This window comes from Bacillus sp. LR--39, assembly GCF_053613335.1.
The window spans coordinates 738902-794578 of the sequence record NZ_JBSIOT010000001.1 but is presented as its reverse complement, the minus strand read 5'-3'; the positions used below and the strand labels follow the sequence as shown (position 1 = coordinate 794578).

Sequence of the window (55677 nt, the reverse complement as noted above, 5' to 3'; positions counted from 1 at the left end):
AATGAAAAAAGCGCTTCTTCAAGCGTACAGACTAACGGTACCTCGCAATGTATTTCAGCAAGCTGCCTTGACAGCTCCAATTCTTTCAAGCTTTGCTGAATTTTCGTTTGCTGGCCCTTCGGCAAGAGAGCGAGGCTTTCTAATAAGCGGTCTATGTTTTGATATTCACGTATCAGCTTGTACGCCGTTTTTTCCCCGATTCCTTTAACGCCGGGATAGTTATCGCTCGTGTCTCCCATCAGCGCCTTAATGTCAATCAGCGCTTTTGGCGGAACTCCCGTTTCTTCTCTGAATATCTCATCTGTATATACCTTATAATTGCCGATACCCTTTTGCAGCAGCGCTACTTGAACTTGATGATTCAGCAATTGAAGCAGATCTTTATCACCCGTTACAATCGTAATTTCCGCTTCCCCGGAAAATAGGGCAGAAAGCGTACCGATACAGTCATCCGCCTCATAGCCTTTTATGCCGATGTTTAAAAAACCGAGCTCTCGCGCTGCTTCTTTCGCCAGATCAAATTGCGGAATCAGCTCTAGCGGCGGTTCACTTCTGTTGGCTTTATAATCTTGAAACAAATCATTGCGGTACGTTTTGCTTCCCATATCCCAGCAGCAGACGACATGTGTGGGCTGAAACGTATCAACCGCTGTAATAAGATGCTTTAAAAAACCGTTGACTCCGTTTGTGGGAATTCCGTTTTCATTTATCATAAAATTGCGATGAACGGCCGTCGCGAAAAATGAGCGGAACAAAAGCGCCATACCGTCAACGAGCAGTAATTTATTATTCATATATCGATACTCCTTTTTATTCAATGTTCCTATTTTACCAAAGAAGGCGGTAAAAAAACAGCATCCCCCCATTTGGAAGATGCTGCCGTCACGTTTACTCACCGTGTCTTTTATTGCTTGCCATCAGCTTTTCAGCTTCACGGCCGGCATAAGAATCAAATTTCTGTCCGAAGCCGTTTTTCTTTTTGGCATTGTTATTCTGCTGAGCATTTCTGTTTCCCAGTTTTGTTCTGCCCATGGTCATATCCCCCTTTAGAGAAGATACGGATAGTATGTACAGCAAGCGCTGATGACACACGCGGCAGGTTCATCCATTACTGTCTGCTGACGAATTCTTTCACCATCTCTTCACTTACGAATCGTCTTTGCGGCACGATGCCCTTTTTCGCCAGCTGGTTCATTTTTGCCGTGATGCCATTGATGGCATCTGTCGTGAACGGTTGATTCTGTCTGCATTTTACAATGGCTTCGTCAATGGCCTGTTCACGCTCATAATCAAGCTGTACAAATGTTTTGACATGCTGATGCTGTTTTGCGGAATGTGCTGAAATTGCTTTATGGACTTCTGACATAAAAGGTTTCATCTCGCTTTTTTTTCATTTTAGTCTACCACGACTGTTATCTGCCCGCCAACCGGATTTTTAAATTTTCAGCATTTCATCTTTCTTTTTCCATGCTTTTTCGGCTTCGTAAAGGTGTTCAATTTCCCTTGCACTCGTATTTTCCGCAAGACCTTGTAAATAAGTGTCCCGCTGCTCGCGGATCTGGGACAGGCTTTTATCCGCCATGTCTTCTTGCAGACGGCGCACCTGCTCAGCATATCGCTCTGAAAGGCTTTCTTTCTCCTGTTCAAGCCACTTTTCTGTCACTTTTTGCAGGCTAAGCCTGAGCCCTTCCACAAACGCTGCTTTTCCGTTCTCTTCAAAAAACTGCTTCGGTGATTTAACTTCCTTTACGTGATGTGAGAATGCCGAGACGTCAATGACCGGAGCGACCTCTTTCAGCTGAACGGCAAATTCGTTTTCACCGCTGACATAAATGGAGAAATCTCCGTCTTCCATAAGCTTCTTCTGACAGTTTTCCATCCATTCCTCAGCCATATGGCGCTCAATAAAACCGGTCATCCGGATATCGAGCGTTTTCAGCTCTTGAATATATTCAAAACGGAATTCCTTGAGCGCTTCATTCAGCGCCGCTGATATATTTTGTTTCCAATCGCCGTTTTGAAGGCCCGGATGGAAGGCGGTTTTCAGCATATCATTCGCATAAAACGTCAGGCGATGTTTAATGTGATAGAGCTGTTCTTCCGTATCTTTCATCACTTTTCGAATGATGACCTCAGACGTACGGCGCTTTGAAATGTCAGCGAGAGCTTTTTCATAGGAAGACTCCAGACGCTGTTTCTTTTTCTCTTTTTCTTCTGCCGACTGGTGAAGAGATTCGTGAAGCTGTTCCACCATATCGCACAGCTTGTCCGCCTCTGTTTTCAGCTGGGCGCAGCTGGCCTTCATTACATCTTCCTCAATAAAGTGCTCAAGCCCGGTTCTTACATCAGAGAACCTGTTATAAAAAGCTTCTTTTTTACCCGCAAGCTCTTCTTTACTTGAGACATGATATAATTTCGGCCGGTTAATTCCCTCTTTTGAGAGTTCCGAGCGGACATAGTCTTTGACGGTTTCCAGCTCGCTTTCGGTTTTGGCCAGATCGGCGGCGTTAATGACAAAAAACATTTTATCCATGCCGAATGATTCTTTGACGAGGCCGAGTTTCTTCAGAAAAGACCTGTCTCCTTTTGAAAAAGAATGCTGATAGTACGTCATATAAAAGAACGCGTCAGCATCTTTTATATATTGAAAGGCAAGTTCCGTATGGCGCTTGTTTATACTGCTTGCTCCCGGCGTATCAACAATGGTGATGCCTTTTTGCGTGAGAGGCGAATCATAATACACGGTGACTTCTTTTACGCAGCAGGCCGTTTTTTCTTCGGCTGCGTACGGTTTTAAATCTTCAACCGGCACCGTCAGTGTCAGCCTTTGACGGATCTGTTCTTCGTACGTATCAAACGCCTGCAGCATCGTCTGAATCACCGGGATAAGTTCATCCGGAACTTTTCCCTTTTTAATGGCATAATTCCATCTCTCTTTCAGTGAACGCCCTTTTACATCAGCATCTTTCAGCTCAGTCAGCTGAAGCATTTCAGCGTCCAGCTCCTCCTCCGTTTTAAAAACGATCTCCGCAGATTTATGCGGTTTGCCGTCTTGCGGTTTCGTTATTTTGTTGATCGTAGCCGTTGTGGGCGTCGGTGATGACGGAAGCACGTATTCACCGACAAGCGCATTTGCAAATGATGATTTACCGGAACTGAATCCGCCGAATAACGCCAAGGTAAACTGGCGGTTTTCAAGCCGCTCAATCCTACTCCGAAAGGCTTCTGCCTGTTTTCCTAATATGCTCGAGGATTCAAGAATCCCGGCAAGCTCATAGAACCGATCAGTCTGCTCTTTTATAGGAAGTTCCTTCATCGCATTTTTTTCGGGCTTGCTTACTTCATGCTGTACAGCCTCTTTTGGTTTCTTTTGGACGGGCGCTTTTGCAAGGCGTTTTTTTCGCGTATACCAGTCGCCGCTTCCCGTATCACAGGTCAATTCTTCTTCCCACAAAGCGCGGACTCGGGCTGCTTTTTCCAAGGCATTGCGTTCTTCTTTTACCGATTGCGCGAGCTCATCCCTTATTTTCTTTTCTTTTTCGAGCCGGTTTTTCAAGTTCTCAATGAGCGGTCCGTTTTTTGTCTGAACATAAGCGGTCAGCTCCTCAATGAGTTCCGCTGTCTGTCTTTTGGCTTCCCTTCTGATCATTTCAGCGAGGTCTTTCGTATAAGTTAATACGTATTCAGATGAAAAGGCCGCTCCCTGCTTAAGGGCCTGAGCGGTGATATCATCAGAAAGCGGTGTGCGGTACGCCTGGATTTTCCTGATCAGTTCGTCCGAATCCGCTTCATACCGCTTGGCCGCTTTCGTAAATGTGTCGATAATATGCCAATCCGCTTCCCCTTCCGTTCTTTTTTTAATATCGGCAAAAAATTCAGCATGCCTTCTTTCTTTCTCCTGAGCCGTTTTCGCTTTTGAAAAGAATAATCCGGTTTTAAATGAGGGCTGCTGTGATTCAATATAAGCAGATGCAAGCTCCCTCATCTCAAAGGGTGTCAGATTAGCGTTTTGCAATATGTTCTGCACGTCTTTTCTGATGTCTTTCTCTGCTGTTTCAGCCTGTTGAACGGCTTTTTTAAGCTCACCTTCAACAGAACGGACAAGTGCTTCTTGTTTGTCAAACTGCTCTCCGCTGCCGTTTTTATCATCTTTTACGAGCATCTCTGTATGCTCTTTGACTAAGTGTGCAACTTTTCTCTCCGTTAAAGACCATAAATTTGTTTTTGCCTGCTGTTTCAGCTTCTGCAGATGTTTTTTCAGCTGTTCCATGCCGTTTAAAGGATGGTCAGGCTCAGTGACAGACGTAAAGAAAAGCGATTCTTTCGGTATTCCCGCGCCTTCAAGCATATCTTCCACCTGCCTGCGGTACTCTTCAAACTTCGTTTCAGTTTCATCATGTCTGTCAATTTGGTTGACGATCAGAAATAAATTTGGAATACGGTCTTTGATGGAGCTGAGAAACAGCATATTTTCTTCTGAATGAACGTGATTATAATGAACGACGTAAAATAAAGCGTCAGCCTGATGGAGAACCGAAGCCGCCGATAAAAAATGCGCTTCGTCCGTCGAATCAATTCCCGGTGTGTCGATGTAGGCCGCATGAGGCTCTGACTCCTTAAAGCCGGCATAGACTTCCACCGTTTCAATTTGCTCACCGTCTTTACAGAATTGCTGCACTTGTTCTTTATCGTAACTTCCTTTAATTTCTGCATAAGCCCCGTCCGTCGTATGAAGCACGACTTTATCTTCACCGTGCCGGATGACAACGAGGTTGGCGCTTGTAGGAATCGGGCTTGTCGGCAGTATGTCTTCACCGAGCAATGTGTTTAATAAAGAGGACTTTCCGGCCGAATAATGCCCGGTAAACGCGATATAAACCTCTTCATCAGCCGCTTTTTTCATAATGGCCGCGAGCTGATCGGCCCGTTTTTTATCCTGATGATCCAAAAATTGTGCGTATAAGGCACCCGTTCTGCTGAAAATCTCCCTGTTATGGCGTTCTTCTTCTGTCATGTGTCTTTACCCCTTTGTGTCTGTCGCATCAAATGACGTTTTCATTTTTAGAAAGCTCTGAAAAAAACCTCTCCCCCATTTTACACAAGAATGGCTCACTTTTCTTCAGGAAACGCAAAAAAGCCGCCGATATCGGCAGCTGATAAAGAAAAAACACCCGCGGCAGGAAAAACCGCAGATGTTTAAGAAGACATTGATTTATTCGAAACTTTTTTCAATACGAAACCAATTAAAACACTGTATGTACAAACGGCTGCAAATAAAAATAACATTGTCATTTTCGGCACCACCTTGAATGAGAATCATTTTCATATTTACATCTTATCATGAGTGAGAATGATTTTCAATCTCTATTTTGCGGTGTTTTCTTCTAACGCTTTCTCTTCGGCGCGAATCCTCACAGTGAGCATGCAGGCATTGAGAATCGAAAAGAGAAACAGTGTCCAATACGCTCCGTATAACAGCGGCAGAAAAATAAATTCTAAGATGACGACCGCGTAGTTCGGGTGCTTCATCCACCTGTACGGCCCCTTTCTGACAAGCTCCGCATCCGGCACGACAAGGATTTTCGTATTCCAATACCGCCCTAATGATAATAGCGCCCAATACCTGATCCCCTGTACAAATAAAATAATACATATAATGGCGGCCCACCTTGGAGAAGGCGTTTTTTGAAACGCCACCACCTCAGCTGTAAGAGAGACAAAAAAGAGCACGTGCATCAGGACGAGAAAGGGATAATGTCCTTCTCCGTATTCGACTGCGCCTTGCTTTTTCACCTTTTGCTCATTGCGCCGGGCCACAATCATCTCCGCAATCCGCTGGGCCGCAAGCAGCATGATAAACAGCCAAAACATTAAGAAGCCCCCTTTTCCCAGCTGAACAGCAAAAGCTCAGACGAAAATCCCGGCCCGAGAGCGCCGATCAGCCCTTTTTCGTTTTCTTTCTGCCGCCCGTGAAGCAACTGTTCTCTTATCACATGAAAAATAGTTGCGGAAGACATGTTCCCGTGTTTTTGCAGCACCTTCCGAGATGCCGCAAGCTGACCGGTGTCCATTGAAAGACTCGTTAAATAGGCGTCAATGACCTTTTTCCCGCCGGGATGGGCAAGAAAGGTTTTAATGTCGTGAGGACTGACGCCATATTCAAATAAAAATTCATCAACATTGTCCTTCAGCCACTGTGAAACCAGGGTGGGAATATCTCTTGAAAAAATGACTTGAAAACCGCTGTCGGTGAATTCCCAGCCCATCACATCTTCCGCATCCGGCATCATCACCGATTGAGTGGCGAATATCCGCGGAAGAAGCGGCTGTTTGACTTCGTTTCGGTTCGCCTTTTCTCCTCCGATTAGTACTGCGGCAATTCCGTCCGCAAACAGGGAAGTTCCGATTAAGTTGCTTTTTGACTTGTCGTTCGGCTGAAACGTTAAACTGCAGAGTTCAGCCGCGATAACAAGCACGTATGCTTCAGGATACGCGCGGCAGTATTCGTACGCCCTGGACAGGCCGGCCGCTCCGCCCGCGCATCCTAAACCCCAGATCGGTATCCGTTTTGTTTTCGCAGAAAACGGAAGCTGATTCATCACTTTCGCTTCAATGCTGGGTGTCGAAAGCCCGGTGCTGGAAATAAAAAAGATCGCATCCACTTTTTCATATGGAAAGGGATTTGTTAAACAATCCGGGTTTGTTAAACAATCAAGTGCCGCATCCGCACTATGCTTGACGGTTTCTTCCGTATACAGCCGGTTTTTCTCTGAAAAACCCCGTGCCGTTTTATACCATTCAATCGGCCGGACAAACTGCCTTGATTCAATTTCGCCGTTTTGAAAGGCTTTTAACAGCCGGTCAATATCCTTAAATGAATCGGCAAACATCCCTCTCGCAAAATCTGCCGCCGTTTCTTGCGAGACATGATATTCCGGAATGCTGGTTCCGACCGATAACACATATGCCATGCCCATCACCTCTTCACATAAAGGTTTCCGCTTTTTTCCTGAATGTATGCATAAGTTTGAATCGAGGATTTCACTGACATGCCATTTTAATTTAAAATTGGCCCTTTTGAGTGATAAACCGTTCGACTATACTTGACCCATTCATAAAAAAAGGTTGTGATAAGCATGCTGAAACCCGTCATTCTTAAAGGGTCACTCGTTCAGTTAGAGCCGATGACGATTGATCACACTCAGGCACTTTGTGAAGCTGCTTCAGGAAATAGGACGACTTACGCTTACACCCATGTTCCTGACGGAATCGAAGAAACAAAGCGTTATATTGAGCGCGCGCTTTCCGATTATGAAAAAAGACTTGCATTGCCTTTTGCAGTACGGAGTCTTGAAACAGACCGAATCGTCGGAAGCACGAGGTTTATGGATGTGGAAGTGTTTACGCGGCCGACAGATGCAGCTCCGGAAGTGTGTGAGATCGGCAGCACATGGTATGCCTCTGCCGTGCAGCGGACCGGTGTCAATACGGAATGTAAACTTCTGATGCTGACCCATGCGTTTGACGTGTGGCAAGCTGTCAGGGTGACACTGAAAACCGATGTTCGCAATCAGCGCTCACGGACTGCGATTTTGCGGATCGGTGCCCAATTTGAAGGAATCCGCCGCGCGCATATTCCGGCTGTCGACGGCGGCCTCAGAGATACTGCCTACTACTCCATCCTTCGGGAGGAATGGCCTTATATCCGGCAAAACCTTTCTGGCCGGCTCGCAGCATATAACTGAAAAACCTGCCGATATACGGCAGGTTTTTTTACATATTCGGATCATGGACGTATAAATTGAGATCGATCCGTCCGTCTGACGTGACCGCTACCCCCTCAGCTTCAAGAGACAGCTTCTGTACAGAAAACATCTCTTCGTCTCTCAATCCGATTTCGCCCTTTGCATTGATGACCCTGTGCCAAGGAAGACGATGCTTTTTACTCATGGAGTGAAGAATCCTCACAACCTGCCTCGCTCCCCGCGGACTTCCCGCAAGATCGGCAATTTGACCATACGTCATCACTTTTCCTTCAGGAATCTGTTTGATAATAGCTACCGCCCGTTCTGTAAATGTCATGCAACTCCTCATTTCGCAAGAGTAGATGATTTTTGAGAAAATCAGCCACTTCCTGATTTTATTTTTATAGATGATAATTGCTTCATCATCATACTTATTTCATCTCTGCGTTTAAATAGATTATCTGTTTGTTCACAAAAAATTAACAAAGATAAGCATGTACTTATTTAACATAATATGTAATAATACAATTGTATTAAAAAAGAAAAGGAGTGTTTACAATGAAAATGAAAAAAGCTTTAGCCGGATCAGCCCTATCACTCGCTTTACTCTGTTCTGCCGCCCCTGCTTTTGCCGCAGGTCCTGCTGATACACCTTCTGCAGAAAGTAAAACGAAGGAAGTATCTGCTTTGGCGACGTTCATACTTAATGGTTCCGGCCCTGATTATCCTACTTCAATTTACCGGAATGGAATCACCTATTATTTAGACAACATCACCTTCCATGGTGCTGATGGCACTTGGACAGCCGTCTACAAAAGCTGATTTTTCATGACGCGGAATGTTTGTTCTAAGTAACAACTAAAAATAATCCGTATGTTACCGTGCCGATAAGAGAATAAATGATTGCTAACATGTTACTTTTTTCAACCAGACATTATTTTTCTCAATTCTATATTAAAGAAGTGTCAAAATTAAAAACTATTGACATGTTCTGTATTAAAGAAACTAAGGGTTAAGAACTTGTGCAGCAGATCATTTTGTTCCATGTTTGTTTTCCAGAAAAGAAGTTCCAAATATCTATTTTGACGGTGTCAATAATTGTTTTATCATGGAACGGAATCTGGTATGGGAATTTTGAGCGCTGGTACGAATATGAAGGGGGCTCTGTCCCCTTTTTTTAGTTTCACTGACCTTAATAATTGATCCGATATATATGCCACTTTAGAAGCTAATGGACAATTAGGTTACGAATTAAAAGATGACTGTAAGCCTTTAACCATCAAAGATCTTAAAAATGTGATCGATCCAAAATGTCTTAACAAAGAGCCTCAGCACAAGCCAAAAAATCTTGAATAATTCGCTGATTAGTAAAGCCTTTTGTTATTCAAAACCGATGCCGAATCAGACCGTTAACCGCCGATCATTTTTTACCGAAACCGGTTTACAAGAAACAAAAAAAGCATCTGAAGCAGATGCCTTTTTCAATCGATATTGCGACGATGAAAAGAGTCGGTAATCCCCGTATTTTCCGACGAGGTCCTTGTATGCGCCTGAATATGCTTTTCAGCCGCCTATATCCACCGCCGCCCTTAGCCATAATGTTAGTCAGTTTGTTTTTATAAAATCATTGATTAATTGATCAGTCGTTAATATTGTGGCAAATTCATCATGCAATGTTGCCAGAGATATATTGTGAATAGTCTCTGCATCATAATATGTATCATTTTGGTCTCTCATTCCGAAGGCTGCTGTTGCATCTGAAATCAGGTATGTATCAAATCCTAAATTACCGCTCATCCTTGTGGTTGTTGAAACACAGTGCGGCGTAGTCAAGCCAGTGATTACGACAGTTGTTATATCATTTGCTTTTAAAAGCTCTTCTAGATTAGTCCCAATAAAGCTGCTGTTTACTTTTTTGGTTATAATGACTTCTTTATCCATAGGTTTAACGATTTCCTTTATAGCAACCCCCTCATTTTTCGGATAAAATAAAGAACCAGGTTTATCAGAAGTATGTTGTATGTATATGACTGTCCATCCTTTTTCTCTCCATAATTTCAGTATTTTGCTGATATTTTCTTCCGCCTTTACGTTATTTCGTTCTCCCCACTTTTTATCATCAAAGGCTTTTTGTACATCCACAATGATTAAAGCTTTTTTCTTTTCTGCCATCAGATAACCTCCTATATTGAAAATTCGTATTTATAACATTTTAAATAAAGTTTTTACTTTTGTACAATTGATTAAGTTACTATCACATCTTCCCCGTTGGAAAAGCATTGAAATATCTAAAGTTCACCAGAGGCCAGCAATATTCAACTCTTTTTCTCTATATACTTATCAATATCCTGACATAAGCCGCAACAGTGAATGAAAGGATCGCTCCTAACTAAATTCACGCTCACAAAACATTAACAAAAAAACCCTTGGTTATTTTTGTATTGCATGTAATAATACAATTGTACCAAAAAAACAAAGGAGTGTTAAAAATGAAATTAAAAAAAGTTTTAACTGGTTTTGCCTTGTCTCTCGCTTTACTCGTTTCCGCTGCCCCTGCTTTTGCATCTAGCCCTAGTAATACAAATATCGACTCAACTCAAACAAAAATTTCGACACAAGCGACCAAAGATTCTTTTACAATGGATTACCTTCATAGATGGGATATTCCAAATACAACTGTTAAGAATGGTGTTACATATTACCTTAAGAAAGTAGAGATAATCGAAGGGTTCTATCGCGCAACTTTTGAAGGATGGATTAATTAAAAGAAGGGGCTTTCCCTTCTTTTACTCTCTTTTGTAAGAATTCGTGCACAAGATACTCGTTCACGTACATATAGTCCGGGACGGTTTTTCCGCGAAATAAGGCGGATGCCGCATCACTCAATTTAGTTTCTTTTCAAACAATGAAACTAATAAAAAAAGAGGATGCCTCACAAAAAGTTCAGCAAACTTTCGGAAGCATCCTCGATCTGGATAAAATAAGATGTTATTTTAAAGAAAACAGATAACTAACCCTCTTGAACCCTTGTCACATCAAGGGTTTTTTTCGTTTTAGGAATCATATTATAAATAATATTCAAAAGGACGGCGGTAAAGCTTCCGGCGACGATTCCGTTTGTGGTCAGCAGATTTAAGTAAGACGGCAGGTGCTTAAACATATCGGGAACGACGGTTACACCGAGTCCCAATCCGACCGAACATGCGACGATCAGAAGGTTTTCCTGCTTTTTAAAGTCAATTTGACTGAGCATTTTAATGCCGTAGGAAATGACCATGCCGAACATGGCCACCATCGCGCCTCCCAGTACCGAAGACGGGATGATGGTCGTGAAGGCTGCGATTTTCGGAAAAAGGCCGAAGAGCATTAAAAGTGCGCCCGTGACACCGATGACCGCGTTTTTCTTAATTCCTGTCAGCTGCACGAGGCCGACGTTTTGGGAATAGGCCGTATACGGAAAAGCATTGAAAATGCCGCTGATGAATACCGCCAGGCCCTCCGCACGGTAGCCTTTTGCTAAATCACGTTCAGACAGGCGCCGGTTTGTCAGGTCACCGAGAGCGAAATAGACGCCGGTTGACTCAACAAGGCTGACAATGGCAACGATGGACATCGTAATAATCGGTGCCGCATGAAATGTCGGCGTCCCGAAGTAAAACGGTTTAATCATTTGAATGGCATCAGCATTCGCCACATTGTCAAATTGCACTTTTCCCATAAAATACGCGATGGCCGTCCCGATGACAATGCCGATTAAAATCGAAATGGATTTCAAAAATCCTTTTGTAAACCGATAAAGCAGCACGATGATGACGAGCACCGTAAATCCGAGGGCAAGGTTAGCCGGATCACCGAAATCCTCGCTGCCTTCCCCGCCGGCAATATGATTCATCGCGACCGGCATCAAGGTCATCCCGATAATCGTCACGACAGATCCGGTTACGACAGGCGGGAAAAAGGATACGAGCTTACCAAAGAAAAACGACAGCAGAATGACAAGCAGACCCGATGCCAAAATGCTTCCGTAAATGGCTGAAATCCCGTATTCCTTACCGATCGAAATAATCGGCGCTACCGCGGTGAACGTACAGCCGAGCACAACGGGCAAGCCGATGCCGAAATATTTATTCCTCCATACTTGAAGCAGCGTAGCCGCCCCGCACATAAAAATGTCAATTGATACGAGATATGTCAGCTGTTCTGCGTTCAGTCCCAATGCCGCTCCTACAATTAAAGGAACGACGACGGCGCCGGCATACATGGCAAGCACGTGCTGGATACCGAGGGAAAGTGTTTTGGCATAGCCGTTTTTCATGAACGGACCTCCTGTACAAATGTCACTTTTCCGTCTTCAAGCGATTGAATTCTCGCCAGCGATTCAACCCGGCATCCTTTTTTCACCAGCTCATCTCTTCCCGGCTGAAATGACTTTTCAATGACGATTCCGATCCCGCAAACCGCTGCGCCTGCTTGTTTTACGATGGATAAAAGTCCTTCTGCCGCCTGTCCGTTCGCTAAAAAGTCGTCAATGATTAACACGCGGTCATCTTTCGACAGATGATTTCCGGAGACGGCAATCTGACTTTCTGTTTTTTTCGTAAATGAATAGACGGACGCCGTCAGCAGATCATCCGTTAATGTGAGAGACTTCCTTTTTCTCGCAAAGATGACGGGAACGCCGAGTTCAAGGCCGGCCATCACCGCAGGGGCAATGCCCGAAGATTCAATTGTGACGATTTTGGTTATCTCGTCTTTTTCAAAACGGCACGCAAATTCCCGGCCGATCTGCTGCATAAGAACCGGATCAATTTGATGGTTTAAAAAAGAATCCACTTTCAGCACTTGATCAGAAAGAACGATTCCGTCTTCTGCTATTTTTCGTTTTAATGCTTCCACAATGATTACCCCCGCTTATAAAAAAATAAAAAAAGCATTGCTCGCTCTCAATAAAAAGAGCAAGCAATGCCGAATGATCTACACGTAACGGCCGAATAAAAGCCGTCCCATTGCTCACTCATAGTCGGACATTTACGGTGACCGGTAGAAACTTGCGTGCCATATCCACGCGATTATATGAGTGTTCGTATGATATTAATCAAATTATAACAAGATACACTTCTTTTGCATAGTGAAATTTGAATATTTCCGAACTTTTACAAAGAATCGGTTTCGATTATTCGTGTTTTTAGAATTTTTAGAAAAACACCCGGTGTATGCCGGGCGTTTCGTTTATAAATATAAATTTGAATATTTGCCGACGAGATACTCAATGAGATATTGAACGTTCAGCTCTTCTCCCGTTGCATCTTTTATGATGTCAAGCGGCATTTTGCGTCTTCCGTGCTGATGAACCTTTTCTGTCAGCCATTGTTTAATCGGCTCAAAATCGCCCCGTTCTATTAATTGATCAAATTCAGGCAGATCGTCAAGCATGGTATGCTTCAGCTGTGCCGCATACATATATCCGAGCGCATAGGAAGGGAAATAGCCGAAATCGCCGCCCGCCCAATGTACGTCCTGCAAAATGCCTTTTGCGTCAGATGGCGGCGTAATGCCTAAATAATCATGATATTTTTGATTCCACAATGCAGGCAGTTCTTCCACTGTCACTTCATTGCTGAAAATCGCTTTTTCAATTTCATAACGGATAATAATGTGAAGCGGATACGTCAGCTCATCGGCTTCAATTCGGATAAAGGTCGGTTTCGCCTCGTTGACAGCGCGTACAAAATCTTCTCTTTTCACATCTTGAAATTGATCAGGCGAAGCCTCAACCATTTTTTCATAATAGGCGGTCCAGAAATGTTGATTTCTGGCGATAAAGTTTTCATAAAATAACGATTGGGATTCATGAATTCCCATGGATGCACCGTCAGATAAGTTCGTTCCGCTCAGCGCTTCGTCAATATTCTGCTCGTAGATCGCATGCCCGCATTCATGAATCGTTCCGAAAATCGCCGTGCGGAAATCGTTTTCGTCATATCTGGTCGTCACCCGTACATCGCCCCGGTTGATTGTCGTCGCAAACGGATGCACCGTCTCGTCCAGGCGGCCGCCGTCAAAATCATACCCGAACTCTTTTAAGAAATACAAGGAGAGGTCTCTTTGTTGTTCTTTCGGAAACGTTTTTGTGATAAAGGCTGTGTCCGGTTTATTGCCGGATGCCGTCACTTTTTTGATAAGCGGAATGATCGCTTCCTTCAATTCAGAAAACAGCTGATCCAGCACCTTTACCGTAACACCCGGTTCGAAAATATCGAGCAATGCATTGTATGGATGATCTTCATAGCCCCAATACGAAATAAACCGCTTATTAAAATCAATCAGCTTCTCAAGGTACGGAGCAAACATAGAAAAATCAGAGTCAGCCTTTGCATCCTCCCAAGCCGTTTCAGCTTTCGATGTTAAAATGACATATTCTTTATACTCATCTTCAGGAATTTTTTTATTATGATCATAATCTTTTTTCGCAAGTTCCGCCGCTTTCACTGTATCTTCAGAGAGCTCTTCTGCATGCGCGAGAAGGATGTCGATCAGCTCTTTCATCCGGTCGGATGTCTGGATTTGAAAAACGTCAGCCGACAGCTGTCCGATGCTTTCCGCCCGGTCATCAGAGCCTTTTTTCGGGGCTCCCGTTCTTAAGTCCCAGTGCATAAGTGCAATGGCTTCGACATAGTGGGATACTCTTTTTAACAGATTAAAAAACTCTTTTTCATATGTATGTAAATCCATATCCATTCCCCTCCCTTTTCACTATCAATTACAGGCTAATGGAATGCCGTGATAAAGTCAACTTCCCGGATTTAAAAAAGCCGCAGGATAAGAATCCTGCAGCTTTTGTTTTTATACGATTTTCGGTGTAACAGGCAAGATCGTTTTGACTTCGTCCAATACCCGTTCACTTTCTCCGCCCGCATAAATGGATATAGTTCCGCTGTCCTGATTAGAACGGATGAGGCGGCCGATTCCCTGCCGGACTCTCAAGAGCATGTACGGCAGATCAACTTCCTCAAACGGATCTTTTTTCGATCCGTTCCGCTTTGCGGTAAACACGGGATCATGAGGCGGATACGGCAATGCCCAAATGGTCACATTCCGGAGCGAGTCACCGGGAATGTCAAGACCTTCCCATAAGTGGACGGAACAAAGCACGGATTCTTCATCCCGCTGGAATTTTTCGACCAGACTGCTGATCTCTTCGTCACCTTCGTAGTATATCGGATACGGCAGCTCCCACGCGGCAGCCTGTTCTTTAAATTCCTTCATGTCTTCAAAGGAAGGGAAAAGAACGAGGGTGCGTCCTTCATTCTTCTTAATGGTTTCAATCGTTTCGGCTGTTTTCTGCTCAGACGTCATATCACCGTGAAGCGCAACAGACATTTGCTCCTCGTAATCGTACGGAGATTCAACGGTAAATGATAAAGGATCACGGATTCCAAGGCTGTCAGCGATATAATCAAATGAACCGCCCTCAGAAAGAGTGGCCGATGAGAAAATATAAGGAATCTTTTTAGAAAAGACCTTTTCTCCCAAAACTTCGGCTACAGTTCTCGGCATAACGACAAACGTTGAGTCTGTATCCCGCGTTTCAAGCCAGCTGATGGCATCCTTTTGATACAGCGACAGCGAATATGCCATTTGTTCGACGTATTCTTCTACGACTGACAGCTCGTACTTATCAATCGTATACATTTCCGATTCAAATACGAGCGCCTCACCGATTTTATCGAGCAGACGGCACAGTTCGTCAGCCGCACGCTTAACACGCTGGTCGTTTTGGATGTCCAATCGGTAAGAGCCGGCGATTTCCTTCGATTCCTCTGACAGCACATAGAAAAACTCATCGTTTGCGGCAAGGGCATCTTCAATCAGTTCGGCGAATTCCTCTCTGATGTCATTTTGAAGCAGACGCTCTAAAAACAGCTCAAGCGTCGACTGCTTCACGCGATAGGTTAACGCTTTTTGCGCGGCGAATTCCAGCAGATGTCCTTCATCAAACACGACGGCGCTGTGATCCGGCAGAAGCGGCAGCTGTCCTTCCCTTTTACGTGATTCTTCCGTCCATACATGCTCCATGTAGAAATCATGGGAGCAAACAATCAGATCCGTTGATTTTCTGTAATGATCTCTTGAAAGTGTTAAACCGCATCTATGTCTCATATCACAAGTTAAACAATCTTGGAAGGAATCATAGCTGACGCCTGCCCACTCTTCATTCGTCAAATCAGCGTACTGTTTGCGGTCGCCGTACGGATAAAAGCGCTGCATCGCTTGTGATTCGTGTACGAATGAAGGCAGCGACTCATAAAGATCCAGCCACTTTTCATCATCAGAACGCTGCATTGTTTTCTCAAGCTTTTTCAGACACAGATACTGCTCATGGGATTTGGACAGCCGTGTATCAATCTGCAGATCCAAATGTTCTGTCAGCTTGGAAATGTCGCCTTCTTTTTTGACAAGCTGTTCAATTAACGTTTCATCGGCGCATGCGATAATGGCCGGTTTACCCGTATATCTGGCATAGCTGATGGCAAACAGCAGATACACCAGCGTTTTCCCCGTACCGACTCCTGCCTCAGCGAACATGACCTTTTTCTCTTTAAATGCCCGTTCAAGCTGAAACGCCATAAATACCTGCTCATCCCGAAGGTCAAAGCCTTTCTCGGGAAGGATATCGTAAAACACGTCACCAATCCAATTGTTCAATTCTTCGTAAAAATTCTTTTCTTTTGTTAAAGCAAAAGGCAAACGTGATGTTGTCACCCAACTCCAACCCCTAACTATTCGGCATTCAGACCATCTATAATATCATTTAACCCTTTTCAATACAACAAAAAAACTTGGCCTCGCCAAGTTTTTGTCATGATCATTTCCGGTTAATGATATGTGTACATAGGAACGGATGGTCTGTTGAATGTGTATGTTTTACCGCATTTTCAAGTTCTTCCTGTGCGTGTGTCATGGCGGAAGGACCGAACTCCGCTCCGGCTTCCTCCAGCCGGAAAGCAGTTGCGTCTAACGCCTTTTGTATTTTACTGAAGTGCTCGCTGTTCAGCATAAAATAAGATCACCTCTCAAATAGAAATAATCATCATTCTATGCCGATGTTTCACTTTCTATACATGCCATTCTGAATGATCCTCACCTGACCTGCACAAACTACAACAGATATTCGATCGAATATCCATCTTCACAAATTTATTCTACCCGGGAGTGATGGTTACATGAGTTATAAAGATCGATTAGATCAGCATTCTGAATTGTTTCATCACAATTGGACGCGGCCGAAACGCTCTAAATCACAAGTGAACGGCCACACCGAAATGTCCCAGACCAACATTATTTTACGGAGCAACGCAAAAGCGCACCGCTGGTAATGGCAGAATAAACGTAAAGATGCCGGAGAAGACGCTGTTTCAGGCGTCTTCTCTTTGTTGCGGCTTTTTCCGCTGCGGCCGCACTTTAGCCCAGTACTGATAATAATCCGTTTTGATAAAACCGTTAAAAAGCTTCCGTTTTTTGGTTGCTTTTCTTCCGTAGGCCTCTTCAAATTGTTCATTTGACGTTAACATGTAGACAGACCATGTATCAAGAGATTCAAACGCCCGGCCCATTTCTTTATACATCTGCTCGACTTCCCTTTTTTCGCCGAGCCGTTCGCCGTACGGAGGGTTTCCGACGATTACGCCGAATTCGAGTTTTGTCGTAAAATCCTGCACCCGCATTTGTTTGCATTCAATCAGGTCCCCAAGTCCCGCTTCTTCTGCGTTTTCTTTGGCGATGTTTACCATCCGGTGATCCACATCACTGGCAAAAATCTGCAGCGGCTGATCATAGTTCGCCTTTTCTTCCACTTCAAGACGCGCCTTGTCCCACAGTTCTTTTCCGATCCATTCCCAGTCTTCTGAAACAAAATCACGGTTAAAACCGGGAGCAATGTTTTGTCCGATTAAAGCGGCTTCAATGGCGATCGTGCCGGAACCGCAGAACGGATCGACGAACGGACGGTCAGGCGTCCAGTTGGTTAACTGAATTAACGCGGCAGCGAGCGTCTCTTTAATCGGAGCTCCTCCCTGATCAACCCTGTATCCCCGTTTGTGAAGGCCTGTTCCTGATGAATCCAGTGTAAGTACGGCTTTATCTTTTAAAAGGGAAATCTCCACCTTATACTCGGGTCCCGTTTCTTCAATCCATTCATTTTGTTTTCCTGATTGCAGTTTCAGCTTTTCCGCTATCGCCTTTTTGACGATCCGCTGGCAGTCAGGCACACTGGCAAGCACTGATTTCACGGATTTTCCGATAACGGGGAACTTTGCGTTTTCCGGAATGTACGCGCGCCAGTCAATCGCTTTTGTTTTTTCAAACAGCTCATCAAACGTTTTCGCCTGAAACTCGGCGACCTGTACCTTGATGCGGTCAGCCGTCCGCAGCCATAAGTTAGCGCGGCAGATCGCAAGCGCATCTCCTTCAAAGATGACTTTTCCGTTGTCTACTTTGCATTCATAACCTAAATCACGCACTTCTTTGGCGACGATCGCTTCGATTCCCATCGGCGCCGTCGCTATTAGTGTGTACTTCTTCATCGTATCACCCTGTCTCTTTTAAGCTTTCATTTCATTCAAGATAAAAGCTCCCCTTTTAAGGAGAGCTCTAATTTGTCATATCAATAATGTTTAACGTTCTGTAAGCCATGTTTTGTTCCGTCGTACTGCAATCGGCTCATCACCTCGTACTCAGGCGGCAATCATCTATCTACAGAAAGTATTCTGTCCTTCTATCTGTTCAGTTCCTTCAAGAAGGTTCCCCTACCAAAATTTGGGTTTCTCGCTCGAGGGGTTTACCGCGTTCCACTCTCACCATTTCTGATGAGACTTCGTCACTGTGGCACTTTCAAGGATACTCAGCCATATCCGGAGACGTAGGCTTTTTTCCTGCCGTCAGCCTATCAAGGCTGCCCTAGCTTATTTCTTCGCTAGGCACGAACACTACGGGCATCTCAGCACCGTGCGAGCATGGACTTTCCTCTACAGATTCAATGATCTGCAGCGATTACCCGAACGTTAAGAACACTTGTTCATTATAAAGCAACTTGTCTCATTTGACAAGTGCATCTGCCTTATTCGTCATAAAGTTTGCTGCCGAATACATGTTTCTCAAGGTTGGACAGCCTTTTGAGAATGTCAAAGTTGGTCGTATTGGACTGCACCGGCTGTTTTTTACTTGCTTCTTCAAGCTGTTTTTTCAGCTGCAGATTTTCTTGCTGCAGTTCTTCAATTTCTTGATGAAAGGTTTCATAATCCTTAATAATCATATCTAAAAATTTGTCAACGTCTTCTTGTCTGTAACCTCTAACGCCTGTTTTAAATTCTTTTTCCAAAATGTCTTTCGCAGAAAGCTTTACTTTATCAGCAAGCATCTTTTTCACCTCATATCGTGAATCATCATGTTATATTTTATTCAGAAACACGTCCCGTTGTCAAATATTCTCTGACGTGTTATGTAAAGAAATCTTCTTCTTCAACGGCGGCACGGAGATCATCCATCGTAATCGAATAAATCGGATATCCGTCTGTTTCACGGCGTTTTTCTGCCTGCTGCAGCATATATTTCGGCGATCCTTCCATTTCAGGATCATATAAAAGCAAAAGCGCATCTGACTTTTCAATAAAGAACGCGTTTTTCTGCCGGAATTGGAGCGGACTTTCGTACGGCCGATGCGTCAGGCTCTCCTCATAATCTGCCTGAGCAAGCACCGCTTCATACATTTCTTTATTCGGCTCCTTCCACTTTTCCTCCTGGCCGTAGAAAGGCGTGATAACGGCAACCTTTAATTCCGGATACTCTTCTCTGAGATCGTACGCCGTTTCTGCCGCCCAAAGCTCAGTCCCCAGCTGTCCGGATATGAGAATCCATTCCAAGCCTTCGTCAATAAAGCTTCTGAGTCTGGTTTCTATCGCCTTTTTTATATAAACAAGCGCCCGGTCATCCTGTTTAAAAATCCCGAGTTCAAACGGCTTGTATCCTGTTACGGCTAATACTTTCAATTGATCACCTGCTTAAAAAATGGGGCTCCCCATCGGGCCCCATTTTGATTTGCTGATATCCTAACCGATCTTGCTTAAGCGTTCAATACTAATGATCGCAGCAAGGGCTTCCGCACTGAAAATGCTGGTGAGTTGTCGGGTCAACATTTGAAAAAGTGTGCGGATAGTAATGAACGTGCTCAAAGTTGTGGTGATTTACGTTAGTTGTATGTTGCGGATGAATATGCGGCACAACTGTGTTAGAAAAACAATGGTGTTCACAGCAATGAGTCGGATGGACAATCGGCGGCATCACGTTTGGTCTGCAACAATGATGATGAAACATGCTAAATCCCCTCTCCATTAACTTTTATTACACTGTTAGGTTATGAAGAAAAGAGGGTGCATGTTCTAATTCAATCACCCAATTTAAAAGTGCGTCAGCAAGCTGTCTTTAAAATTCGAAAACACAAACGCAATCAAAAAAACCACGACAAAGAACAAGTAAAAAACACCTTTATACATACCAACTCTCCCCTATAAATAACTAACGCTATTTTACAAGATGCGGCACCATTCTACAACAAAATCGATGCGGATTCAGAAAAAAATATTTTTGGCGAAACAGCTCGGCTTTTGCGCTTTCCCGGGCAATATTTCAAGAGGAATATTTCCTCTTGAGCCGGGCAATTCTCACATGGAGCTTCTCGGCTTCTTTTTCCGATATTTCCCCGTCTTCTGCCGCCTGCTGCGCGGCCTGCAGCGCTTTTTTGTAATCTTTTGCGTGATGCTCAAAATAGATCGCCAGCTCTACCGCTGATTGGTGTCTGCATATGTGAAGATCAGAGCCCGTCAGTTTCTCCCAAAGGGGCACGGCGTCTTGCCTGCGGTTTTGTTTTTTATAAAGCATTGCTAAGTCAAAAAGGGCCCGATCTGAATCTTCAAAGGCTTTGCCTTGCAGCGCTTCCAGCTGTGAAACAGCCCGATCGGTTTCTTTATGAGCGATAAACCATTTCGCCATGGCGTATGCTTCCTGACGTTCTGACGTCTGATCAGAAGATGCAAAAATCTTTTTTGACATATGGATGTAAAGAGCGATGAGGGAAAGCACATCTTGTTCATTATGCGAGAGCACTCCCTTTAAAAGAGCCGGGTCCTCCGCCTTTAAAAATTGAAAATACAGCATCGGCGCCAAATAACCAGGGGTGTCTTCGTCCCTTTTAAAAGCAAGCTCTTCATTTTCAACCGCCGAAAGCGATACACGCTCTAATTTATGTTTCCAAAGCCGTCTCGCTCCGTGCAGAAGATCAAAGTGTCCGAAGTCAGGAAGTTTCGGAAGCCTGTCCCGCAGCAATGTATGCCTAGTTTTTACCTGCGGCCAGTCAAAGGCTTTTCCGTTATACGTAACAAGAGACGTAATGTCAACCTCACTTAAAAAGCTTTTGTAAAGAGCCGTCTCGTTTCCCGGTTTAGGAAGCAGATGCTGTTTAACCGCGACACGGTCTTCATACACTCTTGCATGACCGAGTAAAAAGATCATATTGCCGGCCCCGCCGCCGAGGCCGGTCGTTTCAGTATCAAAGAAGAACAGCTGGCTTTTTTCGTATCCTTCTGCTGATAAAGTATGTGTCAAACCGCCTTTATTCCATAATGCCATGACGTCATCAAGTTCACTGAAGCTGTACCGTCCGTGACGGTGCGAAAGCGGATAGACGGTTTCGCGGATAAGACAGTATTCATCCTCAAAAAAGAAAGGCTTCACTCCGAATGCCTCCCATTCTTCTCTAAATGGGACTTGAATATCCGGGACCGAAAGTTGTGAAGCTGCCGGCTTTTTTTCAGCTTCCGGCACATTCAGGTGATTTTTCATCCGCTTTAATTTATTTTTCAAGGACATCTTTCGTCCCCCTTTTCTTTTACACGTAATTCAAGAGCCGGAGTATCGCTTTCTTTGCATCTATTCCTTCTATTTCGGAACCGATGCAGGAAGGACACCCGTCTTGACATGGACATTGTCTGATCAGGCGCTCAGCCCCTTCAGTGATTTCATCAAATCGCTTATATACTTCATCAGCAAGTCCGATTCCGCCCGGATAATGATCATACAGAAAGATTGTCGGAAGTCCGGTATGTGCGGCTTTGATTTGCGGCACGACATGCACGTCATTTCGGTCGCACATGACGTATACAGGCACGATATGCTGCAGGACGTGGGCAATGCCTAAAAGCAGCTGTTCAAGCGTTTTTTCGCCGATCTCCGAATCCGTCTCTTTCAATTCAAGCCAGGCAGCACTGGTATGCAGTTCTTCTTCTGGAAGGTGAATCGGCCCTGATCCTATATTTTCAAATGTCGTCATTTTAATTTTTTTAAATATTGTCGGAAGTGCGTTCACGGTTACATCGCCGAAATGTAAGGCCGTTTTCTTTCTGCTGTCCGTTCTGTCAATGTCCAGCACTTTCAGCTGCACCGCTAAGTTGGCATCTGTATAATATTCGACATCGACCTTTCGCACGTATGCTTTTTTATGATCCCAATCAAGCTTTTCAACCTGGTACTGTACCCCTTCATGAAGATAAATCGCTTCATCATGAAGAAGCGTCATCGCGCTGAAGCGGTCCATTTCTCCGATGATTTTTACATCAGCCGTCTCTGACCGGTCAACGATGACCACGTTTTCCTGTGACGCCGAACGGAGACTGATGTTGGAGGCGGGAAAAGATTCGCTCGCCCAGTGATAGCGTTCGCGGTTTTCGTGAAGCACCCCTTCTTCCTCTAAATACTCAAGAATGTCTCTTGCATCATTTTCTCCGAATGTTTCATCTGCTCTGAAAGGCAGCTCATACGCGGCGCATTTCAGGTGATCGACCAGTATAATGAGATTATCGGGATTAATCCTTGCAGATTCAGGCGAGCGTTTAAAGAAATAATCAGGATGGCGCACAATATATTGGTCAATCGGATCAGAGTTCGCCACCATCACGATAAGCGCCTCTCCCTGCCGCCGTCCGGCCCGGCCCGCCTGCTGCCATGCGCTCGCGACACTGCCCGGGTACCCCGTCATCACGCAGACCTGAAGCTGGCCGATATCAACGCCGAGCTCCAGCGCGTTTGTGCTGACAACGCCGAGAATGCTGCCGTCTCTTAACCCCCGCTCTATTTCTCTTCTTTCTTTCGGAAGATATCCGCCGCGATAACCTCTGACAGACTTTGAGCCGATTTCTTTTTTTACGATCTCCTGAATGTGGCTTAAAATAATTTCAACCCGGACACGGCTTCTGGCAAAAACAATCGTCTGGATCTTATTTTTCAAAAAAGTTTTGGCAAGCTCGTTCACTTCCACGGTGGCACTTTTTCGAATATGCAGCGGTTTATTTACAATCGGAGGGTTGTAAAAAGCAAAGTGCTTTCTTCCGGCCGGGGCGCCGTTGTCGTCAATCAGGCGCACAGATTTTCCCGTCAGCTGCTCCGCCAACTCCCTCGGATTGGCGATTGTGGCGGATGTGCAGATAAATGACGGCTTGCTTCCGTAAAAAGCGCAGATTCTCATTAAACGGCGGATGACGTTCGCCACATGGCTGCCGAATACGCCCCGGTACGTATGTAATTCATCAATGACGATATATTTCAGGTTTTCAAACAGACTCACCCATTTTGTATGGTGGGGAAGAATGGCTGAATGAAGCATATCGGGATTTGTAATCACAATATGCCCGGCCTTTCTGACTTTCTGCCTGATGGCCGGAGACGTATCTCCGTCATAGGTGAAGCTTTTAATGTCCATGCCCGTCTCGTCTATGATTTCATTCAGCTCGCTTTTTTGATCCTGCGCGAGCGCCTTTGTCGGAAATAAATAAAGCGCGCGGCTTGAGGCATCTTCAGCGATAGACTGAAGAACCGGAAGATTATAGCACAGTGTTTTTCCGGAGGCCGTCGGTGTGACAGCCACAATGCTTTCTCCGTTTTGAACCGTCTGAAAAGCGGAGTATTGATGTGTAAAGAGCCGCTTAATCCCCCTCTTTTCGAGAGCCGCCCGAATGTTCGGATCTACTTGCTCCGGCATCGGCATGGTTTTCGCCTCCCGCGGTTCCTCTTCATGCCAATGCACAATATTTTCATGACTTTTTAATTCCTGTATCAGTTCGCTCAGTGATTTTTTCTTCATCGTTCACACCTCTTTATGAGGTACAGTTTACCGAATATTTGTTTGCCTGGCTAGATGAAAATCCTCACAAGAAAAAAAGCAGGGAATCAGCCCCTGCCTACTTCATTTTTATCGTAAAAAGCTCTGTTTGTCCTTTTTTCGCTTCATTTGCGCCTGCAAATTGCAAAGGTTCTGCGGCATCGCCATTCATAATCACCATAGGGATGACGGTGCTGCTTGCTTTTTCTTTTATTAAATCCAGCCGGCACGTTAAAAGCAGATCGCCTGTTTTCACTTTGTCTCCTTCTTTTACATGCGCTTCAAAGCCTTCACCGTTCATATTGACGGTATCCAAACCGACATGTATCAAAAGTTCCGCTCCGGAAAGGGTGCGGATGCCGACAGCATGTTTTGTATGGAACAGCTGAATCACTTCTCCCTCAACCGGTGAAACAATGTCTCCGTTTGCAGGCTCGACGGCAATCCCGTCCCCCATCATTTTTTGTGAAAATACGGGATCCGGCACTGAAGCCAAATCCATCACCGCTCCGTCAGCCGGAGAAAAAATCACTTCCTCGGCCGGCTTTTTCCGGCTGTCTCCCAATCCGAATAATTTTTTCAGCAATGTGTTGTGCTCCCCTTCCTAAATGTGAATCCGTTACCAGTTTATTCTCCACTATTTAACCATACTTTCTTTTTTCCTTCAATTCTTAACCATACGGCATAACATCGCATAGTCTGTTTGTAAAAAGGCGGTGGTCATATGGATCAATCACAAAACGATAAACTTGATCCGCAAAGAAATGAGGACATCATCAGCCATGCGATGGACCAATTTTTTCACTCAGGTCCCTTTGCAGAATTGATGCAGGGTTTTCAGCACCTTGTCAATTCGGCTTTTACTGAAGCGCAAGTGACGATTGACGTCAGAGAAGAGCCGACGGGCCTCGCGGTTGATATCAGCGTTCCCGAGACGTTCCGTGACGGGGATATGCTGGTGGAAACGAAAGGGTGCTACCTTCACGTTACAATCCGCTACGATCATAAACAGGCTCATTCATCCCATGTGTCTTCAAGCATGACAAGAACCGTTGTCCTCCCGTATAAGGTGAGTGAAGAAGATATGGAAACATCCTGGAATGAACAGACGCTTACCCTCTTTTTCCCTAAAAAATAAGCATGAATGATGGATATCATTCATGCTTTTTATTTGAAGATACTGGTGAGGCCTTTCACCAGCGATCCGACCTGATTTACGGCGCTTACCATCTGCCCCGTTGTATCCATCATTTTATTAAAGTCAAACTGTCCGTTCGTTTTTTTAAACTGGGAGAGTATGCCTGAGAATTGGGAAGACTGCTGCTGATTCGGTCTGGGAACAGGGTAAGGATTCACAAACCCCGGCTGCCCCCCGGGCATGGCTGTCTGAGGAGGAGGGGGAGCAAACGGCTGCTGCATATGACCGTATTCCTGATTCGGATAAAATTGCTGCGGGTACTGCCCTTGCTGTTGATATGGCGGCGGCTGCAATGGCTGTATCTGCTGCGGATACGGCGGCTGTAATGGCTGTATCTGCTGCGGACTCGGCTGCTGCAATGGCTGTATCTGCTGCGGGTAGAAATATCCCGCCGGCTGCTGGTACATATTTTGATATGGCTGCGCTCTCCATTGCATATGACATTCCCCCTTGTCTCTCACTAAGTTTCTGCTATATATGTATGAATTCCGCCTTGGTTATGTGCTTTCGGAGATTCTGATCTTTGTCAAATGCTGTCGAAAGTCTTAATTTTTTAAAAACAGAAAAAAGTCGAATCGTTATGTTACCATAATCTCAACATACATGAGAGGGGATGCACCATTATGAACGTATCATACTTAAGAAAGCGTTTTGCTGAAGTGAAAAAATATGAAACAGATTGTGCAGATAAACTGATGGACTTTGCAAAATTCCTCTATATTCAAGGCCATCTCACCGCAACCGAATTTCGAAACAGTATGAAGGTTCTCGAAGCAAGTGGAGCAGAAAACCCGGCGTATGAATAACATACCCGACCCCTTTATATAAAAGAAGGCAGCCGTTTTCAGCTGCCTTCTTTTTCAATTTCATCCCTTAATATACGAAGCGTATATAAAACAGATTCAGTTAAATCCCTGTATCTTTTTTTATGAATATGATGAACATATGATTGGAGCATCAGCTCTCCGAAATTTTCTGTAACGGCCTGAATTTGTGCGTGATGAACGTATTTCGGACGGTTTTCCTGAATAAACGCAAGCGCTGCTTCTGTCCAAAGCGCGCAAAGCCGGTCTCTTTTTTCAACATCGGGTTTAATAATCTCAAAAAAATCATATGAACGGCCTGACTCTTTTCCATCCTGATACCTTTTTTCGGCTTCCAGAACCGCCTCTATCATTTGTTCTGTCAGCTCCAATAACGACTGTGTCTGCAAACGGACTCACCTCAGTACATATGGTACCAAAGTTTTTGCATAAAATCAGCTGATCCGGCAGGCTCTCGGCAAATCCTTTTTACGCCGGTCAGCCAAAAACAGGTCATCAATACAAACATGAAGCTCCCGCGTCTCTTCCTCAAGGCGGGAAAGTTTCTCCTGCCTGATTTCTTCAGCTTCCGCCTGACAGGATCTGACTGCTTGGGTAAGCGTCTTTTCAGCAGCAGAAATCCGGATTTCGATATCAGAAAGCAGACGGAGAATATCAGCCTTGCTCGTGTAAACAGACATTCATGTTCCTCCCTTTTATCACTTGCGTCTCTTTAGAATATAATTCTCGTTTTCATACCGCTCTCCTCTGCACATGACAAAACTAGAAGCAGTTCGGCAAACAAACAGAGATTATCCTAAAAGGCGTGCCTTTCGACAAAAAAGTGCCGCAAACTTTGTATGAACCGTCACGTTAATGCAAACGATACAGTTGAGGAGGTGCCGTATGAAAACGAGACCGAAAAATGCAGGTAAACAGCAAAAAACCGAAGCAAAAACGACTGATACGCTTGATAAAAAATTAGGCGGCCCAAACCGCCCTTCCACGTAACACATCAGCAGCCCGAAACCCCAGCGAACGGTTTCGGGCTTTTTCATTTCTTCAGCCACTCTTTAACTGCGAAGAGCGCATGGAGCTCCCGTCTTTTCTGGAAGTACCAGTCCGTCAGTTCAAGCTGTTTCGGCATTTTCTCCTGTAAGAAAGCCCCTTTTCTTAACCTTTTTTGAAACCAATCCGCCCTTTCGCCGTCTAATGAGTGGGCAACAATGGGATAGGTTGTCCTCAGCATCGGTGATGTTCTTTTTTTGATGCCGATCATTTTCTCCATATCAAAGCGTGAACCGGTATGAGGAACGGTATCAAGAAAACGGTAAAAAGAAGCGTGAAGATCAGGGCTGAACAGAAGGCGGGCCAGCTGTTTTCCGAGCGTAATTCTCTCTTCGGTTTTTGAAAACCGTTTGACGGAAATTCCGTATAAATGTCCGTCAAATGAAGGGAATATCACCGTATTAAAGTGAAACCAATCACTTAAATAAAAAGGAATCGTGCCAAAAACATTCTTTTTAAACGAAGGATTTTGTATAATAGGTGCTTGGATAGTGTTTTGTTCATTTATAATAAGAGCATACATGAGCCGTTCCGTATCTCCGTCACGCCAAAAGCGGAACCATTCTTCCTGCATAAAAGCCGAGACGCGGAAATAAGGAAGATGACGGAAAAGAGGTTCACCGATTTGTTTTGACCACTGGTAGACCAGAAGCTGAGGATAGGCATCAGAAAAAATCAGCCAATTCGCCCTTTCATACGAAAGGAAAAACCAGTTTTTCTGACTGCTGTCAAGGCCCTCCTGATAAAGGACGCCTCTTAAATCAGTCATCGACCAGCCCGCATTGCGGGACACAAAGGATGCCAAAAGCGGCCACTTGATCTCAGGATGGCGGTCATAATATGCTTTATAGGCATTCGTCCGGGAAATATTATCGGCATTTTTTATTTTCGTCTCTTTTTCGATCAGGCGAAGAATGGCGGTTACGGTCTGTCGTTTATGCACGTTCATTCACTTCCGTCACTATTAGTTTGATAAGGAGGATGGAAAAAGTGATTCGGTACCCGAATGGAAAAACTTTTCAGCCGAACAAAACGGTTTCATCCCAAAACAGCCAGAAACGGTCTCATTCATACAGTAATCGCGGCATGACCCTCGAAGACGATCTGAATGAAACGAATAAGTATTATCTGGCTAACCAAATTGCTGTCATTCACAAAAAGCCGACACCCGTCCAGATTGTAAACGTCCACTATCCGAAAAGAAGCGCCGCAGTCATTAAGGAAGCTTATTTTAAACAGTCTTCCACAACCGACTACAACGGCATTTATAAAGGACGCTACATTGATTTTGAGGCAAAAGAAACAAAAAACAAAACGGCATTTCCCCTGCAGAATTTTCATGATCATCAGATTGAACATATGAAGCAGGTGGTCAGGCAAGACGGCATTTGTTTTGTTATTATATCCGCTTTCGGAAAGGTTTATTTCCTCGAAGCCGACAAGCTGTTTGTCTTTTGGGAGAGAAAGGAGAACAATGGCAGAAAATCAATTCGCAAAGACGAATTAGAAGATGCTTCCTTTCCGATTTCCCTTGGATACTCACCGAGAATTGATTATATTAGTATTATTGAACAGCTTTATTTTTCGCAGGAACAGTAGACTGAGCGAAAGGTTGATAAACGAAAGGTTGAGATGTTATGTCAGATCAATTTACGAGCCGTGAAGAACGCCGTAAGGCAAGGCAGACGAAAAGCACTAAGCCCTCTTCACCGAAAAAAGGCAAGAAACAGCGTAAAGGCGGTTTATTCAAAAAGATTGTGCTGTCCTTGGTTATTCTGTTTGTCCTTGGCATAGTCGGCGGAGCGGCGGCATTTGCCGTTTTGGTTTCCGGCGCGCCCTCTTTGGACGAAGCAAAGCTGAAAACGCCTTACTCTTCAACGATTTACGATAAAAACGGCAAAGAAATCGCGGAAGTGGGTGGTGAAAAACGAACCTACGTCCCGATTAAGGATATACCCGATGTTGTGAAAGAAGCATTTATCGCAACTGAAGACGCCCGTTTTTATAAGCACCACGGTATAGACCCGATCCGGATCGGAGGCGCCTTGGTCGCCAACTTTACGGATGGATTCGGTTCAGAGGGAGGAAGCACAATCACCCAGCAGGTTGTGAAAAACTCGCTTTTGACCCATCAGAAAACGATTAAACGGAAAGCACAGGAAGTGTGGCTTTCACTGCAGCTGGAGCGCCATTATTCTAAAGATGAAATCTTAGAAATGTATTTAAACAGAATTTATTTCTCACCGCGCGCCTATGGCGTCGGTAAAGCGGCTGAAGAATTCTTCGGCGTAAAAGATTTGAGCAAGCTTACGGTTGAACAGGCGGCGACGCTTGCCGGAATGCCGCAAAGCCCGACCGGATATAACCCGGTTAAAAATCCGAAGGCTTCCGAAAAACGCCGAAACATCGTTCTCAGCTTAATGGAAAAACAAGGATTCATTTCAAATTCTGAATACCAAAAAGCGAAGAAAGTGTCCATGAAAGATGAAGGCGTCGTCAGCCAAAAGGAATACGATAAAAAGGACACAAATAAATACAGCGCTTTTGTCGAAGAAGTTATGAAAGAAATTGAGACAAAAGAAAAGAAAGACGTCGATATTTCAACTGACGGATTGAAAATTTACACGACTCTTGATACGAAAGCACAAGATTATCTTGATCAATTGATGAACGGCGACACAGCCGGATTTACCGAAGGCATGCAGGGCGGCGTCACGCTCCTTGATACGACAAACGGAGAAATCCGCGCCATCGGAGCAGGACGGAACAGAACTACCGGGGGATTCAATTATGCAACACAAGGTAAAACCCAGCCCGGTTCAACGATAAAACCGATTCTTGATTACGGCCCGGTCATTGAAAATAAAAAATGGTCGACGTATGAGCAGATTGACGACTCAGCTTATACGTACTCTGACGGCACTCCGATTCACGACTATGACAATAAATACAGAAATATGATATCAATGCGAGAGGCCCTCTCAGACTCGCGTAATATTCCGGCTCTGAAAGCATATCAAGCAGCCGGTAAAGATAATGCCGTCGACTTCGCAAATGACTTAGGACTAGGATTAAACAAAGAGAGTGTAACCGAATCTTATTCGATCGGAGGATTTGGTCAGGATAACCGCGGTGTATCTACTATGACAATGGCGGGCGCCTACAGCGCTTTCGGAAATAACGGAACGTACAATGAACCGCATGCGGTCACATCGATTGAATTTAATGACGGCACTAAGCTTGATTTAACACCGAAACCGAAAAGTGCTATGAGCGATTACACGGCATTCATGATTACCGATATGCTCAAAACAGTCGTGCAGTCAGGAACAGGCAGACTAGCTCAAGTACCGAACGTGGAAGTCGCCGGTAAAACGGGTACGACAAACTTTACTAAAGGTGATATTCAAAAATATAACATTGCTCCGGGCGGAGTCCCAGACTCATGGTTTGTCGGATACACCCCTCAATATACAGCAGCGGTTTGGACCGGAGTTGAGTCTGGCAACAAAGCAGGTAAGAAATCACTGTCTGCTGCTGACCAGCAAGTCGCAAAACGGATTTTCCAAAAGCTGATCTCATACGTTGATGACGGTAAAGGAAGCTTCAAGCAGCCTGACAGCGTCGTAAAAGAAACAGTTGAGAAAGGCTCGAATCCTGCCGCTTTAGCCGGACCAAATACACCGGATGATAAAAAAGTGACGGAGTACTTCGTGAAAGGAACGCAGCCAACTGCCGTTTCTAAAACGTACACGAAAGAAAAAGCCGATAAACCGACAGGATTGCAAGTGAAATACGACAAAGATAAAAAATCATTAACCTTAAGCTGGAATTATGACGGTGATGCAACATTCAATGTCAAACAATCCGTTGACGGCGGAAGCTACAGTGACATTCAAAACAGTTCGGCAAAAGAAGCCGTCGTCCCAGATGTCACGCCAGGCTCCACATACAGCTTCCAGGTGACAGCGGAAAACGATGACGGAAAAAGCGATACGGCATCAGCATCTTTCAAAGTCCCGAAAGATGAAGAAGACGATGCGGATAAAGATAAAGCGACTGACGATGAACAGAAGTCTGATGAAGATAAAGACAAAGACAAGACGCAAACTGATGATTCAAACACAGATGACAATCAGACAGATACGTCTGACGGATCGGATCAAACACCAACTGATGACCCGGATAAAAATCAGGATCAACCCGATAAGGATCAAACAGATAACAACAATCAGAATCAGCCCGGCAACGGGACTGATAACAACGGACAGCAAGATAACGGCTCTGATAATGATTCCGATTCCGGTTCAGACGGCTCAAATAAACCTGACAGCGGTCAAACGGACAAAAACAAAGACTCATCTTCAAATATCAACGGGCAGTCCAATTCGTCAACCATCCAGTCAAACCCCGCTCATTAGCGGACGAAATCCTTCACCTCAAACAGGTGAAGGATTTTTTTCATACAAAAAAACCTCCTTATGAGAAAAGGAGGTTTTTAACATTTGTTCATGGCTTCATATTTATGATATTGTTTCTTCATCTCCGTCATCAATTCATCAAGCTGAATAAACGAGTGATATTGAGTCGGTTTTGTTAAAATAAACGCCATTCGCTCCGCCCAATTGATCGGTTCGGCGGGAAAATGCTTTGTTTCAAGCACAGACCAATCAAGTGATGTGACCCGCTCCCCTGCCGTCCAGTGAAAAGCGGCAATCAGACAGGCAATTCCCTTCAGCATGTCATTTTGATCACATCTCGATTTTCTTGTTTGAAAAACGGGAAGCAGCGTTTCTTTCGTTTCGTTCCAAATCTGAAATAGAAACGGGACATATTCGCCCCTTTCCCTCCATGGCTGCACGGTTGGCTGACCGCTGAAATCCATATACAGCGGATGGCGGCGCAGCGCCGTTTTGATCTCAAGGCTTTCCAAGTCCGTAAGGCTGCGCAGGTATGTTTCATAGCCTGCCAGAATGTCAATCGCCGTCACCGTTTCACCAGCCCTTTTTTGTCACGCTTCTGCCCTTCTCTGCATAGCGGAAGCAAAGGACATTCCGCACAGCGGGGAGATTGCGCTTTACAATGATACCTCCCGAAAAATATTAATCTGTGGTGCGTAACAGACCAATCCTCTTTCGGCACTTTTTTCATTAATGTTTTCTCTACCTCCAAAACAGAGTCCTTCCAGCGGCAGATACCAAGCCGTTTAGAGACCCGCTCCACATGAGTGTCTACTGCGATCGCAGGTACGCCGAAAGCAACAGACACGACTACATTTGCCGTTTTCCGTCCGACACCCGGCAGATTCACAAGCTCATCCCGGTCTTTCGGCACTTCTCCGCCGTACTCTTCGATGATCATTTTGCTCAGCTTTTGAATATTTTTGGCTTTATTACGGTATAGGCCGATTGATTTAATATCCTGCTGGAGTTCTTCCAGCGATACGGCAAGATAATCTTCGGGCCGTTTATATTTTTGAAATAGCGTTTTTGTCACTCTGTTGACGAGAGCGTCCGTACATTGCGCGGATAATGCGACTGCCACAACCAATTCGAAAGGATTTGAATGGACAAGTTCACATTCTGCGTGCGGAAACATATCGCCGATTTTTTCAAGACAATATTCAATCTGCTTTAAATTTAACACGTTTCTCCCCTTCTCATGTTATTGTTCCAGCCAATTGTAAAAAGGCACCTGCCTCGTATACTCTTTTTGCGGATCATTTTGTTTCGTTTGAACACGACGGAATTTTTGGCTGTGCGCCTTCGCCTGCTCAACCGTTTTGAAGCCGTTCTTTTTCCATTCAAATAAAATCCGGTCAATATAGCGAAAACTGAGTTTCCCCGATAAAACAGCTTCTTTTAAGGCGTGTTTAATCAGAATCGCATCATGCTGATCCTGATCCTGCCATATGGCCAGCGTCTCGCATTCAAGGGGCGACAGCGGTCTTCCGAACTCTTCTTCAAAGATGGTATACAGGCTTTTTTGTTCTCTTTCTGACGTTCTTTCCTGCGTTTCATTTTGAGAATGCTGCATGTAATCATACAGCTTCGCCCATAACGGCTGCAGAGAATATTTTTCAAACTTTATGCCGTTATGGTCTTCACATTCTTCAATAAACAGAAAACCTTTTTGAATAAACATTCTCAGGCAGCTTGTACATTCTTCAGCAGAGATGGACATGCCTGATTGAAGTTCAAACGGCGTCGGAAAATAAGAGCCCTTTTCCAAATGCATTTTAATCTTCAAAAGCAGGATCAATTCGGTTTCATTCAGCCCGAGCTGCCGGTAATGTGTCAGCAGCAGGTTGGGAATGCTTGAAATGCCGAGTTCCTGCATATCTATAAATTGCTGTTTTTTCATCCTTACACCTCTTACTGTAAAAGGTTATCTCCGGGAGCTTTCCCCTTTACTTAGAAAAAGTCTCCCTTGCAGGAGACTTCGTTTTTTAAAACTATTACGGATACAGACGGTTCAGAAGTCTCGGGAACGGAATCGTTTCACGCACGTGAGGCGCTCCGCTGATCCAAGCCACTGTCCGCTCAAGTCCGAGGCCGAAGCCGGAGTGCGGAACAGAACCGTATTGTCTGAGTTCAGCATACCATTTGTAAGCATCTGAATCCAGACCGTGTTCTTTTAATCTTTCTTCCAATAAATCCATATCATGAACGCGTTCTGAACCGCCGATGATTTCCCCGTAGCCTTCCGGAGCGATTAAGTCGGCACATAACACGACATCATCACGATCTTTGGCAGGCTGCATATAAAACGGTTTTAATGATGTCGGATAATGAGTGATAAACACCGGTTTGTCATAGCTTTCTGCAATCGCTGTTTCATGCGGCGCACCGAAGTCATCTCCCCACTCAATATCGTCAAAGCCTTTTTCTTTCAGGAATTCAATCGCTTTATCGTACGTAATGCGCGGGAATGGCGCTTTGATTTGTTCAAGCTTCGATGTGTCTCTTCCTAATGTGTTCAGCTCGATCTTACAATGTTCCAGCACACTTTGTACGATGTATGCAACATAATTCTCCTGAACTTCAAGGTTTTCTTCAAATTCAACAAATGCCATTTCAGGCTCAATCATCCAGAATTCGATGAGATGGCGTTTCGTTTTCGATTTTTCCGCTCTGAACGTCGGTCCGAAAGAGAATACTTTTCCGAGCGCCATTGCAGCTGCTTCCATATACAGCTGACCGCTTTGAGACAGGAAGGCGTCTTCATCAAAATATTTCGTCGCGAACAGCTCAGTCGTGCCTTCCGGAGCGCTTCCCGTCAAAATCGGCGGATCAACTTTCACGAAGCCTTCTTTATTGAAAAATTCATAAGTCGCACGGATGATTTCGTTGCGGATTTTCATAATTGCGTGCTGGCGTTTCGAACGGAGCCATAAATGTCTGTGATCCATTAAGAATTCCGTACCGTGCTCTTTAGGCGTAATCGGATAATCAGTCGCTTCGTGAATGACTTCAATGGATGTAACAGCAAGCTCATAGCCAAGCGGTGAACGCTCGTCCTCTTTCACAATTCCTTTTACATAAAGCGACGTTTCCTGTGTCACTGATTTCGCGATTTGGAAGATGTCTTCTTCTACTTCAGCTTTGACGACAACTCCCTGAATGAAGCCGGTACCGTCTCTCAGCTGTAAAAATGCGATTTTACCGCTTGAGCGTTTATTAGCGACCCAAGCTCCAATCGTTACTTCCTCGCCTGTGTGTTTATACACTTGGTTGATTGTTGTTTTCAAACTCTTTCCCTCCAGAACAAGAAAGACATTCAGGAATCTGCCTGAATCTCTTTTTTCATCACTTTATTATACCCGTTCTACTCTAACGGGGTCAATGCAAGTGAAAAGCGGCTTTAAAAGCCGCTTTTTCAGAATCAGCTGTGTTTTTCCGTGAAGCGGCGGATTCTTTCGACCGCTTCTTCTAAAAGATCGAGTGACGTTGCGTAAGATAAGCGGACGTTGTCCGGTGAACCGAAACCCGAGCCCGGCACGATGGCGACTTTTTCTTCTTCCAGAAGCGCCTTGACGTATTCATCGACATCTTTGAATCCGCAGTTTTCTGCGGCCGCTTTGGCGTTAGGGAACAAGTAAAACGCCCCTTCAGGCTTGACACAGGTGAATCCGGGAATTTCACTGAGCTGAGCGTAAATGGTGTTCAGTCTGTGCTCAAATGCCTGTCTCATCTCTTCCAGCGGCTCAGCCGGACCGTTATAGGCCGCAATAGCGCCGTATTGAGCGATAGACGTCGGATTTGATGTGCTGTGGCTCGCAAGGCTCGTCATCGCTTTAATAATCGTCTCCGAACCCGCCGCATAGCCGATCCTCCAGCCCGTCATGCTGTGAGATTTCGACACGCCGTTAATGATGATCGTCTGCTCTTTCAATTCATCTGAAAGCTGTGCGATTGAGACGTGTTTTTTTCCTCCGTATGTAAGCTTCTCATAAATCTCGTCAGAAACGATCAGAATGCCATGCTCCAGACACACTTTTCCGAGTTCCGCAAGCTCTTCTTTCGTATACATAACACCTGTCGGGTTGCTCGGTGAATTGATAATGAGCGCTTTTGTTTTCTCAGTGATAGCCTGCTTCAGCTGCTCCGGTGAAATTTTAAACTGATTGGATTCCAGCCCTTCTGCATAGACGGGACGCCCCCCTGCCAGTTTCACCTGCTCAGGGTAGCTGACCCAGTAAGGAGTCGGTATAATCACTTCGTCCCCTTCATCGAGAATAACCTGAAATAATGTATACAGAGCGTGTTTCGCGCCGGTGCAGACAATGATTTCTGACGGCTTATATTCAATCCCCTGGTCGTTTTTGAATTTTTTTGCGATACTGTCTTTCAGCGCCGGCAGACCGCCTGAAGGCGTATATTTCGTATGGCCTTCATTCATGGAACGCACCGCGGCATCTATAATGTGCTGAGGCGTATTAAAATCCGGTTCTCCTGCTCCGAGGCCGATGACATCATGGCCTTCTGCTTTCAGCTCTTTCGCTTTTGCAGTAATTGCAAGTGTTGCAGACGGTGTTAATGCGGATACTCTTTTTGCCAATTTCAACTTGAACTCCCCCTAATACGTCTCACGGTGTGATGTTTTTGAGAATCTTGCCGCTTGTAAAGTCCACATAGCTAAAGCTATACTGCCCGTTTTTGTTGATATAGGTCACTTCCCATAACGGAACATTGTTTTCTCTCGCCGGGTGAACGCCATTCAGCTTGGAAACAAGCCCTTCGTCCCGAACGATCTTGGCAGCCTTGCCGCTTGAAATGCCGTCACTGGCTTTTTTTGAGAGGATTTTTGCTTTTTTGTCGGCCGGAACCCATACATACATATCTTTTCCATGTTTATCCGTTCCGGTAACAACATAATATTTCTGTTTGCCGACAAAGGTCTCCACTTTCTCAGCATCTGTCAGCTCCGTTTTTTCTTTAGCGGCTGCGGCAGCTGTTTCGTGGCCTTCTTCTTTTTGAGCCATTGCAGATTTAAAAATGCTGGCCGAAAATAAAAGAACTGCTAAAAAAATAATACCAAATACGGCTGTAAATATTAATGCTTTTTTTCTCATCTTTTTCACCTATGTGCGATAAATGGTGAAGACCGCTTCATTTTGATTTTCTTCGTCGAGCGCAAGGCCGAACATCAGATTGTCCCGTTTCAAAGTCCGGTTTAATGTATCGACGATTTTATATAAATCATCTGAATGCTCCACATTAATCGTTGACAGAATTTCAATTTTGCTTTCCATTTTTATACCCTCCATCGGTCGAACAAATTTTGTTAGTCATAACGGGATGCGCCCGCGGCATAATAAAATCACAAGGCGGCATGAACCCGCTTTTACTATAAAAACAATTCCTCATCCCACACCACGAAAGCCGCGTTTATGCGGCTTTTATTCCGTTTGGCTGACATAAGCCGCCATTTCGGCATCCGTCAGTTCCAAAAGAGATGAAGTCGGGAGCGCTTCAAGAAACAGCCGTCCGTATCCCGCCGTTTTTACACGCTGATCTAAAAGAACGATTGTTCCCTTGTCTCCCGCCGTACGGAGCAGGCGCCCGATCCCCTGTCTGAACGTTAACACGGCCTCAGGCAGGGAAATCGTCTGAAACGGATTTTTCCCCTGTTTCTTGGCAAATTCGCATTTTGCGGCATGAAGCGGATTGTCAGGCGCCCTGAAAGGAAGTCTTGCGATCATGACGGTTGACAATTCATCCCCCGGAAAATCAACGCCTTCCCAGAAATGATTCGTCCCGAGCAAAATCGCCCGGCTTGCCGTTTTAAAGGTTTTCATTAATTTACCGGGACTCCCGCCCGAAATACCTTGGGCGAGAAGCTGAATGCCTGAGATCTCCATACTGAGTTTCAGTTCCTGATACACTTTTTTCAGCATATCATGAGACGTAAACAGGACAAGGATCTTCGGCTGTTTTCCCTTTGACATGATTTCTGCATACTTGGCAATATGCTCAATGACTTCCCGCTCTCCGTCATATTTAACGGATTTCATCTCTTTCGGAATGATGACGTTCATCTGATCATCGTAAGAAAAAGGAGACGGGATGCTTTTGGTGCGCGGATAAAAATCCGCAAGTCCGAGCCTTTCAATCATAAATTGAAAAGACTGCTCCACCATTAAGGTCGCTGATGTGAGCACAACGCTTTTTTTGCGGGCGAAAAACTGGTCTGCCAGCATTTCACCGGGCTCCAAAGGCTGCGCATAGATGCTGACGGCATTTTTTGCGCCCTTCGCATCAATTTCAACCCAAACGGCTTCTTTCTCATCATTTTCAAACAGCAGCCTGCTGAACGTATCGCGATATTCTTTCAGCCCCCTGATACACTTTACATATTCGGCCGCTAAAAAAGCCGCTCCGCTTTTCATCTGTTCAAGCTTTTGATGTAACAGTTTCTCCTGTACTGAAAACATGTCAAGCAGCTGATCCAGCATCGCGCAAAGCCGCTCCGCTCCGTCCGTTATCATGTGAAACCCTTTATCCTGGCTTTTATGATTGAGACTATAGACGAGACGGTTCAGATCGTCTTTAGGTTTTCTTCGTTTGACAAAAGAATGCACTGAACTGAAAAATGCGTCGCTTTCCGATTGAATATGCTTCATCCACTCATCGGCGTCAAAAAAACTTTCCGCCGGCAGTTCATACGTATAAAACAGTTTTCTCATCCGCTTTAACAGTCCGTGTTCCTTTAAGGTTCCGATTCGGCTGAGCTTTGTGTGCAGTCCGATGTATGAAGCTCTCTTCCCGAGGTGCTCGCTGGCAGCGCGTTCGAAATGATGCGCTTCATCAATGATGATTGTTCCGCTTGCAGGCAGTTTTTTCGTTTCACTGCTTTGATCTGAAAACAGCAAAGCATGGTTTGTGATAATCAGATCTGCGGCCTGCGCTTTTTCTTTAGCCCGTTCATAAAACCCGGCAGCCGAGTCCTTCCCTTTTTTAAAAAAAGAATTCTCATCGTAAGCCATGCGCTCCCACAGCAATCTGCCGCCTGATGGAAGATTCAGCTCAGCGGCGTCGCCCGTTTCAGTCTCCGTCAGCCAGACGAGAAGCTGCGCTTTCGTCAAAACCGCATCATAGTTGTCATCTTCCTCATGCAGAATATGTTCAAACTTAGGCAGGCACAGATAATGTGATTTCCCTTTTAAAATAGCAGCTTTGACCGGCCAAGGAAACATACGCTCCAAAAGCGGGAGATCTTTAGACATGATCTGCTGCTGCAAAAGAGTAGAGTACGTGCTGATAATCACGGGAGTCTGCTCCGCTTTGGCAAATAAAACAGCCGGAACGAGATAACCGATCGTTTTTCCGATGCCGGGTGCCGCTTCAATCAGCGCATGCTCCCGATTGCGGAAGGCGCCAAGCACTTCATCCATCATCGAAAGCTGCCCTTTCCGCTTTTCATAGCGGGGGATGATGCCGGATAAAATCTGTTCTTTTTCTTCGTTCCACTTTTCAAGGTCAATGGCCGCATTCACCGGACGGGAAACCGGAATGTGATCGGGCTCTTTAATTGAAAAAGAGGCGTATGGAATGCAGCTCTTTTCTTCCGCCGGCCTGCTTTCATGTATAAAAGAATCCAAAAGCAGCGTCAAATCGCTGATAAAATGCTGTGAAAGCCTTCTAAGCTGCTTTAATGTCGGTAAAGGCAAATGTTTCAGTTTATGTAAAATGTCTAAAAAGACCAGTCCCGTAACCTCCGCATCGCTGTCTGCGCGGTGAGGGCGGTCATGAACAATATTCAGCTCCGCGCACAACTCACCGAGCTTATATCCTTCAAACCCCGGGAAAACAATACGCGAAAGCTCAACCGTATCAAGCACTTCACAATCCGGCAGCTCATAGCCCGCTTCGCTCAGTTCATGCCGGACAAATCCGAGGTCGAAATGAATATTGTGGGCAACAAAATACGCGCCGTCAAGCAGATGAAAAATCTCTTCTGCGACCGCTTCAAACGGCAGTTCATTTTCAACCATTCCGGACGAAATTCCGGTCAGCTGTTCAATAAACGGCGGAATGACTTGATTCGGATTAATATATTTTGAAAACCGCTCAGTTATTTGTCCATTTTCAATGACAACCGCTGCGATTTGAATGATTTTATCGCCCTTTTTAGGCGAATTTCCTGTTGTTTCGACATCTATGACAACGAACCGTTGTTTGTTCATTAAAATGGACACCTCAATTCTTGCATACGAGAAAAGTGTAACACGTTTTGTTGAGAAATGGAGCGGAAAAACAGCTTTTGCCCCTAAATCTTAAAAGAAAACCCCCATGAAGGGGGCTCTATTACAAAATCGTGTGTGCCGGCTCCTGGCCCAGCATCTGCTCGATTTTATTCTGATCATCCAGAACAGCCACCTTCGGCTGATGGCTTTTTGCTTCCTGATCAGACATCATTTGATAAGAAATAATAATGACTTTATCTCCTTCTTGGACGAGACGGGCGGCTGCTCCGTTTAAACAGATGACGCCGCTCCCCCGCTTACCGGGAATAATATACGTTTCAAGTCTCGCTCCGTTATTATTATTCACAATCTGAACTTTTTCATTAGCGAGCATTCCGACGGCATCTAAAAGATCTTCATCAATCGTAATGCTGCCGACATAGTTTAAATTGGCTTCCGTCACGGTAGCGCGGTGCAGTTTTCCGGCCATCATAGTGCGGTACATATTATGATCTCTCCCATTCATCAATATCAATAATGATATTATCAATCAGTCTGGCTTTAGAAAATTGGACGGCGCAGGCCAGAATGACCTTGCCGTTTAATGTTTTAAGCGGAGTCAGCTCCGGATAAGCGTACAGTTCGGCATAATCAATGACGCCGCTTGTGTTTTCGATGATATCGGTGACGGTTTTTATAACGGTTTCCGGATTTCTTTCACCGTCTCTGATCAGTTCGGCACCTTGCTGCAATGCTTTATAGATCATCGGCGCTTCTTTGCGTTCCTGCTCAGTCAGATAGACGTTGCGAGAGCTTTTGGCAAGTCCGTCTTCTTCTCTGACCGTGTCCACTGCAACCAATTCGATATCCATAAAGAAATCCTCAATCAATCCGTCCACAACCGCTGCCTGCTGGGCATCTTTCAGGCCGAAGTAAGCGCGGGTCGGTTTAACGAGATTGAAAAACTTCGTCAGCACAGTGGCCACTCCGTCAAAATGGCCGACGCGGGAGGCGCCGCACAACACGTCAGTTCTCCTTTTCACTTGCACGGCAACATTTTGCTCGCCTTTATACATATCACTTGGAGACGGCGCAAACAAAACATCTGCCCCCGCCTGTTCTGCAAGCCGGGCATCGCGCTTTAAATCTCGCGGATATGCCTCGTAATCCTCGCCCGGTCCGAATTGAGTCGGATTGACAAAGATGCTCATCACGACAATATCGTTTTCTTTGCTTGCTTTTTCAACCAGCGTCAGATGTCCTTCATGAAGAAAACCCATTGTCGGGACGAATCCGATCGTCCGGCCTTCTGAGCGGTATTGTGCAATCAATTCTTTCAGCTGTTGAGTTTCTGTCAGTTGTTTCATCGCTTACTTTCCTCCGTACAAGCCTTGCAGCACAGTTTGGTTTATCTGAAAGGAATGCTTTTCTTCCGGGAAAACCCGTTCTTTCACATCACGGACGTAATCGCTGAGGGCCGACTCAATCGTGCCGTCGATTTTGGCGTATTGCTTCACGAACTTCGGTGTTCTGTCCACGCCGTGGCCGACGACGTCATGATAGACAAGGACTTGGCCGTCCGCTTTTGAACCGGCTCCGATTCCGATGACGGGAATGGATACTTCTTCTTTTATTTTAGCAGTCAGTTCAGCAGGCACGCATTCAAGCACGAGCATCATTGCTCCCGCCTGTTCGCATTTGATGCTGTCTTCAATGAGCTTTTTCGCGCTTTGCTCATCTTTCCCCTGCACTTTATATCCGCCTAATACGCCGACAGACTGCGGTGTGAGGCCTAAATGGCTGACGACGGGAATTCCGCCGAGAGTCAGCGCGCGGATGGATTCGAAAACGCCGTCTCCGCCTTCAAGCTTTAACGCGTCCGCGCCGCTTTCCTGAATTATGGCCGCGGCGTTTTTCAATGTATCCTCTTTTGAAAGGTGGTAAGACATAAACGGCATGTCAGTTACGATAAACGTATTTTTCGCACCGCGTTTTACCGCTTTTGTATGGTGAATCATGTCACTGACCGTTACGCCGACTGTTGAATCGAGTCCGAGCACGACCATTCCGAGCGAATCCCCGACTAAAATCATGTCGACTCCCGCCTGTTCCGCAAGCTTTGCCTGCGGATAATCGTAAGCGGTCAGCATCACGATCGGCTCTCCGTTTTCCTTCATTTTCATGAAATCCAGTTTTGTTTTCATTCTGTTTCTCCTCCTCTAAACGGTGAGGAGATGAGCCGCCAATTTTTCGCAAGCAAAAAAGCCTTCTGTAAAATAAGAAGGATCCCCACTTGTTTAACGTTCGGCGAATGTCATCCCTCTGTCCCAGTCCTTTTTTGGATCAAGGCAGACTTTTCGTAATCTCTGTTCTGCTGATCAGGTGCAGTTCATTATGATACTGCCCATAGGAAGTATACCAAATTCACGAGGCTTGTACCAACTAAGATTAATTGAGCTCAATATCGGCAGAATATATCTTCTTTATACCGTCTTTCGTTTCCAAGAGAAGAACTCCCTCATCATCAATGCCGAGCGATTTCCCGTAAAACGTCCCTTGCAGCGTTCTCGCTCTGAGCTCGTTCCCCAGTCCGACCGCATAGCTTTCCCATAGCAGCTTGATCGGTGTAAAGCCGTGGTTCAAATAATCCTGATAGCGTTTTTCAAAAGTCAGCAAAATCTCTTGTATCAGACCCGCTCTGTCAATTTTTTCGCCGGCTTCCATCCTGAGGCTCGTCGCAATGTCCTGAAGCTCGCCGGGAAAATCGGTTTCCTGCTGGTTCACGTTGATGCCGATCCCGAGAATAACCGAACGGACACGGTCTTCTTCCGCCTGCAGCTCAGTTAAAATCCCGACGGCTTTTTTGCCGTGAATCATTAAATCATTCGGCCATTTAATGGCGGGCTGTACGCCTGTAAAAGCCTCGATGGCCTGTACGACCGCAACGGCAGATAACAGGGTGAGCTGCGGCGTTTTTTGCAAAGGAACGTCGGGTCTCAGAATGAGGCTCATCCAAATCCCGTTTCCCTCCTGTGAATGCCATACTCTGGCCATTCTTCCTCTGCCTGCCGTTTGTTTATCGGCGACTACGAGCGTTCCTTCCGGCGCGCCGTCATTGGCAAGTTCATGAGCGGTTTTTTGGGTGGATGGCAGGACGTCCCGGTAATGAAGCTGTTTGCCCAAAACCTCTGTTTTCAGCCCGAAACGGATTTCGGATTCACTGAGTTTCCCCGGTTTTTTAATGAGCCTGTACCCTTTTCGTCTGACCGCCTCAACCTCATAGCCCTCTTTGCGGAGCTCCTCTATATGTTTCCAAACGGCGGTTCTCGAGCAGCCGAGCGCGTCACTTATTTTCTGCCCGGAGATAAAGCCGTCACCCGCCTCAGAAAATAAATCAATTAATCGGGTTCTTAATGTTGATCCCATGATGCGAGCCACTCCTTTATGTCATGTTTTCGGTTAGGGAGCTTCCCTGCCAATACCGCTTCTTCGATCCGGCGAAGTTCTTCGGCCACCCATTTACCCGCGCGGCGGTTTCTGAGCTCCATCAGATCAGCGCCTGAAATGTCGAGGTCTCGAAGACTTTTGATCGGCAGCTGCTCATACAGGCTCTGAACCTCTTTCAGCTTTTGTTCATCAATCGTCTTATGCTTTTTCAGCATCCCGATTTTAACGGCTGAAAACAGCGCCTCTCCCGCCCGGTACATCGCTTCCGCTTCCAGCTGCACCGGATAAACGCTTATGATTTGCACCGCTTTTTTTATGACTTTTCCCGGCAGTTTCCATTGTTTTAAAAACGCCTCGGCGCTTTTCGGACAAAGACCGAGAAGCAATAACAGCGCTGCCCAGCGTTCTTCGCGTTCATCTAAAGAAGAAAACGGAAATCCGCTTGCTTCAAGCATTTGCTGCTCATAACCGGAAAGACCGGGCAGCTCTTGTATCAGACCTGTTTGCACCATCGTTTGAATCGCTTCTTGTGAGGAAACGCCCTGCAGCAGCTTTTCAAACTCGACGGTCTTTCGTTCTACTGATACATGTGCCAAAAGCTCCCTGTCTTTCATGATGGCCTCTCTTGTTTCTTTTTCTAACAGAAAGCCGAGCTGACTCATAAAGCGGACGGCTCTCATCATCCGCAGAGCGTCTTCCCGAAAACGGTCTTCAGGGTTACCCACCGTTCGGATCAGCTTTTGTCCGATATCATGTGCGCCTCCGAAATAATCAAGCAGCTCTCCTTCGGCAGACATCGCCATCGCATTAATCGTTAAGTCTCTCCGCTTTAAGTCTTCTGATAAAGAAGTAATGAACCGCACAGCTTCAGGTCGCCGGTAGTCCTTATATTCTGATTCGGCACGAAAAGTGGTGACTTCATAGGTTTCATCTTCCCACAAGACGATGACGGTGCCGTGCTCTTTTCCTACATCGACAGTCCGCTTAAAGAGACGCTCCACCTCATTCGGCGAAGCGCTGGTTGCGATGTCCACATCACCTATTTTTCGTTTCATATAGCTGTCTCTGACGGCTCCCCCGACAAAGTACGCCTGATGGCCCGCCTTCATCAGATGATGAAGGATGGGGAGGGCTTTGACAAATTCCTGTTCCATAAGATCACTCCGGTCCTGCCAATTCGTCATAAATCCGTTCATACTGACTGACGATTCTTTGCGAAGAAAAGGCGGTCTCCACCATTTTCAGCGCATGATCAGTCAATCGTTTGCTGAGCTGTTTATCTTCTAAAACGGCAAGCGCTTTTTCTGATGCCGCCTGAATATCGCCGACTTCTACCAGAAAACCACTTACTTGATCTTTAATCACTTCCGGGATTCCGCCGATATTTGTTCCGATGCACGGTACGCCGCAGGCCATCGCCTCAAGGAGGACGAGTCCGAAACTTTCCTTTTCAGACAGAAGAAGCTTAAGGTCGCTGATGGAATACAGCTCTTCCACCCTGTCCTGATTTCCGAGGAGCAGCACTTGATCCTGCAGTCCGTATTTTTCGACAAGCTGCCAAGCGACGCACTTTTCCGGCCCGTCGCCGACAAGCAGGAGCTTCGCCTTTGTTTTGGCTGCGATATTACGGAAAACACGGATGACATCTTTAACACGTTTTACTTTTCTGAAGTTCGAAACATGGATGACGACCTTTTCATCCGGCAAAATGCCATGTTTCTCTTTTATACTCTCTGTATTTTTCTTAAGATAAACACGTTCATCAATAAAGTTGTAGATGGTCTCAATTTTTTTATCCGGCTTGATTAAGTCATATGTTTCTCCGGCAAGCGCGGTTGATACCGCCGTCACTCTGTCGGACGCTTCGATGGCAAAACGGATTAAATCTTTTAATGACGGATCATATCCTAAAACGGTGATGTCCGTACCGTGAAGCGTCGTCACGATGCCGATGTCGCGCTTGAGCATCTGTTTGGCGAGATAAGCGCATACCGCATGCGGCAGCGCATAATGCGCGTGGATGATATCAAGATGTTCCCTCGCGGCAACCTCGGCGATTTTGCTCGCCAGCGTAAGGTCATAAGGCGGATATTTAAATACCGCGTATTGGTTGACTTCCACCTCATGAAAATGAATATTCGGATGATATGTATTTAATCTGAACGGGATGCTTGATGTGATGAAATGAACCTGGTGCCCTTTTTCCGCAAGCAGCTTGCCGAGTTCCGTCGCAATAATACCCGAGCCTCCGACACTCGGGTAGCATGTAATCCCTATTTTTAATGGTCTCATTGTCCGCCCCCAAAAACATCATCATTCAAAACGGGAAGCTGTTTTGAAAAGAAGCCTTCGGCATACCCCGTCCCGGCTTCTTTGCCATACAGTCTTTCCCGTGCTTCCACCATTTCGATATAACCGTTGGTCAGCGGTGTATTCACTGACTGCGCCGTAGGAATAAACTGGCTTTCATAGGCGTGCAGGCTTTCTTTTTTCAAATCGATGGTTTCCGTTATGTCGATTACAAAGTCCGGACGGTGAAACCCGTTGATCATATAATAGTATACGCGCTGAGCCTTATGAGCCGGCAGTTCCTGGTGATCTCTGTATTTATGAATTCCCGCCGAGAACACCGCTTCTTCGACCAAAGCCGCCGCATTTCCGTGGTCAGGATGGCGGTCTTTCGGATAAGGCATGAAAACGGTTTTCGGCCGGCAGGCTCTGATGACACTGACAATCCGGCGGATGCCGTCCTCACTTTTCAAAAGCCCGCGGTCGGGAAGCGTAAGCTGGATTCTCTCTTTTACGCCGAGAATTCGGGCCGCCTTTGCCGCTTCTTCTTTTCTTATCCCTACCGTTCCGTTAGATGATAGTTCGGCCTCGGTCAAATCGCATATCACCGCGGTTTTTCCTTGAGCCGTAAATTTTGCGATCGTGCCGCCCATACCGATCTCGACATCATCACTATGGGCGCCGAACGCCAGAATATCAACGTGTTCAGACATTCGGCTCTCCTCCGCGCACAAGATTGCGGAAATCAAATGCCCCGCCGTCCAGCGTCCGGACGAGGATTTCCGCTGTTCCCATATTTGTGGCGAGCGGGATCGCGTATACGTCACACAGCCGGATCAGCGCCGAGACATCCGGTTCGTGAGGCTGCGCAGTTAATGGATCGCGCAGAAAAATGACGAGATCCAGGGCATTTGCCGCAATCAATGCGCCGATTTGCTGATCTCCGCCGAGCGGGCCGGATTGAAAACGTTCAACAGACAATCCGGTCGCTTCCTGGATTTTCAGGCCTGTCGTACCTGTCGCGTATAACTCATGATGGCTCAGTATATCTTTATATGCGGTCGTAAACTGAACCATATCCTGCTTTTTTTTATCGTGAGCAATCAAAGCGATTTTCATTTGATGTTCTCCCCCTTGCCGATTCAGTCGATAATATTTTCGAGTCCGTATACAAGCTGGTCGATTTTCATCACTTGCTCCACTGACAGCTTCACTCCTGACATAAAGGAAGCCCGGTTATAGGAGTCATGGCGCAGTTTCAGCGTCTGGCCGTCCATGCCGAACATGACTTCCTGGTGAGCGATAAGGCCCGGAAGACGCACGCTGTGAAGGCGGATGCCGTTTAATTCAGCACCGCGGGCGCCCGGCAGAATTTCTTTTTCATCAGGATGGCCCTGCTGCTTTTCTGTACGGACGCTTGAGATCATTTCCGCTGTTTTCAGCGCCGTTCCGCTCGGGGCATCCAGCTTTTGATCATGATGAAGCTCAATGATTTCTACATCTTCAAAATAGTTGGCGGCCATTTGTGAGAACTTCATCATCAGCACCGCGCCCAATGCAAAGTTCGGAGCGATGATGGCGCCGATTCCTTTTTCTTCAGTCAAGGCTTGAAGTTCCTCTAAATCGGCTTCAGAAAATCCGGTCGTTCCCACAACGGGGCGGACGCCGTGTTCAAGAGCGGCTTTCGTATGTTTTTTGCCGATTTCAGGCGTTGTCAAATCGATCAGCACATCCGGTTTTGTTTGTTGGAAACATGCGCGGATATCCGTATAAATAAGAGCGTCTGAATCAGCTGACATCACTTCCCGCAATGTTTGCTGATCGTATGTATGGTCAATGGCGCCGACAAGCTCAAAATGAGGCGTGCGGATGGCAAGTTTTACGGCCTCCTGGCCCATTCTGCCTCTCGGTCCGGCAATGACGACTTTAATGGTTTCATTTGACATGGTTTCTCCTACTTTCCTTCTTCTTTTCTAGTCCAGCGGTCTTTATCACGTGTATTAAATTTATGCATGACGCGGTTATGAGCTTCCTCCAATGAAATATCAAGGGAGTTGGCGAGGCAGATCAGGACGAACAGCACATCGCCCATTTCCTCTTCCATGCTTTTCTCATTTTCCGTCGTTTTCTTCGGCTTTTCCCCATAATAATGGTTGACTTCTCTTGCAAGTTCGCCCAGTTCTTCCGTGAGACGGGCCATCATGGCAAGCGGGCTGAAATAGCCTTCTTTGAATTGGCCGATATATTCATCGACCTCAGCTTGTAAGTCTTTCATCGTTTTGTCACTCACTGTGCGAATACCTCCTGTCATCTCTTCCATGTTAGCTAATTCAAGTACATTTGACAAATGTTAAAAACGGCAGTTTGCTGTTTTCTTTTGTATCCACTATAATATTTACGCAATCTTATGGAAGGAAAAGGGGTTTGATGCAATGCTTGGAGAAATCAGAATCAAAAACATTTGCTTTATTTTAATCGGCGCCGCTGTTTTTTCATTCGGACTGGTTCACTTTAATATGCAGAACAATTTGGCGGAAGGCGGATTTACCGGCATTACGCTGCTTTTATATGCGTTATTCCACATCAGCCCTTCTATTTCCAACCTGGTATTGAACATTCCTATCTTTTTCATCGGCTGGCGCATGCTCGGCCGGACGATGTTTGTCTATACCCTGATCGGCACCGTCTCTCTTTCCGTTTTTCTGAGTGTTTTTCAGCGCTACGAAATTCATATGCCGCTGTCGCATGATTTAGCGCTGGCCGCCTTGTTCGCCGGTGTATTTATCGGCGCGGGTCTCGGCATAATTTTTAAATACGGCGGCACGACGGGCGGGGTCGATATCATCGCCAGGCTGATCAACAAATTTTTCGGAATCCCGATGGGCCGGACGATGTTTGCCTTTGACGCCTGTGTCATTCTGCTTTCTTTGTTTACGTATCTTTCTTATAAGGAAGCGATGTACACGCTTGTAGCCGTTTTTGTCGCTGCGAGATTGATTGATTTTATACAGGAAGGCGGTTATGCCGCAAAAGGGGCAACGATTATTTCTTCGAAAAACGATTTGATTCAGCAAAAAATCATTGAAGAGATGGAGCGCGGCGTCACCGTTTTAAAAGGACAGGGATCATATACAAAAGAAGACAGGGACGTTCTTTACTGCGTCGTTCCGAAAAACGAAATTGTGCTTTTGAAAAGCGTCATCACTTCCGTTGACCCGCACGCCTTTGTTGCAGTAAGCGACGTCCATGATGTGCTCGGCGAAGGATTTACGCTTGATGAAAATAAAAATCCGATCAGACGATAATAAAAAGGCGGCTTTTGCCGCCTTTACTGTTCGTGTTTCCATTTGACAACCGGTGATTTTTTCTTTTTCAATCGGCGGGCGAATGCCGGACTGACATTGAGCGTCTGCTCGACGAAGCGCTGCGGCGTCAGTGCCAGCCATTGGTTTAAAGAGACGTCTTCGAAACGGTCGCTTTTGAAGATTTCCAGAAATCGAAGCACGGTGTCACCGGTATTCTGAACATAATGTCCCATTGCAAAAGGAACATATCCTACGTCACCCGCTTGATAGTTAAATGTCCGCGCTCTTCCCTCCGCCGCAAACACCGTCATTTTCGCTTCTCCTGAAAGATAATACTGCCACTCGTCCGTATTCGGATGCCAATGCAATTCTCTCATGCCTCCGGGTTCGACTTCCACAAGAGCTGCGGCAATCGTTTTTGACACCTTAAACGTTTTTGAATCGACAATCTTTACTCTTCCCCCGCTGGTAACAAGAGGCTCCTGCCGGGAAAGCTTGTAGCTGAACGGCTCCAAAACGGTGCCTTCCGGGGAAGAAACTGCTGACTGTTCAATCGGGGGAGGCGGTTCCAGCTGAAACATGTAACGCTCTTTCTTGTGAATGTAGGCCAAGTCATATCCGGGAACACCGAAGTTCGCCTCCAGCACGCTGCGCGGGGTATGGGCAAACCAGTCCGTTACTGAAAAGGTGCTGTTTTCTGAAAAAGAGCCGTCATCAAAGACAAGCAAAAACTCACTGCCCCGTTCCATCCCTTGAATGGAATGAGGAATGCCGGAAGGAAAATACCACAGATCCCCTTCACTTACGTTATCAATAAAATTCCGCCCATTTTGATCAACCGCAGTTAAACGGACTTCTCCGTTAATCACATATCCCCATTCGGCTTCTTTATGCCAATGAAGCTCCCGCACAGCTCCCGGTTTCGTTCACCGCCGCGATGTTTTTGGATACCGGCAGTTCCCTGACCGTCACCTCTCTGGACCATCCGCCGTCTTCAAGCCTCATATGCGTATCAGAAAATGAGAATTTCAAGTTTTGAACCGTTCCTGCATCCGTTGAGGGCGGAACGAGCATGTCAGGATTCTGGAAGTCACGCGCGAGGTTTCGCGGTCCTTCGTCAGTCGCCCCTTTTCTGCCTCTGATCGGCTGCGGGAGGTGTTTTGAAGCCAATTGCTGGATGAGTTTTTTCACTGACTTAGCTCCTTTACAGCAATTTCTGTTTATTTAGACTTAGGATACTCACGCTTTTTCTCTTTCTTTTTTTCCGCTCTGTATTTTCGGTAGCCGACATATGTCAGCGCAGTAATAATGATACCGCCTGTTGTCAGAATGACCCAGAGCAGCGAAGGGTCAGCGTCATCCCGCTCCACCTTGTCAAAAACCCGCTTTAAATCCTGCTGCAGGAGCGTCAGACGCTCAAGCTTTGTTCCTTTTGTCATCTGCTGAAACCCGTCCTGCTCAATCACCTCGATATGTTTCGCCACCGTATCAAGCTGGCCGGCCGACACATCCATTGTCAGGCTGGGATAAATTAAATCATATAATGATATAAATTCATTCCACTTTTCATTGAAATTTTCACTTCCGTTTCCGCTGACATCTTCTTTTAAGGCGCTGAATGTCGCCATAATCGGTCTTTCAAGCGAACCCCACAGCGGATCGGAGTGGTCTTCCATCGCATCCATTACCAACCTGAACTGGGCGGCAGCCCGGATTTTTTCGGTATCTGAGGCGTCTGCCTGTTTCAGAACGCGCACTAAATCATTGAAACCCAGAGTCACCTGCCTGACTTCGGCGCCGCTCAGTGAGTTTACGTGTGTCATTTTTTTCTTAAAGTAGCCAAGCACTTGCAGAGCCTCATCATACTGCGAATGCCGCGTCATCTGGAAAACGGTATCCGAAAGGTCGTTCAGTTCCTTGAGACCGCCCTCATCTTCAGCTTTGGCAGTTGTGATGAAACACATAAGAGCAAGTAAAAGACAGATCGTCAGCTTTCGTTTCATAGAGGTCCCTCCCACTCCTTCTCTTTACAGAATATGAGGAGCGGGACAAGGTTAGACCAAGATTCTATCAGTGTAAGTCAAGCTTTATCCGTCTTTTGGAAATCACCAAATAGTATGCAAGGCCGAGTGAAAATATGCTCAGCCAGAATGTAGCATAGCCGATTACTTGCATATAGTCATTGAGCATTGAGTAGCGGGGCATCATGCCGAAAAGATAATCAATGACATCATTATGAAGCGTCCAAACAGCGGCGACGGCAAGATGCCATAACCGGAACCGAAAATACGGGCTGTATAAAACGCCTTGAACGGCCATGGCAAAATGTGAAGCAATCAGCATGTACCCTTCCCAAGGCATCTGCCCCATTTTGACCAGCACAAAGACATTCATTCCGACCGCCCACAGTCCGTATTTTACAAGGGTTACAAGAGCCAGCGCTTCAAACAGCGGCGCGTTTCTTCCCATGAGAAATGCCAGAAGCACGAACAGGAAGAAAAACGTCGCCGTCGGGCTGTCAGGCACAAATATCAGAAATCGGAACGGCGTGTCCGCAAGCTGCGGCACATACCAATAATAGCCGTACACCGTACCGATAAAATTAACGGCAAGAACAAGCAGAAGCATGCCGCGCAACCCTAAAAGATAAGAAATCCACCTCATACCATCAACTCTCAGTCCGTAAAAAGTATGTATCATGCAAAAAAAGCTGACATCCGGTCAGCTCTTTTCATAAAAGTATATCCTGCTATTGTCTACTTCACAATACGTTATTTCGCTGTCGTTTCAGAAATGAACTTCGCCAGCTGATCAAGCTGTTTGTCATTTCCTTTAAAAATACCGGCTGGCATCTGCCCTTTCCCTTTGACGGCGATTTTTTTAATTTCTTCCGGGCTCAGCCCGTTATCGACCAGGGACGGTCCGGCGCTTCCGCCTTGAAGATTATCCCCGTGACAGGAAATACAGCCTTGTTCTTTAAATACCTTATAACCGTCTGATTCAGTATCAATGGCGGCTTCTTTTTTGATTTTCCCTTGCTCCTCCGCCTTCGCCCAGTCATGCGTCGCGACTGACTGCCACGTTAAAAAGACCGTAGCGCAAAGCGCCAAAAGCATCATGCCGACCGCAACCGGACGCTTCCACGGCCTTCTTTCAGACCCCCTGTCGAGAAACGGAGCCAAAAGCAGCGATCCGAAGGCAAGACCCGGTATAATCATCGCGCCGATAACGGTGTAGCTCCCTGCGGCATATTCATATTTTAATAGCTGGTATAAAAATAGAAAATACCAATCCGGCAGCGGAATATACCCTGTATCCGTCGGGTCCGCCACCCGTTCCAAAGGCGGCTCGTGCACAATCGTTAAAACGAGAAATCCGACGAGGAAAACGGCCCCGACCATCCATTCTTTCAGCAGGAAGTTCGGCCAAAACGCCTCTGTCTTTCCAGGATACTCTGAATAGTCTTTCGGTATATTCGGTTTTTTTTCAGCCGGTATCCTTGAATCTCCTACAAACTTCATTCCTTTCCCCCGGTGCATGTCATCCCCTCCCTTTTATATCAGATTTGATTAAAGCGGTCCTGAAATTCCCTGCTTGCGGATCATGACAAAGTGGGCGCCCATGAGCGCAAACAAAGCGGCAGGGAGAAAAAATACGTGAATCGCAAAAAATCTCGTCAGCGTTTGGGCGCCGACAATATCGTGGTGGCCGGCAAGAAGAGTTTTCACCTGCGCTCCGATCAATGGCGTCGCCTCCGCAATCTGAAGACCTACCTTTGTCGCAAACAGCGCCTTCATATCCCATGGAAGCAGATACCCTGTAAAACCGAGACCGAGCATCACAAAAAAGATCAGAACACCGACGATCCAGTTCAATTCCCGAGGCTTTTTATAAGCTCCCTGAAAGAAAACCCGCAGCGTATGTAAAAACATCATCACAATGACTAAACTTGCGCCCCAATGGTGCATACCTCTTACAATCTGCCCGAAAGCGACTTCATTCTGCAAATAATACACAGATTCCCACGCGTTTTTTATATCCGGCACATAATACATCGTTAAAAACATCCCGGACAGCACTTGGATAACGGTTACAAAAAACGTCAAACCGCCGAAACAATAGACAAAAGCCGAGAAATGGTGAGCGGGATTTACATGTTCCGGCACTTCATGGTCGGCGATATCCCGCCACATCGGCGTAATATCGAGACGTTCATCCACCCAGTCATAAATTTTATTCAGCATGTCACCCTTCCCCCCTAGGCTTTGCTTTTCCAAGATACAAAAAGCCGTCCTTTACTTTTTGCTCATAACGGTCAAGAGGCGCGAGCGGCGGCGTGCCCGGAACGTTCGTGCCGTCTTTTTCATACAGCCCGTAATGGCAGGGACAAAAGAACTTGTTCGGATTTTTAGGATCATTGTTCCAGTTTACGGTGCAGCCCAAATGTTTACAGATCGGAGAAAGCGCTATAATTTCATCCCCATGCTTGTAAACCCAGGCTGACCTGGATTCTTCCGATTCGTACCAGGCGTCGACTTGATGAATTTTAAAGTCAAACCGCTTCGGCTCCTTCGTCAGCTCATCCACACTGACAACCTGCACCATTTTTTGATCTCCCGTCGGTTTTAATACCGGGTCCAGCGCAAAACGGACCATGGGCATAAGCGCACTGGCGGCCATAAATCCCCCCACGCCGGTGAGCGCATAGTTTAAAAATTGTCTTCTCGATATATCTTGTTTTCCGCCCATCTCTTCCCCCCCTAAAGATTGACCAAAAATTAACTAAAATAGAAAATAATTCAGAGATTTGACACCCTCATAATATATGAATCTTTCAGCAAGGTCAACAGAGGCAAAACGGGTGTTTTGCGGGATGTATGGAGTTTTTAAGAATTGTTCCACTTCTGTAACAAAACGTTCAAAATTTCTCCGCACTTGTCATCCGCTATTTTTCTCTTTAAAGAGTCTTTCATATGTTCAAACGGAACGGCAGGTATGTATATGACATCAGACCCTATTTCAGAATCCTTCCATTTTTCGTCTGCCGTCAGGAACAAGGCGTGCCGGAAGTTGGTCATCACCTCTTCTTTGAGTTTTTGAAGCAGGGCGATTTGTGATTGGTCTATATCAACATATGTATAAGAGGGGAATAAATATACCCGTCCCTTCAATTGGCGCTCAAGCTCTTCAGAAAGCAATTGAGTGCTTTCCCCCTGTTCAACGGCCTCTTTTAAGCCTCCCGAAGACGTTATGGAAATTAACGGAATGACAGCGGTATCAATGTAATCCGCAGATTGTAAATAGGCATCGGCATCAGCGGCCCTCCATCTCATGTCTCGTTCCTCCTCTTTACGCAACAAGCCTTGCATATTCTGCAAGGCTGTCATTTATGTGAGCTGATTCAATTGGCGGGAAAGCTTTTCAAATGTTTCTTTGTCGTGGCGGTCCAGCGCCTCGTCGATATCTTTAAGCAGCTTTTCCCGCTGGAAAGTGGAAATGGCATGTTCTAATATTTTTTCAGCCATCCCCTGATCCTGTTTATTTTCAAACAGGTCTTTCGGCAGATGCGGATTTGATTCAAGAACAGCGGCATATTCCGGTGAGCTGTAGGCCGAACGGAAATTCAGCTGGATAAATAAATCCTGCTGTTTATTTAACCGGATGTCGTGAAAAGATTTTTCCGCGTCCGTGGTCATGACATTTTCTTTGTAAAACCTAAACGGCACCTCATCAACGCAATGAGTAGACATGATAATGCCTCGCGGGCAAAATTCAGCTTGTTCTACAAAATGGACTTTTTCCATTAATGAATCATGACTCATTAAATAATTTAAAATCCAGACGCACTCCCGGCGTTTAAGCTGATAATGATTTAAAAACCAACGGATAAAATCCTTTTTTTCATTGACAGAAACAGGGGTCTGCATGTAATTCCCTCCTCTATCGATCGTATAATCTGACATCACTTATACATTCAGCAAGCATGGTCCAAAATCCTGCTTATCTTAAAAATTCATCCTCTATCCGTAAGATTGTTTCTTCAAGCTCTTCGTTTGTTCCATCCATTGAAAGCACCTGTTTTAAAAGCGGCAGCGCTTCTTTCTGGAGACCCTCTTCCAATAAGAAGTGAGCGTATTCATATAAGAAATCCCGATCATCCTGATAATGGAGATACGCAGCTTCGAAGCTTTTTTTCGCTTCAGCGTATTGCTCAAGGCCTGTATAAGCACCCGCCAAATACCAATTGTATTTCGGATCTTCTTCTCCGTAGCCGCGGACTTCCTGAATCAGATCAATAATCTCTTCAAAGCTTTCTTCTTTATGATAGACGGCTAAAAGCGTATGGAGCGCTTCCACGTAACCCGGATCGAGCGCCAGCGCTTCCTGAAGAAGCTTTTTGCCTTCCTCTTCGTTGCCGAGCTTTAACGCCATTTTCGCCGCATAGAGAAAAAGCTCTTTATTGTATTCATCGTAAGTAATACCTTCTTTAGCGGTTTTTAATGCATCTTCATACATGCCTTCTGCCTCGTAGCTTTTTGCAAGCGGCATATAAAGCGATGAATAGGAAGGATCAAGCCCTTTTAAATCAGACAGCTGCTTGATGGCTGTTTTGACCATTCCCGCCTGATAGGCTGTGAACCCGTACCCGAAAATCGTATTCGGTTCTGTATGTTCTGCCACCGCTTTTTCATACCATGAAATCGCTTCCTCAAATTCACCCGCCGCGCTCAATGACTCAGCCAGCCTCTGATGAACATTTACGCCGCCGATTTCGTGCCGTTCTTTTGCCGTCTCTTCATAGTAAGGAACGGCTTTTGCGTATGATCCCTGAGTGAAGTATAATTCCCCCAGAGCGAAATCAATAACAGGTTCATCTTGTAACATCGCTTTCGCCTGTAACAGCTTTTGCTCACTTACTTCAAATAAGCC

At 45.6% G+C, this 55677-nt stretch carries 61 protein-coding genes, 1 other RNA gene, 3 pseudogenes and 1 riboswitch (2 of these 66 only partly in view); of the genes and pseudogenes, 11 read left to right on the top strand and 54 right to left on the bottom strand.

The window, feature by feature from the left end; genetic code table 11:
* From ACWHAR_RS04145 to ACWHAR_RS04115, 7 genes are all read right to left on the bottom strand, one after another.
* Positions 1–794 carry the 5' portion of a 5'-3' exonuclease gene (locus ACWHAR_RS04145; protein WP_014418167.1) on the bottom strand. Its footprint begins 94 nt before the window's first position, so 794 of the gene's 888 nt are visible here — the first part of the coding sequence; it begins with the start codon at positions 792–794; its stop codon lies beyond the left edge, outside the window.
* A 94-nt stretch (positions 795–888) separates the two neighbouring features.
* Positions 889–1032: a hypothetical protein gene (locus tag ACWHAR_RS04140; protein WP_003153570.1), complete on the bottom strand. Its 144-nt coding sequence runs from the start codon at positions 1030–1032 to the stop codon at positions 889–891.
* 76 nt (positions 1033–1108) lie between these two features.
* Positions 1109–1366 (bottom strand): YpbS family protein, encoded by a 258-nt coding sequence (locus ACWHAR_RS04135; RefSeq protein ID WP_032873301.1) that lies wholly within the window; start codon positions 1364–1366, stop codon positions 1109–1111.
* A 69-nt stretch (positions 1367–1435) separates the two neighbouring features.
* Positions 1436–5014, bottom strand: a complete 3579-nt coding sequence (locus tag ACWHAR_RS04130; protein WP_032873299.1) for a dynamin family protein — start codon at positions 5012–5014, stop codon at positions 1436–1438.
* 182 nt (positions 5015–5196) lie between these two features.
* Positions 5197–5292 carry a Fur-regulated basic protein FbpC gene (gene fbpC, locus ACWHAR_RS04125; protein WP_025284905.1) on the bottom strand — a complete coding sequence of 32 codons (96 nt, stop codon included), beginning with the start codon at positions 5290–5292 and terminating at the stop codon, positions 5197–5199.
* Between the two features lie 72 nt (positions 5293–5364).
* Positions 5365–5871, bottom strand: coding sequence for an isoprenylcysteine carboxyl methyltransferase family protein (locus ACWHAR_RS04120; RefSeq protein ID WP_032873297.1), 507 nt, complete (start codon positions 5869–5871; stop codon positions 5365–5367).
* The gene (locus tag ACWHAR_RS04115) at positions 5871–6971 is read right to left on the bottom strand and encodes a type III polyketide synthase (RefSeq protein WP_032873295.1); all 1101 of its coding nucleotides are present in this window, start codon (positions 6969–6971) and stop codon (positions 5871–5873) included. Before ACWHAR_RS04115 ends, ACWHAR_RS04120 begins: the two co-directional genes overlap by 1 nt.
* 165 nt (positions 6972–7136) lie before the next feature.
* Between ACWHAR_RS04115 and ACWHAR_RS04110 the strand changes: the two genes are divergently transcribed.
* Positions 7137–7745 (top strand): GNAT family N-acetyltransferase, encoded by a 609-nt coding sequence (locus tag ACWHAR_RS04110; RefSeq protein ID WP_032873292.1) that lies wholly within the window; start codon positions 7137–7139, stop codon positions 7743–7745.
* Positions 7746–7773: 28 nt separating this feature from the next.
* Here ACWHAR_RS04110 and ACWHAR_RS04105 read toward each other — a convergent pair whose 3' ends face one another.
* The gene (locus ACWHAR_RS04105) at positions 7774–8082 is read right to left on the bottom strand and encodes an MGMT family protein (protein ID WP_007612133.1); all 309 of its coding nucleotides are present in this window, start codon (positions 8080–8082) and stop codon (positions 7774–7776) included.
* Positions 8083–8303: 221 nt separating this feature from the next.
* On the opposite strand from ACWHAR_RS04105, the gene ACWHAR_RS04100 reads away from it, so the two are divergent.
* Positions 8304–8567: a hypothetical protein gene (locus ACWHAR_RS04100; RefSeq protein WP_032866282.1), complete on the top strand. Its 264-nt coding sequence runs from the start codon at positions 8304–8306 to the stop codon at positions 8565–8567.
* Between the two features lie 390 nt (positions 8568–8957).
* Positions 8958–9101 (top strand): annotated as a pseudogene (locus ACWHAR_RS04095) (DUF421 domain-containing protein); the annotation flags it as partial.
* A 249-nt stretch (positions 9102–9350) separates the two neighbouring features.
* Here ACWHAR_RS04095 and ACWHAR_RS04090 read toward each other — a convergent pair.
* On the bottom strand, positions 9351–9917 hold the full coding sequence (locus ACWHAR_RS04090) for a cysteine hydrolase family protein (RefSeq protein WP_007612138.1): 567 nt from the start codon (positions 9915–9917) through the stop codon (positions 9351–9353).
* Between the two features lie 317 nt (positions 9918–10234).
* On the opposite strand from ACWHAR_RS04090, the gene ACWHAR_RS04085 reads away from it, so the two are divergent.
* Positions 10235–10510 carry a hypothetical protein gene (locus ACWHAR_RS04085; RefSeq protein WP_032873289.1) on the top strand — a complete coding sequence of 92 codons (276 nt, stop codon included), beginning with the start codon at positions 10235–10237 and terminating at the stop codon, positions 10508–10510.
* 245 nt (positions 10511–10755) lie between these two features.
* Here the strand turns inward: ACWHAR_RS04085 and pbuX are convergent, their stop codons facing one another.
* The 5 genes from pbuX to ACWHAR_RS04060 all read right to left on the bottom strand — a co-directional run bounded on the left by pbuX (position 10756) and on the right by ACWHAR_RS04060 (position 16803).
* Positions 10756–12060: a xanthine permease PbuX gene (gene pbuX, locus ACWHAR_RS04080; RefSeq protein ID WP_032873286.1), complete on the bottom strand. Its 1305-nt coding sequence runs from the start codon at positions 12058–12060 to the stop codon at positions 10756–10758.
* Positions 12057–12641: a xanthine phosphoribosyltransferase gene (gene xpt / locus ACWHAR_RS04075; protein WP_032873285.1), complete on the bottom strand. Its 585-nt coding sequence runs from the start codon at positions 12639–12641 to the stop codon at positions 12057–12059. The genes pbuX and xpt overlap by 4 nt, the downstream gene beginning before the upstream one ends.
* A gap of 101 nt (positions 12642–12742) precedes the next feature.
* Positions 12743–12842: riboswitch (purine riboswitch) on the bottom strand.
* 132 nt (positions 12843–12974) lie between these two features.
* Positions 12975–14477 (bottom strand): carboxypeptidase M32, encoded by a 1503-nt coding sequence (locus ACWHAR_RS04070; RefSeq protein WP_032873282.1) that lies wholly within the window; start codon positions 14475–14477, stop codon positions 12975–12977.
* A gap of 111 nt (positions 14478–14588) precedes the next feature.
* Positions 14589–16508: an ATP-dependent DNA helicase gene (locus ACWHAR_RS04065; protein WP_032873281.1), complete on the bottom strand. Its 1920-nt coding sequence runs from the start codon at positions 16506–16508 to the stop codon at positions 14589–14591.
* Between the two features lie 103 nt (positions 16509–16611).
* A complete protein-coding gene (locus tag ACWHAR_RS04060; RefSeq protein WP_003153550.1) occupies positions 16612–16803 on the bottom strand; it encodes a hypothetical protein in 192 nt (63 codons plus the stop codon).
* Between the two features lie 166 nt (positions 16804–16969).
* On the opposite strand from ACWHAR_RS04060, the gene ACWHAR_RS04055 reads away from it, so the two are divergent.
* On the top strand, positions 16970–17122 hold the full coding sequence (locus ACWHAR_RS04055; RefSeq protein ID WP_003153548.1) for a YpzG family protein: 153 nt from the start codon (positions 16970–16972) through the stop codon (positions 17120–17122).
* 39 nt (positions 17123–17161) lie between these two features.
* On the opposite strand, the gene ACWHAR_RS04050 is transcribed toward ACWHAR_RS04055, so the two are convergent.
* From ACWHAR_RS04050 to ACWHAR_RS04010, 9 genes and pseudogenes are all read right to left on the bottom strand, one after another.
* Positions 17162–18328: a THUMP domain-containing class I SAM-dependent RNA methyltransferase gene (locus ACWHAR_RS04050; RefSeq protein WP_022553050.1), complete on the bottom strand. Its 1167-nt coding sequence runs from the start codon at positions 18326–18328 to the stop codon at positions 17162–17164.
* 96 nt (positions 18329–18424) lie between these two features.
* Positions 18425–18806: RNase P RNA component class B (rnpB, locus tag ACWHAR_RS04045), an RNA gene on the bottom strand.
* 55 nt (positions 18807–18861) lie between these two features.
* Positions 18862–19161, bottom strand: a complete 300-nt coding sequence (gpsB, locus tag ACWHAR_RS04040; protein WP_003153541.1) for a cell division regulator GpsB — start codon at positions 19159–19161, stop codon at positions 18862–18864.
* 79 nt (positions 19162–19240) lie between these two features.
* Positions 19241–19789, bottom strand: a complete 549-nt coding sequence (locus ACWHAR_RS04035) for a DUF1273 domain-containing protein (RefSeq protein WP_007409499.1) — start codon at positions 19787–19789, stop codon at positions 19241–19243.
* An 88-nt stretch (positions 19790–19877) separates the two neighbouring features.
* On the bottom strand, positions 19878–20114 hold the full coding sequence (gene cotD / locus ACWHAR_RS04030; RefSeq protein ID WP_003153539.1) for a spore coat protein CotD: 237 nt from the start codon (positions 20112–20114) through the stop codon (positions 19878–19880).
* Positions 20115–20197: 83 nt separating this feature from the next.
* Positions 20198–20305, bottom strand: a pseudogene (locus tag ACWHAR_RS04025) (hypothetical protein); the annotation flags it as partial.
* A 121-nt stretch (positions 20306–20426) separates the two neighbouring features.
* Positions 20427–21665, bottom strand: a complete 1239-nt coding sequence (locus ACWHAR_RS04020; RefSeq protein WP_012117831.1) for a ribonuclease H-like domain-containing protein — start codon at positions 21663–21665, stop codon at positions 20427–20429.
* 19 nt (positions 21666–21684) lie between these two features.
* Complete coding sequence (locus ACWHAR_RS04015; protein WP_032873279.1) at positions 21685–23931, bottom strand: DEAD/DEAH box helicase; 2247 nt, start codon at positions 23929–23931, stop codon at positions 21685–21687.
* A 97-nt stretch (positions 23932–24028) separates the two neighbouring features.
* Positions 24029–24535 (bottom strand): PTS sugar transporter subunit IIA, encoded by a 507-nt coding sequence (locus ACWHAR_RS04010; protein ID WP_012117833.1) that lies wholly within the window; start codon positions 24533–24535, stop codon positions 24029–24031.
* 138 nt (positions 24536–24673) lie between these two features.
* Here ACWHAR_RS04010 and ACWHAR_RS04005 point away from each other — a divergent pair, with 138 nt between their 5' ends.
* Positions 24674–25087, top strand: coding sequence for an Hsp20/alpha crystallin family protein (locus tag ACWHAR_RS04005; protein ID WP_017418017.1), 414 nt, complete (start codon positions 24674–24676; stop codon positions 25085–25087).
* A 29-nt stretch (positions 25088–25116) separates the two neighbouring features.
* Here ACWHAR_RS04005 and ACWHAR_RS04000 read toward each other — a convergent pair whose 3' ends face one another.
* Positions 25117–25584, bottom strand: coding sequence for a YppG family protein (locus tag ACWHAR_RS04000; protein WP_029973659.1), 468 nt, complete (start codon positions 25582–25584; stop codon positions 25117–25119).
* Between the two features lie 186 nt (positions 25585–25770).
* Here ACWHAR_RS04000 and ACWHAR_RS03995 point away from each other — a divergent pair, with 186 nt between their 5' ends.
* Positions 25771–25953 (top strand): YppF family protein, encoded by a 183-nt coding sequence (locus ACWHAR_RS03995; RefSeq protein ID WP_003153532.1) that lies wholly within the window; start codon positions 25771–25773, stop codon positions 25951–25953.
* 38 nt (positions 25954–25991) lie between these two features.
* On the opposite strand, the gene ACWHAR_RS03990 is transcribed toward ACWHAR_RS03995, so the two are convergent.
* Both ACWHAR_RS03990 and ACWHAR_RS03985 read right to left on the bottom strand, forming a co-directional pair.
* Positions 25992–26360 (bottom strand): YppE family protein, encoded by a 369-nt coding sequence (locus ACWHAR_RS03990; protein WP_007409492.1) that lies wholly within the window; start codon positions 26358–26360, stop codon positions 25992–25994.
* Between the two features lie 45 nt (positions 26361–26405).
* Complete coding sequence (locus ACWHAR_RS03985) at positions 26406–26651, bottom strand: DUF5446 family protein (protein ID WP_032873277.1); 246 nt, start codon at positions 26649–26651, stop codon at positions 26406–26408.
* Between the two features lie 205 nt (positions 26652–26856).
* Here ACWHAR_RS03985 and sspM point away from each other — a divergent pair, with 205 nt between their 5' ends.
* The gene (gene sspM / locus ACWHAR_RS03980; RefSeq protein ID WP_003153525.1) at positions 26857–26961 is read left to right on the top strand and encodes an acid-soluble spore protein SspM; all 105 of its coding nucleotides are present in this window, start codon (positions 26857–26859) and stop codon (positions 26959–26961) included.
* Between the two features lie 43 nt (positions 26962–27004).
* Here sspM and ACWHAR_RS03975 read toward each other — a convergent pair whose 3' ends face one another.
* Positions 27005–27967 (bottom strand): DUF2515 domain-containing protein, encoded by a 963-nt coding sequence (locus ACWHAR_RS03975; protein ID WP_032873275.1) that lies wholly within the window; start codon positions 27965–27967, stop codon positions 27005–27007.
* Positions 27968–28008: 41 nt separating this feature from the next.
* Between ACWHAR_RS03975 and recU the strand changes: the two genes are divergently transcribed.
* Positions 28009–28617 (top strand): Holliday junction resolvase RecU, encoded by a 609-nt coding sequence (gene recU, locus ACWHAR_RS03970; protein WP_012117837.1) that lies wholly within the window; start codon positions 28009–28011, stop codon positions 28615–28617.
* Between the two features lie 38 nt (positions 28618–28655).
* A complete protein-coding gene (locus ACWHAR_RS03965) occupies positions 28656–31439 on the top strand; it encodes a PBP1A family penicillin-binding protein (protein ID WP_032873273.1) in 2784 nt (927 codons plus the stop codon).
* A gap of 77 nt (positions 31440–31516) precedes the next feature.
* Here the strand turns inward: ACWHAR_RS03965 and ACWHAR_RS03960 are convergent, their stop codons facing one another.
* The 18 genes from ACWHAR_RS03960 to ACWHAR_RS03875 all read right to left on the bottom strand — a co-directional run bounded on the left by ACWHAR_RS03960 (position 31517) and on the right by ACWHAR_RS03875 (position 47732).
* On the bottom strand, positions 31517–32008 hold the full coding sequence (locus ACWHAR_RS03960; RefSeq protein WP_007612186.1) for a YpoC family protein: 492 nt from the start codon (positions 32006–32008) through the stop codon (positions 31517–31519).
* Positions 32005–32664, bottom strand: a complete 660-nt coding sequence (gene nth / locus ACWHAR_RS03955) for an endonuclease III (RefSeq protein WP_007612187.1) — start codon at positions 32662–32664, stop codon at positions 32005–32007. Before nth ends, ACWHAR_RS03960 begins: the two co-directional genes overlap by 4 nt.
* Before the next feature lie 18 nt (positions 32665–32682).
* Positions 32683–33381, bottom strand: coding sequence for a DNA replication protein DnaD (gene dnaD, locus ACWHAR_RS03950; RefSeq protein WP_003153516.1), 699 nt, complete (start codon positions 33379–33381; stop codon positions 32683–32685).
* Positions 33382–33475: 94 nt separating this feature from the next.
* Positions 33476–34768: an asparagine--tRNA ligase gene (gene asnS, locus ACWHAR_RS03945; protein WP_003153515.1), complete on the bottom strand. Its 1293-nt coding sequence runs from the start codon at positions 34766–34768 to the stop codon at positions 33476–33478.
* A 134-nt stretch (positions 34769–34902) separates the two neighbouring features.
* The gene (locus ACWHAR_RS03940) at positions 34903–36084 is read right to left on the bottom strand and encodes a pyridoxal phosphate-dependent aminotransferase (RefSeq protein WP_007612190.1); all 1182 of its coding nucleotides are present in this window, start codon (positions 36082–36084) and stop codon (positions 34903–34905) included.
* A 22-nt stretch (positions 36085–36106) separates the two neighbouring features.
* Positions 36107–36592 (bottom strand): cell wall elongation/penicillin-binding protein regulator TseB, encoded by a 486-nt coding sequence (gene tseB / locus ACWHAR_RS03935; protein WP_032873272.1) that lies wholly within the window; start codon positions 36590–36592, stop codon positions 36107–36109.
* Positions 36593–36601: 9 nt separating this feature from the next.
* The gene (locus ACWHAR_RS03930) at positions 36602–36772 is read right to left on the bottom strand and encodes a YpmA family protein (RefSeq protein ID WP_003153512.1); all 171 of its coding nucleotides are present in this window, start codon (positions 36770–36772) and stop codon (positions 36602–36604) included.
* Between the two features lie 147 nt (positions 36773–36919).
* Complete coding sequence (gene dinG, locus ACWHAR_RS03925; RefSeq protein WP_032873271.1) at positions 36920–39706, bottom strand: ATP-dependent DNA helicase DinG; 2787 nt, start codon at positions 39704–39706, stop codon at positions 36920–36922.
* Between the two features lie 121 nt (positions 39707–39827).
* On the bottom strand, positions 39828–40211 hold the full coding sequence (gene panD, locus ACWHAR_RS03920) for an aspartate 1-decarboxylase (RefSeq protein ID WP_003153510.1): 384 nt from the start codon (positions 40209–40211) through the stop codon (positions 39828–39830).
* A 1-nt stretch (position 40212) separates the two neighbouring features.
* Complete coding sequence (gene panC, locus ACWHAR_RS03915; protein ID WP_032873270.1) at positions 40213–41073, bottom strand: pantoate--beta-alanine ligase; 861 nt, start codon at positions 41071–41073, stop codon at positions 40213–40215.
* A 3-nt stretch (positions 41074–41076) separates the two neighbouring features.
* Positions 41077–41910, bottom strand: a complete 834-nt coding sequence (gene panB, locus ACWHAR_RS03910) for a 3-methyl-2-oxobutanoate hydroxymethyltransferase (protein ID WP_007409480.1) — start codon at positions 41908–41910, stop codon at positions 41077–41079.
* 244 nt (positions 41911–42154) lie between these two features.
* Positions 42155–43132: a bifunctional biotin--[acetyl-CoA-carboxylase] synthetase/biotin operon repressor gene (locus ACWHAR_RS03905; RefSeq protein ID WP_032873269.1), complete on the bottom strand. Its 978-nt coding sequence runs from the start codon at positions 43130–43132 to the stop codon at positions 42155–42157.
* Complete coding sequence (locus ACWHAR_RS03900; protein ID WP_032873268.1) at positions 43117–44307, bottom strand: CCA tRNA nucleotidyltransferase; 1191 nt, start codon at positions 44305–44307, stop codon at positions 43117–43119. Before ACWHAR_RS03900 ends, ACWHAR_RS03905 begins: the two co-directional genes overlap by 16 nt.
* A 4-nt stretch (positions 44308–44311) precedes the next feature.
* Positions 44312–45445, bottom strand: a complete 1134-nt coding sequence (bshA, locus tag ACWHAR_RS03895; protein ID WP_032873266.1) for an N-acetyl-alpha-D-glucosaminyl L-malate synthase BshA — start codon at positions 45443–45445, stop codon at positions 44312–44314.
* Positions 45442–46155 (bottom strand): bacillithiol biosynthesis deacetylase BshB1, encoded by a 714-nt coding sequence (bshB1, locus tag ACWHAR_RS03890; protein WP_032873264.1) that lies wholly within the window; start codon positions 46153–46155, stop codon positions 45442–45444. Before bshB1 ends, bshA begins: the two co-directional genes overlap by 4 nt.
* Positions 46148–46561 carry a methylglyoxal synthase gene (gene mgsA / locus ACWHAR_RS03885; RefSeq protein ID WP_003153499.1) on the bottom strand — a complete coding sequence of 138 codons (414 nt, stop codon included), beginning with the start codon at positions 46559–46561 and terminating at the stop codon, positions 46148–46150. Before mgsA ends, bshB1 begins: the two co-directional genes overlap by 8 nt.
* 23 nt (positions 46562–46584) lie before the next feature.
* Entirely contained in the window at positions 46585–47388 is an 804-nt protein-coding gene (gene dapB / locus ACWHAR_RS03880) for a 4-hydroxy-tetrahydrodipicolinate reductase (protein ID WP_032873262.1), read from the bottom strand.
* A gap of 8 nt (positions 47389–47396) precedes the next feature.
* Complete coding sequence (locus ACWHAR_RS03875) at positions 47397–47732, bottom strand: nucleotide pyrophosphohydrolase (protein WP_003153495.1); 336 nt, start codon at positions 47730–47732, stop codon at positions 47397–47399.
* 142 nt (positions 47733–47874) lie between these two features.
* Between ACWHAR_RS03875 and ACWHAR_RS03870 the strand changes: the two genes are divergently transcribed.
* Positions 47875–48747 carry a YitT family protein gene (locus tag ACWHAR_RS03870; RefSeq protein ID WP_003153493.1) on the top strand — a complete coding sequence of 291 codons (873 nt, stop codon included), beginning with the start codon at positions 47875–47877 and terminating at the stop codon, positions 48745–48747.
* A 23-nt stretch (positions 48748–48770) separates the two neighbouring features.
* On the opposite strand, the pseudogene ACWHAR_RS03865 reads toward ACWHAR_RS03870, so the two are convergent.
* The 9 genes and pseudogenes from ACWHAR_RS03865 to ACWHAR_RS03825 form a co-directional block, all read right to left on the bottom strand.
* Positions 48771–49938 (bottom strand): annotated as a pseudogene (locus tag ACWHAR_RS03865) (oxalate decarboxylase family bicupin).
* Between the two features lie 29 nt (positions 49939–49967).
* Complete coding sequence (ypjB, locus tag ACWHAR_RS03860) at positions 49968–50750, bottom strand: sporulation protein YpjB (RefSeq protein WP_007612217.1); 783 nt, start codon at positions 50748–50750, stop codon at positions 49968–49970.
* A 67-nt stretch (positions 50751–50817) separates the two neighbouring features.
* On the bottom strand, positions 50818–51411 hold the full coding sequence (locus ACWHAR_RS03855) for a DUF1405 domain-containing protein (RefSeq protein ID WP_007612218.1): 594 nt from the start codon (positions 51409–51411) through the stop codon (positions 50818–50820).
* Between the two features lie 107 nt (positions 51412–51518).
* Positions 51519–52286 (bottom strand): menaquinol-cytochrome c reductase cytochrome b/c subunit, encoded by a 768-nt coding sequence (locus tag ACWHAR_RS03850; RefSeq protein ID WP_007409471.1) that lies wholly within the window; start codon positions 52284–52286, stop codon positions 51519–51521.
* Between the two features lie 30 nt (positions 52287–52316).
* Entirely contained in the window at positions 52317–52991 is a 675-nt protein-coding gene (qcrB, locus tag ACWHAR_RS03845) for a menaquinol-cytochrome c reductase cytochrome b subunit (protein WP_003153485.1), read from the bottom strand.
* Position 52992: 1 nt separating this feature from the next.
* Positions 52993–53496 (bottom strand): ubiquinol-cytochrome c reductase iron-sulfur subunit, encoded by a 504-nt coding sequence (locus tag ACWHAR_RS03840; RefSeq protein ID WP_003153484.1) that lies wholly within the window; start codon positions 53494–53496, stop codon positions 52993–52995.
* A gap of 137 nt (positions 53497–53633) precedes the next feature.
* On the bottom strand, positions 53634–54080 hold the full coding sequence (locus tag ACWHAR_RS03835; RefSeq protein ID WP_003153483.1) for a YpiF family protein: 447 nt from the start codon (positions 54078–54080) through the stop codon (positions 53634–53636).
* A gap of 54 nt (positions 54081–54134) precedes the next feature.
* Positions 54135–54674, bottom strand: a complete 540-nt coding sequence (locus ACWHAR_RS03830; RefSeq protein ID WP_003153482.1) for a ReoY family proteolytic degradation factor — start codon at positions 54672–54674, stop codon at positions 54135–54137.
* Between the two features lie 73 nt (positions 54675–54747).
* Positions 54748–55677 carry the 3' portion of a tetratricopeptide repeat protein gene (locus ACWHAR_RS03825; protein WP_032873261.1) on the bottom strand. It continues 342 nt past the right edge of the window, so only the last 930 of its 1272 coding nucleotides appear in the window; the start codon falls outside the window, past its right edge; the stop codon is at positions 54748–54750.

Bases quoted from the DNA above. Each gene is read 5' to 3' on its own strand.
- ACWHAR_RS04140 (WP_003153570.1), bottom strand. From the start codon at position 1,032: ATGGGCAGAACAAAACTGGGAAACAGAAATGCTCAGCAGAATAACAAT.
- ACWHAR_RS04135 (WP_032873301.1), bottom strand. From the start codon at position 1,366: ATGTCAGAAGTCCATAAAGCAATTTCAGCACATTCCGCAAAACAGCAT.
- ACWHAR_RS04130 (WP_032873299.1), bottom strand. From the start codon at position 5,014: ATGACAGAAGAAGAACGCCATAACAGGGAGATTTTCAGCAGAACGGGT.
- fbpC (WP_025284905.1), bottom strand. From the start codon at position 5,292: ATGACAATGTTATTTTTATTTGCAGCCGTTTGTACATACAGTGTTTTA.
- ACWHAR_RS04120 (WP_032873297.1), bottom strand. From the start codon at position 5,871: ATGTTTTGGCTGTTTATCATGCTGCTTGCGGCCCAGCGGATTGCGGAG.
- ACWHAR_RS04115 (WP_032873295.1), bottom strand. From the start codon at position 6,971: ATGGCATATGTGTTATCGGTCGGAACCAGCATTCCGGAATATCATGTC.
- ACWHAR_RS04110 (WP_032873292.1), top strand. From the start codon at position 7,137: ATGCTGAAACCCGTCATTCTTAAAGGGTCACTCGTTCAGTTAGAGCCG.
- ACWHAR_RS04105 (WP_007612133.1), bottom strand. From the start codon at position 8,082: ATGACATTTACAGAACGGGCGGTAGCTATTATCAAACAGATTCCTGAA.
- ACWHAR_RS04100 (WP_032866282.1), top strand. From the start codon at position 8,304: ATGAAAATGAAAAAAGCTTTAGCCGGATCAGCCCTATCACTCGCTTTA.
- ACWHAR_RS04090 (WP_007612138.1), bottom strand. From the start codon at position 9,917: ATGGCAGAAAAGAAAAAAGCTTTAATCATTGTGGATGTACAAAAAGCC.
- ACWHAR_RS04085 (WP_032873289.1), top strand. From the start codon at position 10,235: ATGAAATTAAAAAAAGTTTTAACTGGTTTTGCCTTGTCTCTCGCTTTA.
- pbuX (WP_032873286.1), bottom strand. From the start codon at position 12,060: ATGAAAAACGGCTATGCCAAAACACTTTCCCTCGGTATCCAGCACGTG.
- ACWHAR_RS04070 (WP_032873282.1), bottom strand. From the start codon at position 14,477: ATGGATTTACATACATATGAAAAAGAGTTTTTTAATCTGTTAAAAAGA.
- ACWHAR_RS04060 (WP_003153550.1), bottom strand. From the start codon at position 16,803: ATGCTGAACAGCGAGCACTTCAGTAAAATACAAAAGGCGTTAGACGCA.
- ACWHAR_RS04055 (WP_003153548.1), top strand. From the start codon at position 16,970: ATGAGTTATAAAGATCGATTAGATCAGCATTCTGAATTGTTTCATCAC.
- ACWHAR_RS04050 (WP_022553050.1), bottom strand. From the start codon at position 18,328: ATGAAGAAGTACACACTAATAGCGACGGCGCCGATGGGAATCGAAGCG.
- gpsB (WP_003153541.1), bottom strand. From the start codon at position 19,161: ATGCTTGCTGATAAAGTAAAGCTTTCTGCGAAAGACATTTTGGAAAAA.
- cotD (WP_003153539.1), bottom strand. From the start codon at position 20,114: ATGTTTCATCATCATTGTTGCAGACCAAACGTGATGCCGCCGATTGTC.
- ACWHAR_RS04020 (WP_012117831.1), bottom strand. From the start codon at position 21,665: ATGTCCTTGAAAAATAAATTAAAGCGGATGAAAAATCACCTGAATGTG.
- ACWHAR_RS04015 (WP_032873279.1), bottom strand. From the start codon at position 23,931: ATGAAGAAAAAATCACTGAGCGAACTGATACAGGAATTAAAAAGTCAT.
- ACWHAR_RS04005 (WP_017418017.1), top strand. From the start codon at position 24,674: ATGGATCAATCACAAAACGATAAACTTGATCCGCAAAGAAATGAGGAC.
- ACWHAR_RS04000 (WP_029973659.1), bottom strand. From the start codon at position 25,584: ATGCAATGGAGAGCGCAGCCATATCAAAATATGTACCAGCAGCCGGCG.
- ACWHAR_RS03995 (WP_003153532.1), top strand. From the start codon at position 25,771: ATGAACGTATCATACTTAAGAAAGCGTTTTGCTGAAGTGAAAAAATAT.
- ACWHAR_RS03985 (WP_032873277.1), bottom strand. From the start codon at position 26,651: ATGTCTGTTTACACGAGCAAGGCTGATATTCTCCGTCTGCTTTCTGAT.
- sspM (WP_003153525.1), top strand. From the start codon at position 26,857: ATGAAAACGAGACCGAAAAATGCAGGTAAACAGCAAAAAACCGAAGCA.
- ACWHAR_RS03975 (WP_032873275.1), bottom strand. From the start codon at position 27,967: ATGAACGTGCATAAACGACAGACCGTAACCGCCATTCTTCGCCTGATC.
- ACWHAR_RS03965 (WP_032873273.1), top strand. From the start codon at position 28,656: ATGTCAGATCAATTTACGAGCCGTGAAGAACGCCGTAAGGCAAGGCAG.
- dnaD (WP_003153516.1), bottom strand. From the start codon at position 33,381: ATGAAAAAACAGCAATTTATAGATATGCAGGAACTCGGCATTTCAAGC.
- tseB (WP_032873272.1), bottom strand. From the start codon at position 36,592: ATGAGAAAAAAAGCATTAATATTTACAGCCGTATTTGGTATTATTTTT.
- ACWHAR_RS03930 (WP_003153512.1), bottom strand. From the start codon at position 36,772: ATGGAAAGCAAAATTGAAATTCTGTCAACGATTAATGTGGAGCATTCA.
- dinG (WP_032873271.1), bottom strand. From the start codon at position 39,706: ATGAACAAACAACGGTTCGTTGTCATAGATGTCGAAACAACAGGAAAT.
- panD (WP_003153510.1), bottom strand. From the start codon at position 40,211: ATGTACCGCACTATGATGGCCGGAAAACTGCACCGCGCTACCGTGACG.
- panC (WP_032873270.1), bottom strand. From the start codon at position 41,073: ATGAAACAACTGACAGAAACTCAACAGCTGAAAGAATTGATTGCACAA.
- panB (WP_007409480.1), bottom strand. From the start codon at position 41,910: ATGAAAACAAAACTGGATTTCATGAAAATGAAGGAAAACGGAGAGCCG.
- ACWHAR_RS03905 (WP_032873269.1), bottom strand. From the start codon at position 43,132: ATGGGATCAACATTAAGAACCCGATTAATTGATTTATTTTCTGAGGCG.
- ACWHAR_RS03900 (WP_032873268.1), bottom strand. From the start codon at position 44,307: ATGGAACAGGAATTTGTCAAAGCCCTCCCCATCCTTCATCATCTGATG.
- bshA (WP_032873266.1), bottom strand. From the start codon at position 45,445: ATGAGACCATTAAAAATAGGGATTACATGCTACCCGAGTGTCGGAGGC.
- bshB1 (WP_032873264.1), bottom strand. From the start codon at position 46,155: ATGTCTGAACACGTTGATATTCTGGCGTTCGGCGCCCATAGTGATGAT.
- mgsA (WP_003153499.1), bottom strand. From the start codon at position 46,561: ATGAAAATCGCTTTGATTGCTCACGATAAAAAAAAGCAGGATATGGTT.
- dapB (WP_032873262.1), bottom strand. From the start codon at position 47,388: ATGTCAAATGAAACCATTAAAGTCGTCATTGCCGGACCGAGAGGCAGA.
- ACWHAR_RS03870 (WP_003153493.1), top strand. From the start codon at position 47,875: ATGCTTGGAGAAATCAGAATCAAAAACATTTGCTTTATTTTAATCGGC.
- ypjB (WP_007612217.1), bottom strand. From the start codon at position 50,750: ATGAAACGAAAGCTGACGATCTGTCTTTTACTTGCTCTTATGTGTTTC.
- ACWHAR_RS03855 (WP_007612218.1), bottom strand. From the start codon at position 51,411: ATGAGGTGGATTTCTTATCTTTTAGGGTTGCGCGGCATGCTTCTGCTT.
- ACWHAR_RS03850 (WP_007409471.1), bottom strand. From the start codon at position 52,286: ATGCACCGGGGGAAAGGAATGAAGTTTGTAGGAGATTCAAGGATACCG.
- qcrB (WP_003153485.1), bottom strand. From the start codon at position 52,991: ATGCTGAATAAAATTTATGACTGGGTGGATGAACGTCTCGATATTACG.
- ACWHAR_RS03840 (WP_003153484.1), bottom strand. From the start codon at position 53,496: ATGGGCGGAAAACAAGATATATCGAGAAGACAATTTTTAAACTATGCG.
- ACWHAR_RS03835 (WP_003153483.1), bottom strand. From the start codon at position 54,080: ATGAGATGGAGGGCCGCTGATGCCGATGCCTATTTACAATCTGCGGAT.
- ACWHAR_RS03830 (WP_003153482.1), bottom strand. From the start codon at position 54,674: ATGCAGACCCCTGTTTCTGTCAATGAAAAAAAGGATTTTATCCGTTGG.